We start from the raw sequence: 57,250 nt of genomic DNA on the forward strand, positions 1-57,250 counted from the left end.
GACGTGTTCGAATACATCGAGATGTTCTACAACCCGACACGCAAGCACACCAACAACGGTATGCTGTCGCCGGTTAACTATGAAATCAAACAGAAGAAGATGAACGAGGCAGGCGTCTAGGAAACTAGGGGCACCTCAAACTTCGATGTTGCAAACTCGGAGATACCAAAGTAAGGCGCTTTGTTTCGGAGGATTTCCAGCAAGACGCTTATCCCTGTATAAGTTCCTTGCCATTCATAGCGTAGACTTTCTAAACGTAAGTCGGAATACGTGTGTTCACCTTTCAAGAAGTCCGCTTTGCTCACCGCAGACTTCCCTTCAGATTTTTGTAAGGCTTCATTCACGAAGTTAATCACATCACGCGGTCGGTGTAGTGTTCGATCAATTAAATAGTTCCACGTGGATATCCGGCTATCGACCCGTTGTTTGAATATATCATCGAAATGCACATTCTCAGAAGAGTATTTCCATTTGAAAAGGTGGTTTATCCTTTTTTCTGAAAGCTGCCACAATTGATCCTTTGACCATCGCATACGCACGATGTAGTCGTTATACTTCTCAAGTTGGGTCCTTGATGGCGGAGCTTCCCGCACCATTCGCTCATAGACATCGTTTCGCAAAGCAACGACAACCTTGAGATTTCTAAGTTTTTGGAGACCTTTGAGAGCTTCAAACAGTGACTGAATCAACTGGTACTTGATGGACTCGTCAACCCATGCTTCGTCCAACCTATCGATCAGAATGAAGTATTGGTCGCCTCTACCCTTTGTGTACTCGGAGAGGGCGGAGATCACATGGCCAAGTTCAGCTATGGTATTCCCGTCTACAAACTTTTTCGCCCTTTGTTTGAGTTGTATCTTTTTCTCAGCACTGAGTCCACGCGCATAACCTGCACGCGCCGTGAACTTGTCGACCTCAACACCCAGTGACGCGTTTACGTTACTCTCAAGGGCTTCTGTGATCTCAATGATATTCTCATCAACAGTATTCCAGAACCTGTGTTCATTATCGTCGATAAAATTTACGAGTTTCTCTCGGGTGCTTTCCCGTCTGACAAAGTCAACGATCTTTGTTTTTATGTACCGAAACTTGTCTTTCGTGTCGGCATGGGTGACCAGTTTGATGTACTCAATACAGATGACGTGCCGCCAAAGAGCTTGAAAGAAAATGCTAAGATCGACATCAATACTCTGTAGAAACTGCACTACGTCACTGTTGGCGATATGGCTCATCGCCATTTCATGTACCTCAAAAGACTGGCAGTTATCAGCATTCTTTTCGATCATGCGGAGCAGAGCGGTTTTTCCACTACCAGTACTTCCTAGTACGAAATTTGTGGGATTGTTGATGTCTGTAAGTTCAGACAATGCATGATGGTCGATGAAGCACTTGAACAAAAACTCATCGTCATTCTCCGCTCCATTTTGACCTATGTTAATGTTGGAAGAGAAAACAAGTTTGTTGGCCAATTGAAGTAATCCTTAAACGAAAAAACTGATGATAGCTTGGATCAGGTTGATGATGCCGTCAACCAATGCGTGTCCGAATGATGATTGTTCTGCCGAGCCGAAATGCTGGAACCGAATGTCTCCTTTGGGCTGGGAGCAGCCCGTAGACGGCTTTTGCGGGAATGGCGGCTCTGGGTCGAACCACTCAACATCCGACGGCCGCCAAGAGTACAGTAGCGAACCACCGACCCAGCCACCATTGGGGGAGGGTCTGCCGAAGCAATGGTTGGGGGTCTCGCACCGCGCCGGGGAGCTTCGAAAACAATAACTACAACGAAATGACTTTGGGGTATTTATATACCGTACGTATATTGTTAAAATGCCCCCTGCGCGCGCAACGCAAAAGGCCCGGCCTGCATGCAAATCATGGATGATCAAGACTTTCGAGCGGAATCCGTCCACAAAGCGGACCTTGTGCCGCACTGCAGCGCACGACCGCTCTGAGCCCATAGTGATTGATGCTGCGGAATGCATATATCGACAATAAGGGCGGGACGCAGGCATTTGCTGCGGTGGAAACGAACAGCCAGGTTGCAGAAAAAATCATCCTTTTGAAACACTTGCTCAAAGCCTACTTTTAAATTCTAGCAGACACTACATATATCGTGCCAGATTTCGGATCACGTCTACGGATCGGCTGATAGTTGTTTACCCAAACTTTCAAGTGTATAAATTCATCCCACTGATTAATCATTTTTGGTTGTTGCGCCGAGCATCTTGAGTTCTTGGCAAACTCAGAAACTCCGTGCACTAAAGTGCTTGCTTTTCTTTTGAAGGTTCACACATGCTGCCATTCAACACCATTCCGGACATGCCCGCCAAAAAACGAGTTCAGGCACTGGTCTCTTTGTATCGGAAAGGGCGCTTCAAAGAAGTAATTTCCCGCGGCACGCGGATGGTGAAGCAATCCCCTGACGCAGTGTTTGTATTGAATTTAGTTGGCTCCGCGCATGCGGGTCTATGTCACCCGGAAACGGCCGCAGCGCTGTTCAAGAAAGCGACGAAACTTGCCCCCAGTTATTCCAATGCCCATCACAATCTCGGTCTCGCCCACATGCAAATGCAAAACCCTGCCGAGGCAATCGTTAGCTTTAAAATCGCGATAAGCCTTGAGCCCAACAACATCGAATTCAACAACAGCTTGGGAACGGCTTTTGTCGCCAACAAAGAACCAGAAAAAGCTGTGGAAGTCTTTCACACAGCAGTTCAACGGAATCCAGAAAACTCTACTTTGCAAAAAAACCTGGGACAGGCGTATCTTGTTCTTGGCAAGCCCAAGGAAGCGCTTGCCCCATTCAGGGCTATTGCGAAAGCCAACCCAGATGATTTGGGCATGCTCATTTCGCTGGCGGAATTATTGACCAAACTCAATATGCCCTCGGATTCCATGGAATGCATCAAAGCAGCGGCGAGGATCGCACCAGAAAACCCCAATGTCTATCTCACGCTCGGTCGGTTCTGGGAAAAACAGGAAGACTTCGAGAAAGCGATTCAGGCTTATGATCGCGCTCTCACCTTTGACGAGGGCAACACCGAGGTAGAATCCACGAGGGCCTACGCATTGATCGCGCACGGAGAACCTAAGCGCGCTATCGAAGGTTATGAACGTATTTTGAACATTTGGCCTGATGACAACGAAGCACGACACTTTTTGTCAGCCTTAAAGGGTGAAATTACGGAAACTGCACCAAGCGAGTATGTTGCCGGATTGTTTGATAGCTATGCAGCGACGTTCGAAGCGAGTTTGGTTGAAACGCTGGAGTACCAAACCCCTCAGAAACTCGCGGCATTTCTGATCGCAAACAGCCCCATAGGACAACGGTTTTCAACAACGCTTGATCTTGGCTGCGGCACTGGGCTTTTTGGGCAGGCATTGGCCGGGATAACTGATCGGCTCGTTGGGGTTGATCTTTCCGAGAAGATGATCGCTGTAGCGCGTGGCAAAAACATTTACGAATCCCTTGAGGTAAGCGATCTGATCCCGGTCATAAAGGACACAGCAAATCAATTTGACCTATATGTGTCGGCAGATGTGTTGGTCTACGTAGGAAATTTGGAAAAACTCTTTTCCAATTTGAAAGCGAATGCTGCCAAAGGTGCAAAATTTTTGTTTTCAACAGAGCATCAGCAAGGGCGCGGTTACAGTTTACTGTCCAACGGACGGTATTCGCACTCTTTCTCCTATGTGCAGGACCTGTGTGAAAAGCATCAAATGACTCTTGTAAGCTTTGAAACGAGTGGCCTGCGCAAGGAGCTTGGAGAAATGCTCTTAGGTGGGCACTATCTTGTCTCTGTAAATTAGCAGAGATTTAATGTCGGAAAATAGAGAACTCTAAGTTGGGTAATGTCAGAGCACCGAAACTACTCTGACATTTAAAAAATAGGGAATTTGGATTACGATCGTTTTTTGCGCCGCCTAGTCAACGCTAATATCCCACCTAATCCGGCTGCCAAGAGCGGCAAACTTGCCGGTAGCGGCACGGCTGATGGAGGATCACAGTCCACCTCACATTGGCCAATATCCGTGACGCCATTTTTACCTGGCGACAAATGGAAATTGATATCGGTTTTTGCCATATCAATGAACGATTGTGAGGAGCCGAATTCTTCGAGTATTGTGGCCAAATCAAACTGGAATTCCCACGACGCTTTCGAGGGCCAACCGTTCGCCTCATGGTCTTCTAATTTCAGCGAGTTTGATCCATCACCCCAATAATCGCTTCCGAAGTTTCCGATTATGTAGTCCAAAGAAGTTCGAACTTCCGTGATGAGATTATCACCCGATTTAACCTCGTGGCCGACACCATCAACAAGCTTGTATTTAACTTCGATACCCTTGAACGTGACATTTTCGCTGCCCGTCGCTTTGCCAAAGGCAAGCTCGTTACTGCCTGAAGTGGTGGTTGTTGAAGTGCCACCTTTCTTTCCTTCTTTCGCAGACTTGGCCTCTTTTACCTTTTTATCTGCCTTTTTTACCTTTTTATCTGCTTTGACTGCTTTTTCTTTCTTGGCCTCTTTAGCTTTTTTCCCTCCGTCGACATAACCATCAGACGTACCAGAGCCCCAAGTGGTATCTTTTGCGCCAAGCGGAACTTCTACATACAGGAACAGACTGTCATTCGTCAGATTGTCATCTGCTTTCCCGTAAAGATCACCTTCGCCCCATGCCAATGTAGTTGTTCCAACCAGACCACCGCTTCCGTGGCTGTTCGCCCACGCAACGGTTTCTGAATTGTCGTAGCTGTCATCAGAGGTCAAAATTCCGTCCAGTCTTACGACAGCCGCCGCGGCAGGCATGCCAAGCGACAACAATGCGACCACCGATGTCGCCGTAAATACACGCGTCGACTTTTCGGAATGCCCTGAATTATTCAAGTAAAATGGTGTGTTCTTCATCGCTAACCCCCTACCGTTCCTACAAATGCACCAGATGCGGTGCAACCGACCGCAGCTGTAAAACATATTTTTTCATCTCGCCAAGGTCTTTTAAAAGAAAATGGCACATGTCAAATCTGCGCGATAAGTCTTTTGATACCTTTGCAAAGAAAATTGTACAAGAGAATTACGCCTAGGTGTTCAGTCCCGGCATCTGGTGGATCGGATTTAGGATGAATCGATCTGGCTCGGATGTCCAGATTTTACAGATGTATTCGTAAGGTGTGAGGCCGCTGAGTGTCTTGAGGCGGCGCGCGTAGTTGTAGGCATCGAGGAAGTCACTGAGATGCGTGCGGAGTTGATCATGGCTGTCGTAGTGATACCGTTTGACGCTAGCGTCTTTAATCGTACGGTTCATGCGCTCGACCTGCCCGTTCGTCCAAGGGTGGTTTGGCTTGGTCAGGCGATGCTCAATGCCATTTGCGTCGCAAATCATGTCAAACCGCATGGGCCGGGAATAGGGCGTGTTCCGGTTGCGTGGTTGCTCACAGAACTGGATGCCGTTGTCCGTAAGGATAGTGTGAATCTTGTACGGCACGGCTTCCAAGACTGCCTCCAGAAACTCCCATGCAGTTTTGCGGTTTGCTTTGTCCACAAGTTGCGCGACGGCGAACTTGCTGGTTCGGTCGATGGCGACAAAGAGATAGAGTTTACCTTCGTTCGTGCGCAACTCAGCGATATCGATGTGGAAATAGCTAATGGGATAACGTTTGAACTTTTGTCGTTTTGGTTTGTCGCCTTCCATATCTGGAAGTCGGGATATGCCATGCCGTTGCAAGCACCGGCGCAATGAAGAGCGCGTCAGATGTGGGATCGTTGGCAGAAGCGCATAGAAGCAATCATCCAATGGCAGTAATGTATGACGCCGGAAAACCACGACCATCGCTTCCTCATCTGCGCTCAGAACTGTGGAACTGGGTTCCGTCGGGCCAGTCTTGCGATCTTCCAGTGTCTCGCGCTCGCGCCATTTGGCTACTGTTTTGACATTGATGCCGAGTTCCCGGCTCAGCGCCACGTGCGTAGCTTGCGATCGCTGTATTGCTGCTCTGACTGCGTGCGTGGTCGTGGCGCAGCCGTGACGTATCTGTCCCATAGTGTTTCCTTCCATTCCAAAGATCAGATCGCACCATCAAACCGTGGGATCAAACACCAACGCGTTGTTGGTGAAAGATGGGTGGCAGACTTAAATCGTGGTATTCTCGACCATAGGACACATAGGTCATGAGTGATGTTGTCCAATTCCCAATCGCATACGAGCCGCCAGAGCCGCAACCAGAGGCACTGGAGCCGCTGACGATCCGCATACGCATCGACCCACCTGCAGCACCCCAAACGTCGCCTATGCGTCACGTTTGGGGGTTCGTTGCCGGGTTCGTGGTCGTGTCGGTCGTGCTGTCTGCCGTGATGGGTTAGCGTTACAGAATGGCCTACACCGTCCGACCGATCACCCTCAAAGAAGCCCGCCCGCTGATCGCAAAGCATCATTACAGCGGCGAATCGATGCCGCTGGTGCGGTTCTCGTTCGGTCTGTTTCTGGATGATGAGTTGTGCGGTGCTGTCACCTTCAGCCCGCCTGTTGATTACTTCGCAGCACAGTGGGCCGATCTCGAATTGAGTCGCCTTGCCCTGACCCATAACCGCCGAAACGAGGCATCGCGATTGGTGTCTGGCGCGGTCAGGCTATTGGGCGACGTGTGCCTTGTGAGTTATGCCGATCCGGCACAGAGGCACACTGGGACCGTGTACCGTGCGTCTGGATGGAATTATCATGGATTGTCTCGGCCCAGTACAAGGCGACGAGGTGAGACTTGGCATCGCACAGGCATGAAGCACAGGTACAGCCTTGGCTCGGCCTGCCCGTGGCCCGTCCTGCCGTTCGTGCCGCTAACCGAGGCCCAGACCCGCAAGGCGGTTGTGAACGCCTATGACAACCGACGTGCTGCCGCGACGGTCGCCGAGCGGTCGAAGGTTTACCGGGCGCGCAAGCTGGTTGATCTGAAGATACGCTGCGGCCATTGCAGCACCGCATTCAAGGCCAGCCGCCGCAGCACCCAGTATTGCTCCGCCAAGTGCAGGGTCGCTGCACATCGGGCCGCTTAATCAACTGTGCACGAATTGCACACAGAGACCCATAAGCCGTTGTTATTTATGGTGATTCGCCGCCATCCATCATGGGTGCGACCGAAAGCCGTGCGGCCTTCTCAATGTTAAACGTTGCTAGTCTGTCAGCCATCGAATGCCCGTTCAATATCGCCATTCACCGCAGGCGCGGCCGCTTTTCCCCTGTTTCGACCAAATCTTCAACACATGTTGGAAAAGACTGGCTAACGAACCCCCATTGGAAGGGTGACTACGGGTTTTTGCAAAAGGCATTCTGAGCGCCAGAATACGACACCGCCAAAAGCGTTAAACGCGGCTGAGTGCACGGATTTCTGGCACGCGACACCGGTCTGCGCCACCTATCCTTGCCCGATGCCGATGTCCGGCGCATCGGCGAGCCGCTCAAGAAGCCAGTCTCGAAACGCTTCGGCCCCAGGCACATCAGGAGTGATGCGCAGGAAATACCCCTCAGTGCTTTGCAGGCTTGCCATGTCAGCCCGCACCAACTGACCCGAAGACAGCGCATTTTGTGCCAGCAATGCGCTCACCAGCGCGACGCCGTTTCCTTGCGCGGCCATGTGCAACGCGGCCCCGTAAGAATCGACAAAAATTTCGGGTTGCAAGACAGGTCCGACCACCTCGCGCCACTTGCTCCATCCATCCGACGTGCCAACGGATTCGATCAGCGGCAAGTCCTCTAGCGAACCTTGCAAACCCGGGGCCTTGAGCGCGATCAAACCGCCCGGCTCCAGCATCACACCCGCGCGCCCAACCTGGCTGCGCGATCCAAAGGGAATTTCGACATCGGCCCGCACCGTATTGTAGTCATCCGGCCAGATAGTGCCGACAAAGCGCAAGCGCAGGTCAGGCATGCGAGCTTTAAACTCAGCCAAATGTGGTGCGATCACCCACTCCGCCAAGCTAACTGAACTGGCGATTGTCAGCAGGTTTTTGGACGGCCCCGCCTCGAAACCACGCGCTGCATCGGCCAGAGTTTCAAGTGCGCTGCCGACCTGCGGCAGCAACGTGCGCCCCTCATCCGTCAACGACAGTCCGCGCGCGCGGCGCAAAAACAGGGTCACACCTAGGCGCATTTCCAACGCTTTGACGTGCTGCGACACCGCCGATTGGGTCATGCCAAGCTCCTGCGCCGCGGCCGTGAAACTCAGCCGCCGCGCCGCTGCCTCAAAGGCGCGGAACCATGTCAGGGGAGGAAGGGATTTCGCCATACACAATGCAGCCATTAGCAGAGGTTATAGCTTGACCCGCGAATCCTGCGTTTGTCAAATCCATGGCTGCAAACGAATATTGGGCCAACCAAAGAAAGATACGCCCATGCAGCCCGAAATCAGAAAATTGGTCACCTATGACGAAAAGGTGTTGATCGAGGGCTTTCGCCCCGCAGACCGCCCATGGCGCATGTTTGCGCTGGCCGCCGTTGTCCGCAACCCGTGGGCCGGGCGTTATGTCGATGATCTGAAACCTGAAATTCAGGCCTACGGGCCAGTCTTGGGTGACATGATGACCGAACGCATGATCGCACTGGCTGGGTCAGGCGATGCGATCGAAGCCTATGGCAAAGCCGCAGTCGTGGGCCTGAACGGAGAGATTGAGCACGCCTCAGGCCTGATCCACACGCTGCGGTTTGGTAATCACTACCGCGAAGCCGTGGGCGCGAAATCCTATCTCGCTTTCACCAATACACGCGGCGGGGCAAACGCGCCGATCATGGTGCCCCTGATGGACAAGAACGATGCGGGGCGTCGATCGCATTATCTGACTATACAGTTTTCCATTCCCGACGCCCCGCGTGATGACGAGATTGTCGTGGTTCTTGGCGCGGCAACTGGCGGGCGGCCCCATCACCGTATTGGCGACCGGTATCAGGACCTCAAGGATTTGGGCCATGACCTGGACAACCCGGCAGCGGTCTGAGGTTGGCCCCCTCTGCGCGATTGTCGCAGGAGGCGGACCAACACTTGTTTTAATCCATGGCGTCGGCCTGCGAGCCGAGGCATGGGGCGCGCAGCTTGACGCTCTGTCCAAAGATTTTCGAGTGGTTGCCATCGACATGCCCGGACATGGGGACAGTGCCGCCTTGCCCGCGGAGCCAAGCCTGTCGGACTATACACAAGCCGTTGCCACATGCCTTGAGGAACCTTGCGTGGTCGTAGGGCACTCCTTTGGGGCAATGATCGCCCTTGATCTGGCGATCACATATCCCGAGCAGGTCATGGGCATCGCAGCTCTCAACGCAATTTTCCGGCGCAACCCGTCAGCGCGTGATGCGGTGATCGCGCGGGCCGCGAGCCTTGATGGATCCTCCGTCGCTGATCCGACTGCCCCGCTCGACCGATGGTTTGGCGGCATCCCAAGCCCGGAACGAGCCGCCTGTGCGGACTGGCTGAGCTGCGTCGACCCGGCGGGATACAAGGCCGCATACACAGTCTTCGCTCATTCTAACGGTCCGACCGATGCCGGGTTAAAGGCCATCAACTGCCCGGCCCTTTTCATGACCGGCGGACAAGAGCCAAACTCAACCCCCGCAATGTCGCGCGCAATGGCCGGATTGGTCCCCAATGGGCAGTGTGCCGTGATCGACGATGCCGCGCATATGATGCCGATGACACATGCCGCCGACGTCACGGTGCGGATCGCCTCCTTTGCGAAGGAGAGTGTGTAATGAGCGCCCCTGACCCACGCGTTCTGCGCGACGCTTTTGGCGCCTATATGACGGGCGTAACAGTTGTCACCGCACGGCGTGCGGATGGGGTGGCCGTGGGGTTTACCGCCAATTCGTTCACCTCTGTCTCACTTGATCCGCCGCTACTGCTGGTGTGTCCGGGAAAGTTCCTGTCGAGCTACGAGACCTTTGCCAGTTGCACCCATTTCGCCGTCAGCGTGCTGGCCGAGGGGCAAAAAGACATTGCAACCGTCTTTGCCAGTTCCAAGGCTGATCGCTTTGAACAGGTGCAATGCGGTGATGACGTACATGGCGTTCCAGTGGTCAGGGGCGCCATTGCGCAGTTTTCCTGCACCCTGCACCACCGGGTTGAGGCTGGCGATCACTGTGTCCTGTTTGGAAAGGTTGAGGCCTTTGAACACGAGAGCGCGGCGGGTCTTGGCTATGTCTCGGGTCGGTTTTTCAGCCTTGGCACCGAACGGGCCAATCTTGATCATGTCGACGGGCTGACGATTGCAGGCGCAATAGTTCAGGATGGCGAGACGGTGCTGCTGCAACGCACAAAGCGAGGTCTTGTACCACTATCTTGCACACATTCGGATCGCGGCGCGTTGCTGGGCCACTTGCGCGACACGTTGGCGGCGATGGGCATATCAGCAACGCTGGGGCACGCCTATTCCGTGTTTGACGAGACCGGTGGACGCACACATCACAGCTATTTCCTTGCTGAGGGTCATCAGGTGAAACCGCACGAGGACGTACTGGCTGTGCCTATCGATGATTTGCCCGCACAGACGTTTGCCAGCCCCGCCTTGAAAACCATGATGCTGCGCTTTGCGAACGAGGCACACAGCCGCAATTTTGGCCTCTATTTTGGCGACACCGAACGCGGTGCCGTCCATGCCCCCACTGACAGGATGTAAGCAATGGAATTTTCCCTTTTTGCCCATATGGAACGGTTGACCACCGGTCAGGATCACAAGGATCTACGTCAGGAGTTGATCAGTCTTGCGCAAATGGCAGACGATGGAGGTATGCGTGCGGTCTGGACAGGCGAGCATCACGGGATGGAGTTCACCATAACACCCAACCCGTTCCTGAGCCTTGTGGATCTGGCCAACCACACCAAGAATGTGCGTCTTGGGACGGGCACCATTGTAGCGCCGTTCTGGCATCCCATCAAACTGGCGGGCGAAGCGGCAGCGGCGGACTTGATCACCGATGGACGGATTGAACTAGGAATTGCGCGCGGAGCGTATTCCTATGAATATGAACGACTTATGCCCCAAATGGACGCATGGGAAGCTGGACAGCGCATGCGTGAAACGACACCGCTACTGCGCCAACTTTGGGCCGGCGACTGTGCCCACGAAGGGGAATTCTATACCTTCCCTCAGACCACAACCGCCCCCAAGCCTGTGCAGGAAGATGGCCCGCCGATCTGGATCGCGGCGCGTGATCCCAACAGCCACAGCTTTGGTGTTGAAAACGGGTTCAACATTCAGGTGACCCCGTTGTGGCAGGGCATCGAAGAGATCGAAAGCTTGATGGGCAAATTCAATGACGCGTGCGCTGCCTATTCCGGCCCACGGCCCAAAATCATGCTGTTGCACCACACATATGTCGGTTCGGACGGAGATGATGTGAGCCTTGCCGCTCAGCAACTGTCCCGTTTTTACTGCTATTTCGGGGCGTGGTTTCAGAACAAAAAGCCTGTGAGCCAAGGCCTGATCGAAGCCTTGTCCGAGGAAGAGTTGGCAGCCAACAAAATGATGTCGCCTGAGAATATGCACCGCGATCTGACCATCGGCACGGCGCAAGAGGTGATTGACCAGGTCAAGCGCTATGAGGACCTTGGCTATGATGAATACTCATTCTGGATCGATAGCGGCATGGACTTTGAACGCAAACGCGCGTCCCTTGCCCGCTTTATCGATGACGTAATGCCCGCCTTTGCTTGAGGATCTGAAATGACTGACCTGCCCCACTACCAACTGTTTATTGATGGCGCGTTCTGTGAAGGCAGCGCAGGTCAGGTTATGGCCACGCAGAACCCCGCCACGGGGCAAGACTGGGCGACCTTTGCCTGTGCCTCTGCATTAGATGTTGACCGTGCCGTTGCGTCCGCCACCCGCGTGCTGGACGATCCCGCCTGGCGGGACATGACCCAGACCGCACGAGGCAAGTTGCTTTATCGATTGGCAGATCTGATCGAGCAGAACGCGCAAGACCTCGGAGCAATCGAGACAACGGACAGTGGAAAACTGCTGGCCGAAACGTCATCGCAAACTGCGTATGTCGGAGATTACTACCGCTACTATGCGGGACTGGCCGACAAGATCGAAGGTGCGGTGCTGCCCATCGACAAACCGGACATGCATGTTTTCACTCGCCGCGAGCCCATTGGCGTTGTCGTGGCCATCGTGCCTTGGAACGCGCAGATGTTCCTGACGGCGACCAAGCTCGGGCCTGCGCTCGCGGCAGGCTGTGCTGTCGTGCTGAAGGCGTCAGAGGTGGCTCCCGCCCCAATGCTGGAATTCGCCCGTCTGATCGAGGCGGCAGGCTTTCCGCCGGGCGTGGTGTCAGTGATCACTGGAGATGCAAAGAACTGTGCGATCCCACTGACCCGGCATCGGGACGTAGACCGCATCGCATTCACTGGCGGTCCTGACACAGCGCGCCATGTGGTGCGAAACTCGGCCGAGAATTTTGCAGTGACTTCGCTGGAGCTGGGGGGCAAATCCCCGATCGTTGTGTTTGAAGATGCCGACCTGGACGGGGCCGCGAATGGGCTGATCGCAGGTAATTTCGGCGCATCCGGACAAAGCTGCGTCGCCGGATCGCGCGGGCTGGTGCATCGCCCCATCCTCGAAGACCTGATCGCCCGCATCAAAGAAAAGGCCAAAGGCATTGTCGTCGGCGACCCGTTGGAAAAGGCCACACATGTCGGCCCACTTTGTACACATGCTCAGGTCGCGCGGATCGAAGACACACTGGGCACCGCAACAGCCCAAGGCGCAACAATCCATATGGGCGGCGCCCCGCTGGATCGCGCAGGCAACTACATGGCCCCTACCCTCGTGGAGTGCGCAGGCCCGGACACAGAAACCCTGCATGTTGAAATGTTTGGGCCCGTGATGTCCTTGATCCCCTTCGACTCCGAAGAAGAGGCCATCGCACTCGCCAACGACACCCCGTTTGGCCTGGGGTCGGGCGTGTTCACGCAGAACCTTGCACGAGCGCATCGGGTGTCGGCGCGGCTGAATGCAGGGATTTGCTGGGTGAACACCTACCGCGCCATATCGCCTATCGCACCATTTGGGGGGTACAACCAGTCGGGCTATGGGCGCGAGGCGGGGCTGGATGCGATCCATGACTACACCCGCACAAAAACCACGTGGATCAACACGTCTGATAGCCCAATGGCGAACCCGTTTGTAATGCGCTGAGCACTTGCCGCTTTCGCTGGATCAAGATTTTTCTTGCGCCTAAAATTTTTTGTATACTTTATGTATGCAATCCTTGAGGGCTGCCATGACACGATTCTCAAAAGACGACTGCCTTGCTGATATGCGGCGCCGGATCCTGTCCACGGATCTGCAACCGGGCCATGATCTGGACGAAGTTGGGCTGGCCGAACGCTACGGCATGTCCCGCACACCACTGCGCGAAGTGCTGCAACGGCTTCAAGGCGAAGGATACGTGGTGATGTCGCAAAACCGCGGAGCCAAGGTGGCGTCCATGGACATCGCCGTGTTGCGCACGTTCTTTCAGACCGCACCCATGGTCTATGCCAACATCGCGCGACTGGCCTGCGAGAACCGAACCAGTGCGCAACTTGACGCGCTCAAGGTCGCGCAGGTTGATTTCACAAAAGCAACAAAGGGCGGCAAACCAGACGACGCAGCCCTCGCCAATCACAAATTTCACGCCATCATCGGGCACATGGCGCATAATGCGTATCTGGTAGCCGCACTGGATCGACTGCTGATCGATCACACAAGACTCAGCCAGACGTTCTACCGCCCTGCCTCCCCATCTGAAACGATGCTCGTTCTCAAGGCCGTGGAACAACACGATGCCATGATCGCCGCCATCGAAGCGGGCGAAGGTGCGCTCGCCATCGACCTTACCATCCAACACTGGGACCTCAGCCGCGACCGGATGGAGCGTTTCGTACGCCCCAATCCACTGCCCGTGGATGTGATCCCCCACAAGGACCGCGAAAATGCAGTTTGAAGGCATCTACACCCCGCTGGTGACCCCCTATCACGACGATTTCACGCTGAATGAGGCAGCACTGGCGCAAACCGTCGATCTGCTGATCGACGCTGGTGTCGCCGGGATCGTCGTGGCCGGGTCCACGGGCGAGTACTACGCGCAAACCGCCGAAGAGCGGCTGGAGATGATGACCCGGGCCGCAGGCCTGATTGCAGGCCGGGTGCCGATGATCGTTGGCACTGGCGCGATCCGCACCGAAGATTCCGTAATGTTCGCCAAGGCCGCCAAAGCCGCAGGGGCCGACGCTCTGCTGGTCGCCACGCCCCCTTACGCCTACCCCACAGGACGCGAAATTGCGTTGCACGCGCTGGCAATTGACCGAGCGGCGAACCTGCCTGTGATGCTCTACAACTACCCTGGCCGGATGTCCGTGGACATGGATGAGGAAACATTGGACCGGGTTGGCCGCTCTCCCAACTTTTGCGCCATCAAGGAAAGCTCGGGCGACATCAACCGCCTGCACATGCTGGCGCGCGACTATCCCAACATCGCGCTGTCCTGCGGGATGGACGACCAAGCGCTTGAGTTTTTTGCATGGGGCGCGCGCAGCTGGGTTTGTGCGGGGTCCAACTTTGCGCCCGAGGCCCACATCGCGCTTTATCAGGCCTGCGCCATCGAAGGCGATTTCACCAAGGGCCGCGCGATCATGTCCGCGATGCTGCCCCTGATGCGGGTTCTCGAACAGGGCGGCAAGTTTGTGCAGTGCATCAAATACGGCCTGACACTTCGCGGGATTGATGCAGGACCGCCGCGCAAACCCCTGCAACCGCTGAACAAAGACGACAAACGCACACTGGCCGAAGTGATCGCCACCATGAACACCGCCATCGCGCACATTACGGGGGACGCCCAATGACCGACCTTTTAACCCACGCCGAATATGTCGCTTTGGCCGATGCATTGGACCCGCCCCGCACTCCATTTATCGATGGAAAGTACCAACGCGGCCACGGCCCGATGATGGCCACCGTGAACCCCGCAACCGGTGAGGAGATTGCGCAGATTTCGACGGCCAATGCCGAAGACGTCGATCTGGCGGTAACCAAGGCCCGCGAGGCGTTTGATCAGGGTCACTGGTCCAAACTGGACCCGGAGGCGCGCAAGGACGTGCTAATCCGCCTGTGCAAGCTGATGACGCGGAACCGCCGCGAATTGGCAGTGATGGAAAGCGTGGAGTCCGGCAAACCGATCCTCGATTGCGAGACAGTCGACCTGCCCGAAACGCTGCACTGCATCAAATGGCACGCCGAGGCGATCGACAAGATCTATGACCAGACGGCCCCAACAGGCGACGGCGCAATGGCGATGATCCTGCGTGAACCAGTTGGCGTTGTGGCCGCCGTTTTACCATGGAACTTCCCTCTCATGATGCTGGCGTGGAAGATTGGACCCGCCCTTGCAGCAGGTTGTTCTGTAATTGTGAAACCCGCCGAACAAACGAGCCTAACCGCCCTGCGCGTTGCAGAACTGGCCCATGAGGCAGGCGTGCCGCGTGGAGTGCTTCAGGTTCTGCCAGGCGACGGACCGTCTTTGGGCGAGCCTTTGGGGCGGCATATGGACGTGGACATGGTTAGCTTTACCGGCTCGACCGACACGGGCCGCCGATTCCTGCACTATGCCGCTGACAGCAATCTGAAAAAGGTGGTTCTGGAATGCGGCGGCAAGAACCCTGCGGTGGTGTTTGATGATGCAGAAAACCTCGATCACGTGGCCGAGCATGTCGTAAACGCGGCGTTCTGGAATGCCGGGCAAAACTGTTCCGCCACGTCCCGGTTGATTGTGCACACAGCAGTCAAACCTGCGCTGATGGAACGGATCGAAGCGCGTTTGCGCGACTGGAAGGTGGGCGATCCTCTGAACCCAGTCCACCACATCGGTGCGCTGATCGATGCAGGCCACTGTGCCAAGGTACGAAGCTACCTCGATGACAAAGGCGATGGTCCCTATGTCGCCCCCGCCATTTTTGAGGTGAGCAAGGACGATCCCAAGGCCCGCGAAGAAATCTTTGGCCCTGTTCTTTCGGTCATCGAAGTGGCCAACAACGATGAGGCAGTAGCGGTTGCCAACGACACAGCCTATGGGCTTGCGGCATCCGTGTTTTCCGCCAACGGACGCAACGCGATCCGTGCCGCGCGTGACATCCGCGCGGGCACCGTCACGGTCAACTGCTACGGCGAAGGCAACATCGCCACACCATTTGGCGGCTACAAGCAATCCGGATTTGGCGGGCGCGACAACGGCGTACACGCGCATGACCAGTACACCGAGATCAAGACCATCTGGATCGACCTGACCGACCCACGCGACGGGGACAACGTGGCATGAGCCGCATCGGGTTTATTGGCACCGGCCACATTGCGGCGCCCATGGTGCGTTTTCTGGCCGAGCGAGGGCATGAGGTCTGTGTCTCAGAGTGCAACGGGGACACAGCACAGGCCCTCAGGCGGTCTCATTCTGTTGACGTCGCGACCAATCAGGAGGTCCTGGATCGCAGCGACATCGTGTTTTTGTGCCTGCGCCCGCATGTCGCCCAAGACGTGATCGCCGCCTTGTCTTTCCGGGCAGATCATCAACTGGTTTCCGTCATGGCCGGGCTTTCGCTGGCCACTTTGGCCGAGATGTGCGCGCCTGCGTGCGAGATCACCATGACCATTCCTCTGGGCTATCTGGAACAGGGCGGCTGCTCCCTGCCCGCATGCCCGGATGCGGCGATCCTGACCGCCTTGTTCGCGCCGGAAAATCCGGTGATCCCCGTGCCGGACGAGGCGGCGTTCAACATGCATTTTGCGGTGTGCGCCATGGCGCCGGGCCTGCTGGACCTTATGGACACGGGCGGTCGATGGCTGGCCGAGCAAACAGGGGACGCCGACAATGCCATGCGCTACACGAGCAAATTGGTGACGGGGTTCCTTGCCGCCCTGCCGGACGGAGATGCCGGACAACTGGGCCAGGAGCGCGACGCACTGGCCACCGAAGGCACGATTAGCCTGCAAATGACCCAAGGGCTAAGAGACGGCGGCGCGCATTCAACTTTGCGCGACACCCTATCGGCCATTGGTGATCGCCTTGGAGGCGCGACATGAGCGTAGATGCTGTGGGAACAGTCCGCCGCGGACGCGGCGCGCGCAAAGCCACGCGGCAAACCCGCGACATCACGATGCTGCCCGCATTGAAACGCAAGCTGCCTTTGACCGAGCCGATGAGCCCGGAACAAGTGGAAAAGATCGATGCGGCATCGATGGACATCCTCGAAAACGTCGGGGTCGTGTTTCGCGACCCCATTGCGCTTGAGGACTGGACGCGCTCAGGCGCGAAGGTAGTGGGCGAAACCGTCTATCTGGACCGCGCAATGGTGCGTGAATTGATCGCGACCATCCCCGAAACTTTCACCTATCACGCCCGCAATCCGGCCAATAACCTGCCCTTTGGCGCGGATCACAGCATCTTTGTGCCCATGACCGGCGCCCCATATCTGCGCGATCTGGACGACGTGCGGCGCAACCCAACGCTCGATGATCTGGCAAACTTCCACAAACTCAGCCACATGCTGCCTGCGATGCACTCGTCCGCACATCACATCGTGGAACCCTACGATCACCCGATCAGCCAGCGGCATCTGCGCATCACTTATTCCTCCATTAAGCACTCGGACAAGACGTTCATGGGCATGACGACCTCGCCCAAGAATGCTGAGGACGTGTTGGACATGGCCGCGATCCTGTTCGGAGAAAAGTTCCTTGAAACGCAACCTGTGGTGACGGGCAATTGCAACGGCAACTCGCCGCTGGTCTGGGACGAAACCATGCTAGGCGCGATGCGCGCGTTTTGTCGGCGCAATCAACCGGTGCTATGCTCTCCATTTGTGCTGGGCGGGGCAAATACGCCGGCCTCTACCCCGGCCACGGTTGCGCAACTCAATGCCGAAGCGCTGAGTGCGCTGGCCTACTCACAGGTCATTCGCAAAGGGTGTCCCGCGATCTACGGTCACTACCTGTCGACAGTATCGATGAAGTCAGGCGCGCCGATGGCTGGCACGCCAGAAATCAGCCTAATGAACTTTATGATCGGGCAGATGGCGCGGCATTACGGGGTGCCGTGGCGCACCTCGAACACGCTGGGCGGGGCCAAGACGTTTGATGCCCAAGCCGGTTACGAATCCGCAATGACGCTCAATGCGGTCATGATGGCGGGTGCGAACTATATCTGGCACTCGGCGGGCTGGAACGAGGCGGGCATGCACTGTTCGACTGCCAAGTTCATCGTGGACGCAGAGATGTGCGCTATGGCCTATCGTATGGCACAAGGGATCAACTGGGACGATTTTGACGACGCCATCGCGGCCGTGCCCGATGTTGGTCCCGGCGGTCATTATCTGGGGCATCCCCACACGCTTGAGCACTTTCAAAAAGCCTTCTTCATGCCTGAAATGTTTGACAATAACTCAATCGAGCAATGGCAGGCAGAAGGCGCGATCGAGATCACCGAACGCGCCCTGATACAAGCACGCGCGATGCTGAACGAGTATGAAGAACCCAAGCTGGACGAAGGTGTGAATGAAGCGTTGCTGGATTACATTGCGCGACGCGAGCGTGAGATTCCGGCCGCAGATGCCCTTAATCAGGAGCATTGAGCGTGGTGCATTCAGTCGAACCCGCAGACGCCAGTATCGCACCAGAACTTTTGGCTGATTTGCTATGGAACACCGATCCAAAACTAAACGCGTTCATGTTTCGCACGCGCGATGTCTTGCTAAACATTTTGCGCGCCGAATGGCCGGCGACACGCGGTCTTCTCAGCCATAGACAAGCCTTCACTGTCATGGATGGGGCGTCCGTCATAGGCCTGCTCGTTGGACATAAATGGGATGAGTATGGGCCGAACTTTGAGGCTGCACGGGATCTACAAACACAGAACCTTGCGAAAGCAGATGCGGCATACCTGAACGACGCGCTGGAGTGGATGGATCGTCTGTTCCCAGTCCCGCGCACGGGCGCATATTACATTCTGGAACTGTCAACGGCAGCATCTGCGCAAGGGCAAGGTATTGCATCAAACCTGCTGAAAACGGCCGAAGAGCGCGCACGTGGTTCAGGCTGCACGCAAATCTCTCTGGATGTGTCAGCGGACAATGCGGCGGTCGATTTTTATCGTCACAAAGGTTTCGAAGTGGAGATCGAGACGCGCATACCTCATTTGGACAGAGCCCATGGAATCGGCCTGCATCTGCATATGTCACTTCCTCTGGATGTGAACCCATGAGGGTACGCCGCCTACCCCGCGACCCCGGCCCAGCGGCGTGGAACCGACTGCTGGAAGACCCAGCACCTGCAAACCGCCTGGAAGCGTCGATCACAGCCGACTGGCTGGTGATTGGCGCAGGTTATGCCGGATTGGCCGCCGCGCACCGACTGTCCAAAGAGGCGCCCGGTGCGCGCATTGTCGTGTTGGATGCGGTGCGGGTGGGCGATGGGCCAGCGGGGCGCAACTCGGGCTTTATGATCGATCTTCCCCATGATCTGACCTCGGACGACTATGGCGGGGCACTGGAAGGCGACATCGCTCAAACTAAGGACAACCGGCAAGGCATCGCGCATGCCGCTGCCATGGTCGAAGAATACGGGCTGAGCGCCGAAGCTTTCACGCTTTCGGGCAAGATCAATGGAGCGGCCACTGCCAAAGGGGCCGCGCACAATACGGATTTTGCCAAGCATCTGAGCGCAATGGACGAGCCGTTTGAATTGCTGGACAGCCAACAGATGCAGGACATCACCGGCACACAGTTCTACCAAAGTGGTTTGTTCACGCCCGGCTCGGCCATAATCCAACCCGCCATGTTCGTTCGCGGTGTGGCGGCGGGCCTTGCCTCAAATCGGGTGACAATCCATGAAAACAGCCCCGTCATTGCGCTCGAACGCAAAGGCGACTGGGTGGCCCGCACCCCCAAGGGCCAAGTCATTGCACCTCGCGCGATCATGGCCGTGAACGGGCATCTCAACAGCTTTGGCTACATGCAGGGGCGGTTGATGCATGTGTTTACCTATGCCTCTATGACCCGCGCGTTGAGCGAGGATGAGATCGCACGGCTGGGTGGCCGCCGAATTTGGGGTCTTACCCCTGCCGACCCCATGGGCACCACGGTGCGCCGCATTTCTGGCACGGGTGGGGACAGGATCGTGATACGCAACCGGTTCACCTTTGACCCCAAGATGGAGGTCGATGCGCGGCGTATTGCGGGGGTGGCACGCGACCATGACCGCGCCTTCGCGGCCCGTTTTCCCCAGTTAAATGGGATCGAGATGGAACATCGCTGGGGCGGGCGATTGTGCTTAAGCCGCAATGGCGTGCAAGTGATCGGTGAACTGGACGTTGGGCTTTATTCGGCCTGCTGCCAGAACGGACTGGGCACGGCGAAGGGCACGCTTGCCGGTGGGTTAGCGGCTGATCTGTCGTTGGGCATCACCTCTCCCGCGCTCGAAAGAGCACTCGCAGTCAACGCGCCGTCGCGCCTGCCCCCCGCTCCGATTGCACAAATTGGTGCCAATATGCACATCCGACTGGCGGAAATGCGGGCTGGGAAGGAATTGTGATCGAGTTTACTCCTTAGGGGTGATACGCCTGAAAGTACCCCAATGCCCATCGATACATCCAAAGAAGAAGATCAAAGCAATGCCGCCGACCGGCGCGCGCGAGGCGAATTTGTGCGCGGTGTCAGTGGCTTTCGCGATGTAATCGGGCAAAGTGACGCCTATCCGGCGGAACCCGGCCGTTATCACCTGCACGCGGCGCTGAATTGTCCGTGGTGCCACCGCGTGACGCTGGCGCGCAATGTTCTGGGGCTGCAAGACAGCATCACTTTGGACGTCGCCTTTCCCAACCGGACTGGCGAAGATGATCCGGCAGGCCCCAACCTGTGGGAGTTTGCGCCTGACCGTCTGGCCAGCGCGACCGGAGCGCCGTTGCCCGAATGCACGGTTGAAACAGCCACGGGGCATGCACGGAGGTTGGTGCAAGAAATCTATGCCGCCGAAGGGTCGGAAGAACGCTCGGTTCCGGTGCTCTACGACAAGAAGACACAGACAATCGTTTCCAATGAGAGCGCAGAAATTGTGCGGATGTTGGGGGCTCAAGCGCGTGGGCTTGGCAGCACTCTCAGTGATGACAGCCTGCCTGCGTTGTATCCATTGGGGCCCGCGCATGAAGACCTGCGCAGCGACATTGATGCCCTGAATGCGGCGATCTATGTCGCCATTAACAACGGGTCTTACAAGGCGGGTTTCTCAGGCAAACAGGATGTCTACGATTCCGCCTTTGACGCCTACTTCGAGATGCTGTTGCAATTGGAAAACCGATTAAAGGACGGGCGGTCATTCTTGACAGGCGAGACATTTACTGAAGCTGATTTACGCCTGTTTCCAACGCTCTATCGTCATGACCCGATCTATTACATCAGGATGAAACTGAACGGGGCGCGCATCCTAGATTACCCCAACCTGTGGCGTTGGCTGTGCCGGGTTTACGCGTTGCCCGGCGTGGCAGAAAGCGGATCGCTTCTTCACTGCAAACAGGGGTATTTTGGACGGTCGTGGAACAACGTGGTGCCCAAGGGACCGATCCATCCGGTGCCGTACCCGCACGCCTATCTGCACCCGGAACTGGCAGACCGATAGACGCCTATTGCTGCGGAAAGACCTCGACCGGGCTGGTGGATGCTGTTCGGTGGGTCTCTGGTGTCAGCCCGGAAATCTCCAGCACCAGTTTGCGCCGCACGGTTTCCGCGAAGCTTGTGCGCCCTTCGGCAGTGACCATGAATGCGCCCGGTCCACCGATGATCCGGTTTGCGTATTCTTCTTCCAGATTGACCCCTGCCCGCCTGCCATCCTCAGGGCGCAGGATCGGCAGAGCATTGATTGTGATCCCTGCGGCAAGCACCTCTGCGCGGGCTTGCGCGATGCCGGGGCCGGATGAGTTGCGGATGCTGTCGCCGGAAAAATCGATCACGGCGCGCGGGGCAAAGATGTCATTCTGCTCGATCAGCCGTTTGGCGTCCAAAAGCGCACCACCAATGGCGTTGCTGCCATAGGCCTGACGTGGTGGACCGATGAGTGCTGTGGCAAACAGCTCGGCCGTCTCTGGCCCGTCCACAATCATCCATGGCACCACGACAGCGGTGTTGCTGGCCCATTCCACATACGTGACCGCGACGTTTCCGTAGATCGATCCTTGAATGGCCGCGATTACAGCCGGGTCGGTCATGGCCAGCGCATAGCCCTGGCGTTGGAACACCAGTTCTTCGGGGTCGATCGATCCGGAGGCGTCAGCAAGCAGCACTAATTCCAACCCCGCTTCGCGCTGGGTTTGCGCAAGCAGTGGGGAGGAAAACAGCAGGAACAGCAACAACAGACGGGTCAGCATGACCCCAAGTCTGAGACCAATCCCGCGACGAGGCAAGGATTTCGACCGCCCGATGGGCACGCGAGGCCGTCGCGGATCAATTCGCAGGCACGGGGCTACGACCGGTCTTGCCGCGCAACAGGCAATATTGCGCCCTCGATCAGCGCCTTGAGATCACCAAAATACCCTCCGCTGCGTGCAGGGCGCGTTGGGTCAGAGGTGATGGCAACGGTCAGCCCCAGATCGGGCGCGATGCAGATGATCTGACCACCATACCCGCGGGCAAGTGCGTAATTCGTGCCGCCCGAGCGCGCGAGAAACCATCCATAACCGTAGTCCATACCCGAAAAGGGTGAGCGTGTGGCAGGGCGCAAGGACTGCGCCGTCCACGCTGGGCTCAGTACTTGGGCACCATCCCACATCCCACCCTGACGATACATCTCGCCAAAACGTACCATTGCCGGCAAGCTGAGTGCCATTTCGTTCCCTCCAAGGTAGCGCCCTTGCGGATCACGCGTCCATGCGGGGATTTCGATGCCCAAAGGGCTCCCCAGTCGCTGGCTGGCAAGGCTAAGCAGACTGTCGCCCGACACTTCAGACAGTACGGCACCAAGCACATGAAAGGACCCGGTCGAATAGAGCATGCGCGCGCCCGGTTCAGCAACAAAAGGACGCGACAGAGCATTGGCCACCCAATTGGCACTGCTGACCCAGCCGCCATAGTTTGCGCCAGACGTCCGTTCCAGCCCAGCTTGCATGGTGATGAGGTTTTCGACGGTGATGGCTCCGACCCGGGGATCAGTGCCCCGAGGGATCAGATCAGGAGCCAGATCAGCCAACGTGGATTGCAACGACGGGATTTCGCCACGATCGAGCGCCGCTCCCGTTAGGGCAGCGACAATGGTTTTGGACACGGACTTAATCGGCACAAGACGACCGATCGCTGGCCCGCGAAATCGCTCTGAGGCAACGGCAACCCCGTTGTGGTAAACGGCAATGGAGTGACATTGTTCCATTGCGCCGGCCTTCGCTACAACGGATTCCCACGACAGTTCTTGCGCGATCGCGCGAGTCGCGCAAAGGGCCGCCGTGCTAGCGATCAAGTGACGGCGAGTGAAGTCCGGCAAGGGATGTCTCCAATCAGTTCCTGCAGAACATAAGGGACGCACAACGACACGCCAGTCACAATGGCGCGGGTCACTGTTTTTGCCAACTGCACCCTCGCCCGACTTGTACCCCGCGCAACTCCCTGTCAGTTTCCGCGAAAAAGGGGAACATCATGGCGCTGTTGGACGAAGATCGGCTGTTTCCGCCAGACCCGGGCACCCGCGCCATCGCGCGCGACATTTATGCCCAGATCAAAAACCTGCCGATTATCAGCCCGCACGGGCACACGGATCCACGCTGGTTTGCCGAAAACGCCGCCTTTGCGAACCCGGCAGAGCTGTTTGTGACGCCGGACCACTATGTGTTCCGGATGCTGCATTCGCAGGGTGTCGCGCTTGAGGATCTTGGTGTGCCGCGCGTTGATGGCGGTCCGGTCGAAACGGATCCGCGCAAAATCTGGCGGCTCTTTGCCAAACACTATCACCTCTTTCGCGCCACCCCGTCGCGGTTGTGGATCGATCACGCATTCCAAGAGGTGTTTGGGGTGACCGAAAGGCTTGCCGAGCATAATGCCGACGCCATCTATGACCAGATTGCTGCGCGCCTCAGCGAAGACGCGTTTCGCCCTCGTGCCCTGTTTGAGCAGTTTTATATCGAAGCGATTGCGACCACTGAAAGCGCGCTGGACGATTTGCGCTGGCACAAAATGATTCAGGACAGCGATTGGACGGGCCGGGTCACGACCACCTATCGCCCGGACGCTGTTGTGGACCCGGAATTCGCGGGCTTTACCGACAATGTCGCCCAACTGGGCGCATTGACGGGCGAGGATGCAACCACCTGGACGGGCTATCTGGCTGCACACCGCACGAGGCGGGCTTTTTTCAAAGAGCACGGAGCCACTGCCAGCGATCACGGCCATGCCACCGCCCGCACCGAAGACTTGCCACAAGCCGAGGCAGCCGCGCTGTTCGCCAAGGCCTTGCAAGGCAAATGCAGCGCAGATGAAGCAGACTGTTTCCGCGGCCATATGCTGACCGAAATGGCCCGTATGAGCCTTGAGGACGGGCTGGTTCTGCAAGTCCATCCCGGTTCGGCGCGCAACCATTCAGGGGAAGTTTTTGCTCGCTTTGGGCGCGACAAGGGCTATGACATCCCTACCCGCACGGATTACGTAACGGCGCTGCGCCCACTGCTCAGCGCTTATGGCGGGCGCAGCGATCTGACGGTGATCATCTTTACACTGGACGAAACCGCCTACTCGCGTGAATTGGCGCCGTTGGCCGGAGTTTATCCCGCCCTGAAACTTGGACCATCATGGTGGTTTCACGACAGTTATGAGGGCATGTTGCGCTTTCGCGAAATGGCGACCGAAACGGCGGGTTTTTACAACACGGTCGGGTTCAACGATGACACACGCGCCTTCTGTTCAATCCCCGCGCGTCACGATGTGGCCCGTCGTGTCGACTGTGCGTTTCTGGCCGGATTGGTGCAAACCGGACGACTGGACCTCCAAGAAGCAGTCGAAGTCGCCCACGACCTGACCTATCGATTGGCAAAAACGGCGTATAAATTGTGAGTGAATACCTAAATTTTTCCGACCCTTACGCCGATCAGGTGATGCTGAAATGACCCGTCCTGCATCCGGCATCGTACACCTTGGTCTTGGCGCGTTTTTCCGCGCGTTTGGCTGTGTCTACGTGGCCGACGCCATGGCCGCATCCAGTGGGGATTGGGGTATTGTCGGTGTGTCCTTGCGCAGCCCTGCAACCCGCGACGCTTTGCGCGGCCATGACTGGTCTTATGCGTCGGTCACCCTGGCTCCTGAGGGCGAAGACATCCGCGAGATCAATGTGTTAAACGATGTTCTTGTTGCGCCAGAGGACCCCGGCCAAGTTTTGGCTGCCATGGCTGATCCGGCAATCAAGATCGTGTCTCTGACCGTCACAGAAAAAGGGTACTGTCATAATCCAGCATCCGGGGCCCTGAACCTTGACCATCCGGATATTCAGGCGGATCTGAAAAACTCGCGGCCCGTCTCTGCCCCCGGTTTTCTGGTGCGTGCGCTGCAAATGCGCCGTGCGGCCGGGCATCCGCCCTTTACCGTGCTGAGTTGTGACAACCTGCCCGACAATGGCAAGTTGGTGCGTGCCGTGGTGCTTGAGTTGGCGCGCCAGATTGACCCCGATCTGGCGGACTGGATTGCGGTAGAGGGGCGATTCCCCTCGACCATGGTAGACCGTATAACGCCAGCAACCACGCAAGCTGACATTGACCGGATTGCGGAACGCACTGGCAAGTCCGGCGGCGCGCCTGTATTGCACGAACCCTTTTCTCAATGGGCGATTGAGGATGGCTTTGTGAACGGTGCACGCCCCGATTTGGCGGCAGCCGGCGCCGAGATGGTCGCGGATGTAAGCGCCCACGAACAGATGAAATTGCGCATGCTGAACGGGACCCATTCCGCGCTGGCCTATACCGGTTACCTCGCCGGACATGACACCATCGCGGCCACCGTGGCCGACCCAGTGTTCGCCGCGTTTGTGCACCGTCTGTGGTCCGAGATTATGCCTGCCGTGACGCCGCCCGATGGCGTCGACCTCATCGCCTATGCGGACGCGCTGTTCGCGCGCTATACCAATCCCGCAATACAGCACCGCACATGGCAGATCGCGATGGATGGCAGTCAGAAACTGCCGCAACGCCTGCTCGGAAACATTGCCGACAACATCAGTGCAGGCCGCTCGGTTGAGGCCCTGAGCCTCGGTGTGGCCGCATGGATGCGCTACGTCAGCGGCGTCGATGAAGCAGGTCAGGTTATTGATGTGCGCGACCCGATGGCAGCGCATCTGTTTGATATCTCAACGGCGCAGGACAGTGTGGAAGACAAGGTGGCCGCCCTCCTCTCCGTTGCTGAAGTCTTTCCCACAGAACTGGCCACCCAACTGCGCACCCCCGTGACTGAGGCCGCATGGCGCCTTTGGACACTCGGTGCGCGCAAGGCCCTTGAGGAGCACAACGGATGATCGAAAGCTGGCGTTGGTACGGTGACCTCGACACCATCCCTCTGAGCGACATCGTGCAGACTGGGGCCACCGGGATCGTCACCGCCCTGCACGAAATCCCATATGGTGAATTCTGGCCCACGGACACAATCGCAGCGCGCAAGGCCCGAATAACAGATGCCGGGTTTGACTGGGTCGTTGTGGAAAGCCTGCCGGTGCATGAACGGATCAAGCGCGGCGATGGTGACCTTTACAAGCTCTTCGCAAATTATCGGCAATCCATGGCCAACCTCGCCGCCAACGGCGTTCACACGATCTGCTACAATTTTATGCCGCTGCTGGATTGGACCCGGACCGACCTGACCGCTCCGGTGGCTGGCGGGGCGACCTGTCTGCGGTTTGAGGCGACGCGCATGGCCGCGTTTGAAATCCATATGCTGGGGCGCAGCGCCGCCGAAGACGACTACCCCGAAGACGTGCGGGCCAAAGCCGCAGTGTGGTTTCAGCAGGCGTCAGAAGCAGATCAGGAAGCCTTGCTCGGGTCGATCATGGCGGGCATGCCCGGAGCGTTTGATCGCTATGACGTGGCAGGTTTGCGCGATGCCCTTAGCGCCTACGAAGGAATTGACAGAGACGCATTGCGGAGCAATTACAAACGCTTCCTTGATGAAATTATCCCGGCAGCTGAAGAGCTTGGCATGCGCCTGTGCGTCCATCCAGATGATCCACCCAGGGACATACTGGGCCTGCCGCGGATTGTGTCCGATGGGGATGATCTGGATTGGGTGCTTAGCGCCCATGACAGCCCCGCCAACGGGATCACACTCTGTTCAGGCTCGCTTGGCGCGAACCCCAAGAACGACGTACCGGCCATCGCAGCCAAAGTCGCCGATCGCATCCACTTTGCCCATCTGCGCAATGTGGCCAAGGACCCGGATGGGTCATTTGAAGAGGCCGCGCATTTGGAAGGCGATACGGACATGGTGGCGCTCATCCAAGTACTGCTGAATGAACAAAAACGCCGGCGCAACCTAGGGTGCGCCGACGACATGATCCCGTTTCGCCCGGATCATGGGCATCACATGCTGTCCGACCTCAGCCAAGAGATGATCCCCGGCTATCCTCTGATTGGACGCTTGCGGGGGTTGGCCGAACTGCGCGGTGTGATCAGCGCGCTGTCACACTCGCCATAACGTTGCGAAGGTGTGGCGCAGCAATCACGGCTGCCCCGACCAATGCCAAAGCCACAACCGCAGCCATCGGTGAAAACGTCGTTGCCTCGTGATGCGCATGTGGCGACTGCGACGGGTGCGCCAGCACAGGGGTGGTTGCGACGGCGGCGATCAATGTGAGCATCGGTTTCATATATAGTCCTTTCCGGATGCAGGGTGGTTTTGAAGAAAGCTGCGCAGGTCAGTGACCTGCTTGGCCTCGAGCGAGACGTAGATGAGGCCCATGTTGGTGCGCTCGGTCACCATCTCGCCCGGATAGGGCATGTAGCTCAGCTCGCGCGAGCCAAAGGATGGCGAGGCCGTGCCGACCTGCCATTCGGTTGTGAGGGTTACGTCCACCAGCTTCATCTTTGGGCCACCGCCGGGGGCATCGATTTCCAGCGGCACGCCGGCGATGCGCAGGTAGGACATCTTGTCCTTGGCGGCCACGAACCCATCGATGAACTGTTCGGTCAGGACCTGTAATTCTGCTGCATCATCAACGGTATGCATATGGGAATGCATGTGGTCCGGGTGGTCATGGTTGTGCCCGGGTCCGTGATGATGGTCGTGGGAATGACTGTGCGCGCCATGCGCGTGATCATGTGGCATTGGACCACCGCTTTCCTTCAAATTCGCCGTGTGGGATTTCGACCGGCTTGTCCATGTGGCGTTTGTGATCGCCCATTTTGCCGCTTGCAACGAGGCTGCCCAGAACATCTACGATCACGCGCGTGCCCATGAGGGCTGTAATTTCGGATTGGTCATAGGGCGGTGCGACCTCAACCAGTTCCATCCCGCAGATGCCTTCGGCGGCGACTTTGGACACCAAGGCCAGCGCCTCACGCGGCAGGAACCCGCCCGGTTCTGGCCAGCCGGTGCCTGGGACAAAGCCACAGTCAATACTATCGATGTCAAAGGACATGTAGACCATATCGACCCCGTCCCACGCCATCTCAAGTGCCATTTCGACAGTCTTGTCGATGCCCATCTTTTCCATGTCGCCCATGGTGATGATGTTGGTCTCGCGTTCGCGCGCAACCTTCACCGCCTCGCGCGGAACCTGCCAGCCGCCAATGCCGATCTGCACAAGGTTTTTGGCAGGCACGTTGTCCATGTTTGTCGCATGGAACCATGGCGTTGTGTGCATGCGCTCATCCAGATCTTTCTCCTGGATGTCCGCATGCCGGTCAAAGTGGATGATCCCGATCTTCTTCGAGGTGCATTGCGCAATGCCGCGCACACAAGGAAAGCCGATCGAGTGATCCCCGCCGATCATGATGGGCAGCGAGCCTGAGGAGGCGACGTGGCTCACCGTGCGACTGATCTGATCAAAGGTCTTTTCGATATTGGCCGGGATGGTGAACACATCCCCCGCATCACAAAGCGTCATCTGTTCGCGCAGATCGACCGCCATTTCATAGTTGTAAGGCGTATAGAGCGCCGAGATCTTGCGCACGCCCTGAGGGCCGAACCGCGTGCCCGCTCGATAGGTCGTGCCGCCGTCAAACGGGATGCCCAGCACGGTGGCATCGTAGTGCTGCACTTCTGTGACATCTTCGGCATACGGCGCTTTCAAAAACGTGTTGATGCCCGCGTAATGGGGCAACTCGCCGCGCGCAAAGGTCGGGATCGATCTATCTTCGATGCTGTCGGCTCCTGTCAGCCCCATACGCAGTGCCCATTTGCGTTCCTGATCCCAACCAGTTTCAGGCAAATCTCCCTCCGCCTGCATTGCTTTCCAGCCTCGCAATTTGGTCAGATCCGGGTGGTGGTGCCGCGCCTCTCCGTGCGCATGATCGCGCGGATGGTGCGAGCGCGTGCGCTCAGTGTTCTTCAAGAACATGGGTGTCCTCCTTCAGTGTTTGAAACGGGATGCCGCCATTGCGGGCGTCAAAATCGTAAGTGATCGTGGCCCCGTTCAGGTTCGGATCCTGCGGATCCCAGCGGGGTTTATCAAAAACCAACACCCGGTCGCCCAACTTGAACGCCTCTTCCAGATCGTGGGTGACCAAGAAAACGGTCATGCCCGTCTCGGCGCTGAGGTCGGTCAGAAAGTCGTGCATGGCGATGCGTGTACCAGGGTCCAAAGCCCCAAAAGGTTCATCGAGCAGCAACACACGCGGGCGCGCCACCAGCGCTTGACCGATGGCGAGACGTTGCTGCATGCCGCCTGACAGGGTTGCGGGATATTGGTCAGCCACATGATCCAACCCGATGCGCGCCAGCGTCTCATCCGCGCGGGCCAGTGCCGCTTTGCGTTCCGCTCCCCAGAACCGGCCCCAACCCCGTCGGAAAGCTTCTCCGGCCACGATGTTTTCGCGAATGCTCATATGCGGAAACACCGAGTAGCGTTGGAAAACGATTCCTCTATCAAGGCCTGGTTCTTTGGCAGGTGGCGCGCCTGCAATACTGATTTCGCCGCGCGATGGGCTCTCTTGCGCCAAAAGCAGGCGTAGGAATGTAGACTTGCCGCAGCCCGACGCCCCGACGATGGAGATGAACTCGCCTTCGTCCACCTCGACGTTCACGCGTTCAATGATGGGCCGCGTGCCGTAGGTCTGGAAGACGTTGTTGACGGTGACAAAACTCATAGCCCCTCCTCCGCCCATGGGAAGAACCGACGGGAGGCGTAGCGCAGCGCCCAGTCGATGAGGACGGCCAACAGCGTGATCCAGATCACGTAAGTGAGGATCACATCCATGGCCAAGTAGCGACGCACCAGAAAGATGCGGTAGCCAAGGCCAAGATCTGACGCGATAGCTTCGGCCGCGATGAGGAACAGCCATGCTGGCCCCAGAGACAGACGTACGCCCTGAATGAGGCGCGGCATCACCTGCGGCAGCGCCACTCGAATGGCGATCACCCATGTCGAGGCCCCGAGCGTTTGCGCTTTGACCAACAATTCCTTTGGCACCTCGATCACGCGCTGCGACAGATCACGGATCAAAAATGGCAGTGTGCCCACAACGATCAATACGACTTTGGACAACTCACCAAGTCCAAACACAATGAAAAGGATAGGCAACAACGCCAGCGGGGGGATCATTGACAGAACGGCGACAAATTGGCTGAGACCGCTGCGCACCAACGGCAAGAGGCCGATGAGCAGACCAAAGATCAGCCCCACACCTGCAGAAATTCCGATACCAAGGCCCAGACGTTTAAGGCTGGCCCAAGTGTCATGCCAAAACAGAATGCGGCCCGTGCGCTTGTCGCCTTCGCTGACCAATCGCACGGCGGTGTCCCAGATGGTCGAGGGTGCGGGCAACAGTTTGTCCGAAGGGTTCTCGGTTAGGCGAATGTCCGACCCGATGGCATAGGCGATGAACACCAGCGCAAAGGGCAGGACCGCAAGGAACACCGCAAGCGGGCGTCCGGGAATGATGTTAATCAGGCGCATAGGTTATGGCCCGCCGCACAGATGCGCCGCGGGCCGCCTTTCATCAAAGCGCGCCGTCGGCGGCCATTTGCATGTAGGTGGTGTCGTAGCGGAACATCACATTGTCAGTGTTTCCAGCGATCGAGCCATCGGGATATTCCACACCCACGAAGTCGGCTGACGGAGCCCCCTCACCCAAGATACCCTTGTCAAAGAGGAACTCAGCCACGCTGACCATGGTCGCGGGCAGTTCAGCACCTGAAGTAAAGGCAACGGCTTCTGCCGGGTCGTAAAACATCTCGGTCGAGGCAAGCTGCGCTTTGTATCCGGCGAGATCCGTGCCAGAGGCTTCCGCCATGGCCGTCAGTACGCCTTCGTCACCTGCGGCCATCAGGCTCATGACTTCGTACCATGCACCAGCCATCGCTTTGCCAAAATCGGGATTTGCCTCCAGCGTTTCCGTGTTTACTACCATCAGGTCGATGATCTCACCCGGAATGTCGGAGCTATCAAAAAGCTTGGTCGCTCCCGGCTCTTCCATAATGGCCGAAACAAGCGGGTTCCATGTCACGACTGCCTCGACATCGTCGGTGGCAAAGGCCGCAATCATGTCGGCATCGGACGTGTTAATCACACCATCGAGGTCCGCTTCGGACAGGCCCACGCTGTCCAGACCACCGGCCAGCAAATAGTGCGACACGGACAGTTCAACGAGGTTTACAGGCTTGCCAGAAAGCGTCGAAAGATCACCCTCGCCCTTCAGGATCACCGCATCGTTGCCGTTGGAATAGTCACCCACGATCAGGGCCGTGGTGTCCACTCCGCCACCCTATGGAATTGATAGCGTGTCCATGTTGGTAGCCGAAACACCGTCAAAAGCGCCCGCCGTATACTGGTTGATGGAATCGACGTAGTCGTTGATCTGCACGATCTCGACATCGATGCCGTATTTGTCGGCCCATTTGTCCATAATGCCGCTGTCTTCGAGATAGCCCCACGGCATCCAGCCGACGTAGATGGACCACGCTACCTTGAAGTCCGTCTTGCTGTGCCCGTCGGCCATCGCTGTGGTCGCCATCAACAGAGCCGCGGTTGTGAGAGTTGCAAATTTCTTCATCGGTCAATCCCCGTTTTGTTTCACAGATGGAATGACCGCGTGGATGGGCATGCGGAGCGCGGGTCAAACCTGCGCAGTAGCCTCCTGGGATTTTGCCCCGCCGTGTACCAACCGGGTATGCCCGGCCAGCGATGTCTCTCGGACCTGACCCTCTGGTAAGAGGCGAAACCCTAGACATCCTGCGAGATAAACCTGCGTGTGGGACTGGTCACCGCACAATGGAATTGCACGGCGCAGCCCCGCAAATCACGCCAACCCGCCCAATCTTTGGGCGCTTGCCGCGCTTTTGCTCAGGACTTGGCGCTCAAAAAAAACGAATCTTGTGCATTCACGGGCCACTAGCCCTTTTGCGAGGCTGTGTCCTGAACGTCGCCTTCCGGGGAATTCAAAGTGGCCCACGTATCATCCTTTGGTGGTTCCGGAGGCATATCGCAACTGCGTCGGTGAATGTTCACCTTGGCAATAAAATTTGCTGATACCGGCGCCGTCACAAAAAGGAACGCCATGATTAGCAGTTCATGCATGGACGAGCCGCCAATCGCATAGGAGTGCAAAAGCGATGCGAGCAACAGCATTCCAATCCCGATCGTGCCCACCTTGGTCGGCGCATGCAGGCGGGTCATCGGGTTGTTGAACTTCAAAAGCCCAATCACCCCAACCATGATGAAACCTGACCCGATCAAAAGGCTGAGGGCGGCGGCATATGTCGCGATAATCTGTCCGGTCATTCGATGATGTCCCCCCGCAGCAAGAACCGCGCCAGCGCAACGGTCGAGACAAAGCCGAGCATGGCGATCAGCAAAGTGACCTCGAAATAGATCTGCACGCCCTGATGAATGCCCAACACAACCACAAGGCCCAGCGAATTGATCACCATCGTGTCCAGTGCGAGTATGCGGTCCCCATAGCTGGGGCCCAGCACAAGGCGGACCATTGAAAGGGTCTGGCCCAATGCTAGTGCGCAGAAGGTGATCATCACGGCGATGTCAATGATGCCAGTCGCGGAACTCATGTGAATATCTCCTTCAGGCGGGCCTCATAGCGGGTCTTGATCTCATCCCGCACGGCATCGGGGTCATCTGTATGGAGCACGTGGACCAGCAGACTGTGCCCTTCATCAGACAAATCCGCAGACACCGTCCCGGGAGTGAGCGTGATTGTGCCCGCGAGGACGGTGATTGCCTCGGGTTGCACCAGGTCGAGGGGGACAATGATCCAGGCCGGTTTTAGCTTTTCGTTCGGAACCGACAAAACGATCCAAGCCACTTCGATATTGGCCTTGATGATGTCGCCAATCACCATCACCGAATAGCTGATCATCCGACCCACATGAAATCCGCTCGGCGTATCAGGCCACCAGATCGACGTGCCCCAAGGGATCAGGATCCCAAGGATCAGACCAAAGACAGCCATGCCTGCGGAAAACTCGTTTTGCAGCAGGATCCAAACCACCGCCAGCAGGATGGTCAGGAACGGGTGTGGCAACAGCCAGAAAAAGGCGCGACGGGCCATGCTAGTGCTCCTCCTCTTTCTTGGGTTTGGAGAGTTTTCCAGGCGTATTCAACACCGCATCACTGTAGGCGGTTGGTTCGAACAGCGTGGCCGCAATCCGTGTGGTGTACCCGTGTACCTGACCCGCAAAGACCGTGTGCAGGGTCAACAAACCGATCAATGCGCCGACTGCCACATAGGACAGAGTCGTGGGGCGCGGCATGACCAGATCATCTTCTGAATGGGTGACACTGTGCGCCTTCCAGAACAAAACACTGCCTGCGCGCGCAAAGCCGAGGATGCTGATCAGACTGGAACAGAGCACGATAATCCAGACCCACACCATCATGTCCGTGTCAAACGCAGCATCCAGCACCAACAGTTTGCCAATGAACCCCGACAAGGGCGGCAGACCCGCCATCGCAATCGCGCCGATAAAGAACAGCGCAGCCGTCAGCGCAGCGCCTGCCATTGGCGCTTGCGCAGTCAGATCCACGTTGCCCCGCCCCGTGCGCACAAGGTCCGCGATCAGGAACAAGGCCGCCGCTGCAAGGGTCGAATGCACGATGTAGTACAGGGCCGCCGCGATGCCGGTCGGAGTAAAGAGTGCGATCGAAACCATCACCATCGCCATGGATCCGATGACCGCAAAAGCCACGAGGCGATCCAGCCTCTTGGCCGCCAGCACCCCAATCATCCCGATGGCCAGTGAAGCAAGTGCGGCAGGCAGCAACCACAGATCGTGCAGGCCTGACGTGACCTCCACATCCGGCGGGAAGATCAATGTGTAGACGCGGATGATCGCGTAGCCGCCCACTTTGGTCATGATCGCAAACAGGGCAGCGACCGGGGCCGGTGCCTCGGCATAGCTGGAGGGCAACCAGAAGTGCAGCGGCACCACGGCAGCCTTGATCGCAAAGACCAGAAGCAGCAGGACAGAGGCGACCCGTATCCCAACAGTTTCCGCCGGATCAATGAGCGCAACGCGGGCGGCGAGGTCAGCCATGTTGAGTGTCCCGGTCTCGGCATAGATGGAGCCAAGCGCGAACAGGAACAAGGTCGAGCCAATCAGGTTGAACAGCACATACTGCACCCCTGCCCGCAGTCGCGCTGTGCCGCCTGCATGGATCATCAGGCCATAAGACGCAATTAACAGCACTTCGAAGAAGACGAACAGGTTGAACAAGTCGCCTGTTAGAAACGCGCCCATGATCCCCATCAACTGGAACTGGAACAAGGCATGGAAGTGCGTGCCCCTGTCATCCCACTCTGACCCAATGGCATAAAGCAGCACACACAAGGCCAACACAGCTGTGAGCAACACCATCAGTGTCGACAGGCTGTCCCCCACAAGGATGATCCCGAATGGTGCGGCCCAATCCCCGAGTTGGTAAATCTCAACCGTCCCGTCAGAGGCATTCCACGCCAGTGCAGCTGAAATCACGATCAGCGCCACAACCCCGGCCACAGAAAACGCGCGCTGGATGCCAATGTGATAGCGCGCGGCCAGCACGATAAACGGCGCCAGCATTGCAGGCAGGACAACGGGTGCAATCAACCAGTGGGTCATTGTGTGTCCCCCGGCTGATCATCGACGTGATCGTCGTTTGATCCAAGAAAGGCACCAAGCCCGATCATCACGACCACCGCCGTCATACCGAACGAGATCACGATGGCCGTCAGCACCAGCGCCTGAGGCAACGGATCGGCGTAGGCGCTGATATCATCGCGCAACACCGGTGGCACACCAACGGTCAGGCGCCCAGAGGCAAACAAGAACACGTTCACTGCATAGGTCAGCAGCGAAATCCCCAGGATCACCGGAAACGTACGCAGGCGCAGCAGCAGATAAAGCCCGGCGGCTGTCATGATGCCGATGGCAGAGGCGACAAGCAGTTCCATCTTACACGGCCCCCTTCGCACCTTCGGCATCCCGCGAGGGATCGATGTCCATGGGGTGTTCCGTCTCTGGTTCGTGGGCGCGGCGCGCCAAACGCGAGAAGCTTTCAAGCGACAGCATCACGGCGCCGACAACGGCAAGGAACACGCCGACATCAAACAGGGCTGCAGTGGCCAGCTCGAATTTTTCGAAGGGCGGGATGCGCACATACGTAAAGTCCGAGGTGAGGAACGGCTTGTTCACGAACCACGACCCAATGCCTGTAAGGCCCGCAACCAGCACGCCTGCGCCGATCACCCCGTGATAGGGGTAGTGCAAGCGCGCCGACGCCCAGTTGAACCCGCTCGCCATGTACTGCATCACCACACCGATCGACACGATAAGCCCTGCGATGAAGCCTCCGCCGGGTTCATTATGCCCGCGCAGGAAGATGTAAAAACCGACCATCATCACCACCGGCATGATCACCCGCGTCAGAACCACCATCATCATCGGGTGCATATCTCCTGCCCGTGGGTGATCCGGTTTGCGATTGAGCAAACGCGCCCGCACTGGCCCACCCAGCAGGGATTGTGTCAGCGCGTAGATCAGCAGAGCCGCAATACCGAGCACGATAATCTCGCCGTAAGTGTCAAAGCCCCGGAAATCGACAAGGATCACGTTGACGACATTTGTGCCGCCACCGCCCTTGTAAGAATTGGCAAGGTGGAATTCGGAAATAGGCGTCGTGACCCCATCTCGCAGCAGAAAGTGACAGGCAATCCCGAATGTCGCAACACCGCCCGCCACAGCCACAGCCACATCGCGAACGCGCCGCAGGACCGAGCTTTCGACCGGCGTCGTTTTCGGCAGGAAGTTGAGCGCCAACAGCAGCAGGATGATTGTCACCACTTCGACCGTGAACTGCGTCATAGCCAGATCAGGCGCGCTGAAGAAGACAAAACCGATGGAAACCATCAACCCAACGATGCCGATCAGGATCAGCGACAACAGGCGATTGCGGTGCAGGAACACAAGGCCGACCGTCGCCGCCACAAGCATACCCCAGCCTGCAATGGCGACAGGGTCTGCGGCTTGTGCCGTGCGTGTGGCGGGGCCGACTTGCCCCGTACTCCAAGCGTGAAAGCCTGCTCCGATGATGGCGACCGACCCGATGGCGGCATAGCGCGAGAACGCGCCATTGTGCAGCGGCAGGATCAGCTTTTGTGCCAGCGTAGCCGCAGCCTCGACAATCGCCTCGAAGATCACTTTGGCTTCTGGGCGTGGGGCGCCATCCCAGATACGCAAGGCCGGCTTGAACACCATCAGAAGGATCAGGCCGCCCACCGTGGCGATGATGGACATGTAAAGCGCGGGCACAAGGCCGTGCCAGATCTTGAAATAGGCCTTGGGCACTTCCGCCTCGCCCCCCAGAACAGAGGCCGTGACCAGTTTGACAAAGGGTTCGGCCAGAAACGGAGCCACCCCGATCACAACCACCAACACCACCAAAATTGCAGGAGGCATCCACAGACCGGCCGGAGGGTCATGCGGCTTGGCCGGATAGTCATCGCGCACAGGGCCAAAAAACGTATGCCCGATCAGGCGGAAACAGTAGGCGGCCGAAAACACTGATCCGACTGTCGCCAGCACAGGAACCAGCCAAGGCACGTTGAACAGAACGGTGTGGTTCGCCTCTTCCAGCATCATTTCCTTGGACAGGAACCCGTTCAGAAGCGGAATGCCCGCCATGGATAAGGCCGCAAGCGTCGCTATCACGAAGGTCAATGGCATCAGCGTGCGCAAGCCACCCAGACGGCGAATATCGCGAGTGTGGGCCTCGTGATCGATGATCCCTGCGGACATAAACAGCGCAGCCTTGAACGTCGCGTGGTTCAGGATGTGGAACATCGCCGCCATCGCACCAAAGGCAGTACCTGTGCCCAAAAGCATGGTGATCAAACCCAAATGACTGACAGTCGAAAAGGCCAAAAGCGCCTTGAGGTCGTGTTTGAACAGCGCAATCACCGCCCCAATACACATGGTGACGAGACCGGCCGTCGTGACGATCACGAACCATTCCGGCGTGCCGGACAAAACCGGCCACATGCGGGCCATCAGGAAAATGCCCGCCTTCACCATCGTGGCCGAGTGCAGATAGGCCGACACGGGGGTCGGCGCCGCCATCGCATGGGGCAGCCAGAAGTGAAACGGGAACTGCGCAGACTTGGTGAAGCAGCCCAGCAAGATCAGGATCAGGGCCGGGAGATAAAGCGGGTCGGCCTGAATGAGCTCACGGTTTTGCAGGATCACGGACAGGTCATAGCTGCCCACGATCTGGCCGAGGATCAGCATGCCGCCGATCATGGCAAGCCCGCCCATACCGGTCACAGTGAGGGCCATACGTGCGCCTTGCCGCCCTTCGGGCAGGTGTTTCCAATAGCCGATAAGCAGGAAAGATGACAGCGATGTCAGCTCCCAGAAAATAAGCAAAAGCAGTATGTTATCAGACAGAACGATCCCCACCATCGCGCCCTGAAAGAGCAGCAAATAGGTAAAGAACTGGCCCATATTGTCTTCGCGGCTGAGGTAGTTGCGCCCATAGGCGATGATCAACAAACCGATCCCAAGGATCAGCAGAGCAAAAAAGAAACCAAGCCCGTCGAGCATCAGGGTAAAGTTCAACCCCAAGACGGGCATCCAGTCGACGCGGGCGGTCACCACTTCTCCGGCCAATACACTGGGCAAGTTGGTCAGCAATCCGATGAAAGCCGTGAGCGATACGGTGAATGTCACACCCGCACACGCGGAGCGCCCGGCCGAGTTCATGAGACCGGGCAGCAAAGCCCCCAAAAAGGGCAACGCGACTAGAATGAAGAGTGACACGAAACCTCCGCCCGATCTTTTTTATCAGCCCTCTAATTGGGCCAAATTTCGCGCAGATCAATCATAATCGACAGATTTTGTCGAGTACTATCGGAACGCTCTGCCCGTGCCCCTTTGGGGCACGTTCGTTCGTCCATGATACGTGATCATTCTTCTGCGTCTTAAACCTTGCTGATTGGTGCAACCGCGTCAAGCAATGGACGACCCGCAGTATGCCTGAATCTCAAAGCCATCCCGTTGCAACAGCGCGCGCCCAGTCGAGACGCCCGGCGTCGCGTGCCATCTGCGACATGCGCGCTGTGTCATACGGAACCGCGCGAAAGGTCACGTCCCACATCCCGTCCATTGACTGCACGATACAGTAACGCGCATCACTTGACCCGGTCGCGACCACATGGGGCACCGGCGCGTCATCGTCATAGGCAGGCAATCCAACGCTGCCCGGGTTAAGGATGATGCGCCCTTCGCGCAAACGCACCATGCTTGCAAGATGCGTGTGACCGCACAGGATCAATTGGCAATCCACGCCCGCCCCCGCGGCCTCGATCTGTTCGCGGCTGTTTGGTGCGACAGTGCCATCGGATAGCACCGTTTCGAGCCAGTAAGTGATGTCGCTGTCCGGTGTGCCATGGCACATGAAAATGGACTGCCCAAAACGGCGGGTCGCAGGCAAGCTGCGCAACCAGTCAAAATCCTGCGGGCGCAATTGATCAAAGGCGGCGGCATCCGAGGCGCCCATTTGGGCGCGGTCCTGTTCGATCAGCCAGCGATCATGGTTGCCGCGAATGCTGATCATCTCCCGGCTTTCTAGCAAACGCGCCGTCTCTGCCGCCGCCAGAGGGCCGCTGAAATGATCGCCAAGGTTCAGGATGGTCGAAATGCCGTGTACGTCGATATCAGACAACACTGCTGTCAACGCGTCAGCATTGCCGTGGATGTCTGCGATCACCGCGAAAGGGGTGGATGTATCAAATTTCATGGATCAAAGGCAACCACACCGCACGCACCAAAAGCAAGTCAGGTCACGGCTGTTCTTTCTGCATCCATTCATCCAGCGCGGCGATCTGCGACTTTTCTAGCCGCAAGCCCAGCTTGTTACGGCGCCATACTACGTCCTCGGCAGTGCGGGCGTATTCATGGGCCATCAGATAACTGATTTCGCGTGCTGTCAGGGTCGCGCCGAACGCTTGTCCCAGATCATCCGCCGTTGCCGCATCCCCCAGCACGGTCCACGCGTCCGTCCCATAAGCGCGCACCAGACGTCGCGCCCAGAATGCATCGAGAAAGCTGAACTCGGACTTCAAGCGCGACACCAGCGCATTGAAACCGTCCACCTCGAAGTCCCCTCCGGGCAAGGCCACGCCTGCAGTCCAGTGCCCGGATGTTCCGGGAAAGAACGGTACGATCTTCTCCATCGAATCCTCGGCCAGCTTGCGATAGGTGGTGATTTTGCCGCCAAAGATGTTGAGGATCGGCGCGCCGTCGCTCTGGTCGACCTTCAGCGTGTAATCCCGCGTCGCCGCTGTCGCGCTGCTGGCACCGTCATCATACAGCGGGCGCACGCCGGAATACGTCCAGACCACGTCCGCCGCGCCGATGTCCTGCTTGAAGTACTTATTGGCGAAATCGATCAGATAGGCCTGTTCTTCCGGAGTGCATTCGGGGCGCACATCGGGGTCACGATGTTCGGCGTCCGTGGTTCCTATCAGGGTAAAGTCGGTCTCGTATGGAATCGCAAAAATGATGCGCCCATCGGTGCCTTGGAAAAAGTAGCATTTGTCGTGCTCAAACAGCCGCTTGGTCACAATGTGACTGCCGCGCACAAGGCGCACGCCTTCGTTGGATTTCAAGCCAAGCTTGCCGTGGATGATATCGCCGACCCAGGGGCCACCCGCATTGACCAGCATCTTGGCATGAACGGTCTCAACTTTATCGGACGCATTGTCGCGCACGGTAATCACCCAGTGATCCCCATCCCGCTTGGCCGCTTCCACCCGCGTGCGCACCATGATGCGGGCGCCACGGTTTTCGGCGTCTCGTGCGTTCAGAACAACCAGTCGCGAGTCTTCGATCCAGCAGTCCGAGTATTCGTACGCCTTCTGGAATTTATCGACCAGCGGCACGCCCTCGGGCGCGGTATTCAGGTTCAGCGTTGAGGTGCTGGGCAAAATTTTGCGCCCACCCAGATGATCGTAAGCAAACAAGCCCAGCCTGATCATCCACGCAGGACGCCGCCCCTTCATCCATGGCATAACGCGCGCCAGCATCCGCGAGACAGGTGTTTCGCCTTCGAACCGCATGTCGGGGCTGTAGGGCAGCACAAAGCGCATGGGCCAGCTGATATGGGGCATGGCGCTCAGCAGGATTTCGCGTTCCTCCAGTGCGTGGCGCACCAGATTGATTTCGAGATACTCTAGGTAACGCAGCCCGCCATGAAACAACTTGGTCGAGGCCGACGAGGTGGCAGACGCAAGATCGTTCATCTCGGCCAGCGCCACGCGCATCCCCCTGCCCGCCGCGTCGCGCGCGATGCCACACCCGTTGATGCCGCCGCCAATGACGAACAGATCGTAAGTCTTGGTGTCTTTATCTGCGGGCATGGGCCAGCCTTCCTATGGTATGTGGGACGAGGTCATGAGTATGCACGCACCGGCACATTCGCAAGTTTCCAATCGCCTTTTTTGCCCCACCAGCGACCGCAAAGCGCAGCCAATCGCCAGAATGCCCCCCACGGGCGGCATCGTCGCTGCAAGCAGATTTTCAAAAATGATGGTTTCACGGTGCCTGGGCCTGTGCCAAACATTCCTTGATGTGAACTGAAATACGCACCCTTTACACAAAGAAAGCTGCGCAAATGACCCTATCTGCCTTTACCGCTCCGGGCACGTTCTGGCGGGGCAACCTGCACACCCACTCAGACCTGTCTGACGGGGCCTTGCCACCCGAGGAAGTCTGCCGCCGCTACAAGGCGGAAGGGTATGATTTCATTGCATTGACCGATCACTTTGTCGGACCTTTCGACTATCCTATCGCGGATACGGTGCCGTATCGGGATGACAGCTTTACCACGATTCTAGGGGCCGAACTGCATTCTGGTGCGATGGAGAATGGTGAACTGTGGCACATTCTGGCCGTCGGGCTGCCAAGCGATTTTGCACCCTCCAATTCGCCAGAATTTGTACCGATCCCCGATCAGGAAACAGGCCCCGAGATTGCCGCTCGCGCGGTTGCGGCCGGGGCCTTTGTCGCAATCGCCCACCCCCAATGGTCCGGCATGACGATGGACGATGCCCGTTCAATCACGTCAGCCCATGCGGTGGAAATTTACAACCACGGATGCGCAGTTGAATGCGACCGCCCGGACGGCACCTTTTATGCCGATTTGCTGATGTCAGAAGGGCGTGATGTGACCCTGATCGCGACCGATGATGCCCATTTTCAAGCACCCGATCATTTTGGCGGCTGGGTGATGGTCAAGGCCGAAGCCAATGATCCTGACTTGTTGCTCGCGGCGCTAAAACGCGGAGATTTCTATGCCTCGCAAGGGCCGGAATTGCATAGCGTTGAGGTCACGGACGACGAGGTCATCGTCACCTGTTCGGCCGTTAGCGTGCTGACGGTTCTGGGACACGGCTCAGTATCTCCGGCAGTGCACGGGGCGTCGATGACTCGTGCGGTAATGCCACGCAAACGGCTACGCGATAGCCCGTGGATTCGGATCACTGTGATCGATGCGGCCGGCAAGCGTGCGTGGTCGAACCCGATCCGCCTGTAAGTGATGCAACGTTCGGTGGGTGTTGCGCGATCGAACGCGCGAACTGAGGGTTAACTTCCGAAAAACAAGGGATTTGGTGATGCACCCAGCGTGCACCACCTGTGCACAGGGCATGCACCGAGGATGCACGCCCTGTATGGTTAACACAGCGTGCGCTGCGACTTGTTAATAAAGAGTGAAGAGTGGCTCAGGGAGCGAAAACAAACACTCGACAATGAATAGGACGAACTAGGGTCAGGACCCATTAATCTTAGTCTCACGACCCATCTCATTCAACGTCAGTGCGTCCGCACTTCCCCTTTTCGCAACTCGATATGTTTGAAATGTTGGGGAACCCCGACGCCTCCAACGATGGCACCTACTTCCAAAGGCTTTTTTCAATTGAAATCAGTAACCTTACGTCAAGCGTGATGTTTTAGAGTAGGGCACTACCTCCTGGCCACAACAGGGAGATTTCTAGTGAAAATACTATCATTCGCAACCGTCGGTTTCGTGGCGGTTTTCACGTGGTCGGCGGCAATCGCCTCTCCGCTTACAGACACCTATTCCAGTTTCTGGGTGCTAGGCGACAGTTTGTCTGACAATGGAAACCTGTTTGCGCTGACTGGAACTCCGCCCGCGCCATATTTTAATGGCAGGGTGTCGAACGGCCCAGTCTGGAACGAACAGATCATAGCGGATTTCGCAAGCGAGAATGGTCAAGCTCCGGTCGTCGGTAACTTTGGGGGCGAAACTCAGCTGACCTTCAACGGCAACTTTGCTTTCGCGGGCGCTAGGGCTGACAATGAAACGAACCCCCGCATACCAATACCGGGCCTTCTAGCGCAAACTCTCGAATTCCTGTCAGTAACAACTCCCACTGACCGCGGTGCCAATCCGCTGGTTTCGGTTTGGGCTGGTGCCAACGATATCTTTCAAGGATTACCATTGGCTGCAACGTTAGAACAGGTTCAGGGCGTCGGAAAGGCCGCAGCACGAGCGGTAGTTCAGTCGGTGTCCACGCTTGGACTAAGCGGGGTACAGAACGTCATGGTTTTCAACCTTCCGGACATTGGTAAGACACCAGCGTTCAGCGGATCGGTTGCCGCCTCAATGGCTACAACAGCGTTCAATCAGGAGCTGGCCGGCGGTTTGGCGGGGTTATCACCGGTTTTGAACATCATCGAAGTCGATACTTTTGGTACGTTTAATGCAATCCAGTCAGACCCATTGGCTTTTGGATTGTCCAACGCCTCCGATGCTTGCTTGGATTCACTTGCTTGCGTTTTGGGTGGAGACGCGGTTCAGGACAGCTACCTGTTTTGGGACGGCGTTCACCCGACCGCAGCCGGACATCGATTAATCGCGGAGACTGCAATTAGTGCAGCAACAGTCCCACTCCCCGCTGGCCTACCGCTCATGCTGGCAGGTATTGGCGGTCTGGGCTTGATGGCACGGCGCAAGCGCAAAGCGGCCTAACACACCGCACGATGAATGGATTTATCGCCTCGCGAAAGCGGGGCGTTTTTTTGTGTTTGGAACAGTTTTGACTAATGGGTCCTGAGCCTAGCAATTTTGAGCGAGAACAGCCTGCCGTTCCGCCGGACCAAACTGGCGCAAACCGGTGTTTTACGCCCGTGTGCCCACCCAGTGCCAAGATCTACCGACCCAATTCACCGTACCAGTCCAAAATAGTTTCAATGGCGAGTGTGGATTGGGTTGGGCTTCGGATGTCACCCACGATCATATGAGAACTGGGGTCATCTTGGTCGGTCATGGTGAACGTCTCCCACCTCACCGGCCCGCCCCAATCCTGAAGGAACGATTCAGTGAAATCAGCGTCCACAACCTGATCGTCCGTCGCGTAGAGAACAACCATCGGTATTTTACCAGTACTTACATCGATCGTCCGTGCAGCCCGCATCAGCGTTGCCAGATTGAACAAGGCCGAAACCGGATACCTTGTTGTCCAATAGGTTGCATGATCCTGTGAAGTCGGGCGGCGGCTGTACTCTGGTCCGGTCAAAAGTGGCGCCCAGACTGGGACAAATCCCAGATCAAAAATCTTGGCTTGGGCTGATTTCAGCCTGTAGTTCGGAGAAACAAGTACAACGCCAAAGATGTCTTTCGACAAAATGGGGTCGACCGCCGCGATCGTGGCCAGAGTCCCACCGGTCGAAGTTCCAATAATCAGGATTTGATCGCCCAGCCTTCGCCCGATCGCTATGGCTTCGGCCGTGTCTTCAAGCCAACTATCCGGCGACGCAGCACCCAACGACGCGCCGTCAAGGCCATGGCCTGTTAGTCGCGAGTAAAACACGTTGGCGCCGATAGCGTCCGCAATTCTCTCGGGAACAGGGTCGATATCCACTGCGCTACCGGAAAAGCCATGCAAATAGACGATGGATACGGCCGTTTTTTCGCCTTTAACACCAGCCCAGACGACATGTTTTTCTGTCCGAGGTGTTATTCCGGGAATCCACTGTTCTTGCTCGTCCAGCCATGCGTCCAAGTCGGCGCCAATCTTGGCGTCGTCAAAATCGAAAGAAAGGTCAACCTTTTCGACCGGCCCCAGAAAAATCGCGGCGACGGCCACAACCGTCAAAACCGACAACGCAGCACCAGCCCATCGGAAAAAACCAAGCATAATGCTGCCCTCATTCTAAATGATATCTGCATTGCTACACAGTTCTGAAAACTATAGCGAATATAATATGCCCAGCATTCCAATTGGGGTTTTGAGCGGATGTATTGCCGAGTGATAAAGGCCCTGAGAAAGGCCCGCCTCAGAAGAGAAGCGGGCCGCAAAAGAAACGATCGAATTCGTCGGTTTTTCCTATGTGTCCAATGGGCTGAGCAGCTATTCGATGCCGATACCAATATCGAAGCTGACCGGTTGCGCACCGGCGTTGACGACCTCGACCACATGGTCACCCGACTGCCAGAGCTGACCTTGATAAGGGAGGTCAGAAGAGATGAGATCCAGAAGGAGCGAGCCGTCGGGATTGAAAATCTGGTAGTCCAGAGCACCTCCACGAGACCCCACGTCCACGCGCAAGAACTGGCCGTCCGCCGCGCCAAGAACATAGCTCACTGATGTATCCGGATTCAGGGTGCCAGACATTGCAGCCCCACTGGTGCCTGCCGCGAACTGGACCCGTTGGGTGCCCGATACAACTATGGAATCAGACGCTCCTGCCATCGCGCCGCCACCGTCATCTGCGTCCGCGCCTTCGCCACTCACCTGTCGAAAGTCAGCGACCTCAGGGCCGGACCAAACAATACACTCATATTCGGCGCCATTGGCATCGCGCAGCCGAACCATAATGGCGGCTTCAGAAAACTCCTGACCAAGCAGTTCTCCGCCGATGTTACCGATGCGACTTCTTAGTTCGTCGATACAGGCTTCGGCCTCAGGGCTGATGTCGGCAACAGATGCAGTTGCCGTGATCGCGAAAGCTAGAAATGCAGAACTCAACTGTGTGCGTTTCATGACGCAGCCGCCTCCCGTAGCTTTTGCAGGAGCCCTTCGCATTCGCTCGCAGCGCCGACAATTGTTTCACCGCTCTCTTCAGCCTCTGGTGTCAATTCCTCGAGATTGCTGACCGCACGGTTAAAGACCTGATCAACCTGTTCCGGTGTCAAAAGTCCTTCTTGCTGCGCTGCGTTCGCAACACCACAAATTCCAGCCGAAAGACCCGTAGCTATGCCTATGCCCGCACCGCTGCCAATGCCGACCATGCCGCCGCCTATACCGCCAACGACCAATCCGACGATCAGTGATAAAACGGCTGTTAGACCTTTTCCCATTGAGTCTCCCCCCTCTTCAGCAATTCAAAGTTTGATGAAGAATTAAAAACAGCCCAAGCCATCCATTACAAGGTGTTCATGAGGGGGAGCAGGGTCTGCGCCCCGCCTCGCCTACCCCGCCAGTGACGGCAGCCACAGAACGATCCCCGGGAACGCCACCAGCATCGCAATCGTCGCGGCATCCGCGATGAAAAACGGAGTCACGCCTTTGAATACATCCTGCACGGTCAGGTCGTCGCGCACGCCCGCCACCACGAAACAGTTCAAACCGATGGGCGGCGTGATCAGGCAGAACTCGGCCATCTTGACCACCAGTATCCCGAACCAGATCGCGCACATGGGGCCTGACATGCCAAACGCACTGTCAGCGGCGGAAACGAACTCGCCCCCGTTCAGCGCCATCACCGCAGGGTAAACGACCGGTAGTGTCAGCAGCAGCATCCCGATGGCATCCATGAACATGCCCAGCACCGCATACCCCAACAGGATAAAGATCAGGATCAGCATGGGCGACATCGCGAGTGAGGTGATCCAGTCTGAAAACGCGGCCGGCAGTTCGGCAAATCCGAGGAACCGCACATAGATCAGAACGCCCCAGATGATGGTAAAGATCATCACCGTCAGCTTGGCCGTATCCAGAAGTGCGCGCTTCAATTCGCCCCAGCGCATGCCTTTGTACAACGCCATGAGGAAGATGATGAAGGCCCCGATGGCGCCACCTTCAGTGGGCGTGCCCCAAGCGTCTCCGAACGGGTTGTAGACAAAGAAAATGATGATGATCACCACCGCAAAGATCGGCATGGCGGGGGGCAGCGATTCAAATCGTTCGCGCCATGTGAACCCGGTCACGGGTGGTCCCACAGTCTTGAACACCATCGCGATGCCTATGATCAACGCCGCATAGACGATGGCCGAAAATGCACCGGGCACAAAGCCTGCCAGCAGCAGCTTGCCCACGTCCTGTTCGACGATGATCGCGTAGATCACAAGGATGGCCGACGGCGGGATCAGCGAGGCCAGCGTGCCCCCTGCAGCCACGACCCCTGCCGCGAATTGTTTGTTGTACCCGATCTTGAGCATTTCGGGGATGGCGATGCGCGCAAACACCGCCGCGGTTGCCACGGACGCGCCGGACACAGCCGCAAAGCCTGCTGTTGAGAACACGGTCGCAACTGCCAAACCGCCCGGCACCCAAGCCACCCACCGTTTGGCAGCGGTGAACAGGGCCGTTGTCAGTTGGGCATGGTAGGCGAGGTAGCCGATCAGGATGAACACCGGGATCAGGCTTAGCACCTGCGCCGAAACCTTAGAGTGTGGTGTAAGCCCTGCGACTTTGACGCTGATCTCGACCGCCTTCCAGAACCGTTCGGGGTCGTAGTCAAATCCGTTCCAGCGCAGCCAGACCAGACCGACAAAGCCCGCCAGACCTGCAGCAAAAGCCACACGCATGCCCAGAAGGACAAAGACCAAGAGGCCACCGCTGACCCACAGTCCAATCTCGATGGGTTCCATCAGTCTGTCCCTTCCAGCGCTTCGGCCTCAATCTGCGCCTGTTCAGCGACCGAGAGGTTCAATGGCACGGCCACCGGGTTTTCGAGCCCAAGGATCAGGGCCCGCCCATACCCCCACGCTTGCAACAAGAGCCGCAGGGTCAGGATGCCAAAGGCGATGGGCACCACCAGTTTGCTGGGCCAGATGGGCAGCCCGATGTCGATGGAGCTGTCGCGGCTACACAAGGGGCGCGCGCAGTCAAAAGAGCGGTCAAAGTGTTCCCATGCGCCCCACGTAAGCGCAGTGATCAGAAGCAGGATCAGAAGCACGGAAATCAGTTCGAAAAACCACAGGACACGGCCCCGGAGCGCGCTGACGAGCATGTCCATCCGCACATGAGTGCCGTCGCGCTGCACATAAGACACGCCCATGATCGCAATGATTGGCATGGCCGCTTCGATATAGTCCACATAGCCGGGCAGCGGAGAGGCGAAAAATTTGCGCCCCGTCACCGAATAGGCCGCCAGAAACATCAGGGAAAAGATCGCAAGACCCGATAGGAGAGCGCCAAACCGTTCTATCGGGAGCAGCGCGCGGTCCAGTCGACTGAGCAAACTGGAATCTTCAAGCACCGCAGCAGAGCCTGCCATGATCTACCCCCCGTTTTAGTTGATTATCGGTGTTGTTTTTGGCGAGGGCCGCCACGCAAAGCGTAGCGGCCCCAGGCAAATGTTTAGCTGCCGCCTTTGGCGTCAGCCAAAGTGCTCACAACCAGATCATAAAGCTCTTGGCCCGGCAGGCCCTGTGCTTCCATGTCGGCGATCCACGCATCGTGGATCGGTTTGCCCGCAACCGCTTGGAACTCCGCGATCACTTCGGGGGCCACTTCGACCTTTTCAACGCCTTTTTCGGCCAGAACCGAATCCCAACGCTCCAGCAGTTCTGCGTAGTTGGTCAGGTAGTGCTCGATCGCTTCGGGGATCGAGGCGTCTAGGGCCGCGCGGTGCTCATCCGACAGGCTGTCATACGCGTCGATGTTCACCACAACCGGGCAGTTCACGGTGCCGGGGTTCAGGTTGGCTGTCCACCAGTCGGCCTGGTTGATCGTGCCAAATGACAGGTGCGCGTGCTGGGCAAAGGCCACTGTGTCGACAACGCCGCCTTCCATGGCCTGATAGGCCTCGGTCGCGGTCACTGATGTTGGCACACCGCCGACAGCTTCGAATGCTTTGCCCAGACCACCTGTGGCACGCACACGCATGCCTTTGAACTCGGCCAGTTCATCACGAGGCTCGCCTGTGCCGACAAGGTTGTACTGTGGCATCGGCGACGTCATCAGCAGTTTTGCATTCCACTGCGCCATTTCTTCGGTTGCGGCGGGGTGTGCATAGACCGCGCGGGCCACAGCCACTTCCTGTTCAAGGTTCTCAACCCCAAGGAACGGAAGTTCCAGAACCGTCACAACCCGGTTCTTGTCGGCGTGATAACCAGCACAGAACTGCGCCATCTCGAACGCACCGATAGAGATGCCATCAAGGTTCTCGCGGTTCTTGGACAGACCGCCATAGCTGACGTTCATGGTGAAATCGCCACCGGTCTTTTCAGCGACCAGTTCGGCCAGCTTTTCCACATGTTCCGTGAACGCGCGGCGCTTGCCCCAGACGGATACGTTCCATTCTGTGGCCGCAGCCTCCAGCGCGAAAGTGCACGAAATGGCACCGACAACGGCGCCTACAGCAAATTTGTTCATGTATAGTCTCCCTAGATGCGGGCCGCTTCCCGTGCCCGCTTGGGCGAGAAGCTAGCGTGGTGCCGGGCGGTTGCCAAGTTGATTGCGCAAGCAATGGGAATTGATGCGTTGGCGGAAGGGTGGTCGGCGATTTTGGTGGAAAGGTTATCGTGCGAGACCCGCGTGAGATTGCGCTGGGCCAAAAGCCTGCTTTGAGCACAGCGACGCTTTGTCGTGAATGCGGCCTTCGGCTACTGTGTTTGCCGTCGCACGCTCATAAGCAACCCGACGGTCAGGAAAGTGATGGCCAAAATACTGAACACTGTCAGGCTTTCACCCAGAACCAGAACGCCCAGAATCGCGCCAACACCCGGCACAGCCGCAAGAATGAAAGAGGTATTCCCATTTCCGATTGCCCGCGATGCATGTGCAATAAAAAGCAAACCAATCAGGTTCGGCACAAATCCTTGGTAGATGGCCTGCAACAAAAGCGGGCCCATCGGCGCATCTGAAAGGCCTGACGGCAGCCAAATTGCCCAAACTGGCAGGTAGAGCAACGCGTTGACAATTGTACCGCAAAAGATGATCTGCATCGCGCTCAGCCGCCACCGCTCAGAAAGAATGACATAAGAAGAGAAAAATAGAGCGCCAACAACAAAAAGCAGATCACCAAACCATGCGTTATCACCGCTTGAAACACTTCCATCCCATGCCAACAGCACAGCGCAAATGAGGATAAGCGCCGCCCCGAGGAAACGACGCAAGCTGGGCAGCACACGCAAAAAAACAACCGAGAAAAGAATACTGAACAGGGGCAACATCCCGTTCATAAATATCCCACCGTGCGCTGCGGGCGCGTAGAGAAAACCAGAAAATACGGTGAGAATATAAACAGGCCCCAAAATGAACGAGAGCACCGCAATTTTGGACAGGCTTAGCCCCCTCCATGGCTTGTAATAAAGGCAAAGCGGCAAGGCCACGAGCGACGCCAAACCATACCGCATCGCCGCCAGATCATAGATCGTCAGTCCGCTTTGGCTGGCAACACGACTTACAATCAGCCAAAACGACCACACCAAGACGATGCTCCATGCAGCGGCGGTTCCTGTGACATGAGAAGAGAAGCGATTGGGCATCAAACCTGCGGCGACCCTTTGAATTGTCTGGGGGAACTCAGACCATAGCAGTAGGATCAGACCAACGCATTGGCAATCAGTGTCTGCGGGCGAGGTGAATGGCCCTCTGGCTTGCAACGGATGTCTGCAGGATTGTTTTTGTGTGCACCCTTTTGCCACATTAGGCTTTAGCGTCCTGCCGCAATCACCATGTTCTTTGTTCGGACCATCTAACCCATTACTGCTTAGCGTCGCAGGCGAGCCTAAGCGTTTTCACCTATGACGTTTCAGACTCAGGTTCCTGTTTTAACGCAAACTTCGAACGCGTGCGGTTTGCAAAGGCAACCAAAGAGAGCATCACTGGCACTTCGACAAGGACGCCAACAACTGTTGCGAGTGCTGCGCCGGAATTTAGTCCAAAAAGGCTAATGGCCACGGCGACCGCCAGCTCAAAGAAGTTTGATGTACCGATCAAAGCACACGGGGCAGCAATGCGATGCGGGACTTTCAGGGCATAGGCCGCCGCATAAGCGAGGGCAAAGATGCCATATGATTGCAAAAGGATCGGCACCGCGATCAAGGCGATGACCTGAGGGTTCTCTAGAATGACCTGACCTTGCAGTCCAAATAGGATCACGACCGTCGCAATGAGACCGACCATCGACCAGGGTTTGACGCGCGCCTGAAAAGCCTCAATTCGATCTGCTCCGCCCAATCGTTTTCGGGTCCAAAGGCCTGCCAACAGCGGCAGCGCAACAAACAAAACAACAGAGAGCACCAGTGTTTCCCAAGGCACAACAATGTTTGTTGCGCCCAAAAGGATGGCAACTATCGGCGCAAAGGCAAAGACCATAACAACGTCGTTCACCGACACCTGCAAAAGGGTGTAGTTTTCGTCGCCACGGGTCAGTTGAGACCAAACAAACACCATGGCGGTGCAAGGCGCAGCCCCCAAAAGGATAAGGCCCGCAATATACTGCTGTGCATCTTCAGGCGCGATCAGGTCCGCAAAGACCACCTCAAAGAAAAACACACCAAGAGCGGCCATCGTAAAAGGCTTGATAAGCCAGTTGACGATGAGCGTGATGGCGAGGCCCTTGGGTTGTTTGACCACATCGCGAAGGCTGGATGGATCCACTCCGACCATCATCGGATAGACCATGGCCCAGATCAGTACTGCGACCACCAGATTCACGTTGGCCACTTCAGCTGCTGCGATCGCAGAGACCAGAGAAGGTGCGATGCTGCCAATAGAAATGCCAGCCAGCATAGCCAATGCAATCCAGACAGTCAGGTATCGTTCGAAGATGCTCAACGTGTTCTAGGCCCCTTGTATTCGCTCAGGAGTTACCCGGAGCAGATGGCGGTCACGGCCGCCGATTGATATCTATTAATGATCCCGCAATGCGCCGCAAGTGTCACGCCAACAATGCTGTCCTGTGATGGTAATGATTATGTGTATTCCGGCAGAGTAGTCAGGGTTTATTCTGCGGAACCGGACAATAGGATTATGCCGAGGAACTCTAGTTCGCCAAGACATCCCACATCGATGAACTGTCGCTTCGCCCACCAAGCGGAACTGTGCGGCGATCAAAACGGGCAATGGCTTTGCGCCTTGTTCGCCCAGCGCAACACCAGTGTGGACCTGTCGAACCTGCTGCACAGGCAACGGATACGGCGCGCCTTTGGGGCGCCACACCTATTGCGTTGAGATGTCGTGTCGGATGCTTTGAGTAATGACGCGCGCTGTACAAAGTGCGGCCTCAATTAATTTACATCTAACTCTTTGTTTCTAATTCACCTTTTGGAATATCGCATCATATTTTTACTAATCCGGCCCCTTGCGTAAAAATCCTTCACAACAAAATCCTGCTATTCCAGCCTTTTATTCCTTTCTTTTCAGCAATGGGTATGATCGCCGCAATGGGAGGAGGCCGCGCGCCAGTCTGCCCCGCCAATCAAAGTTGGGCGGAGTTTCGGTGCGCATTTCCCGAACGACTGGAATGAAGACCGGAGGAACATTCATGTCCGATATCAAGACCTATGCCCCGAGCGCAGACATGGTGACCCACGCGCATGTGGACGCCGCAAAATACGAGGAGATGTATGCAGCCTCGATCAACGACCCCGACGCGTTCTGGGGCGAGCATGGCAAGCGGATCGACTGGATCAAACCTTACACACAGGTCAAAGACGTCGATTACACCCTCGGCAATGTTTCGATCAATTGGTACGCAGACGGCACGCTTAACGTGTCGGCCAACTGCATTGACCGTCATCTGGCCACACGCGGCGATCAGACGGCCATCATCTGGGAGCCCGACAGCCCCGAGGATGAGGCCCAGCACATTACCTACAAGCAGCTGCACGCCGAGACCTGCAAGATGGCCAACGTGCTCAAGTCGCTGGGCGTCGGCAAAGGGGACCGGGTAGTGTTGTACCTGCCCATGATCCCGGAGGCAGCCTATGCCATGTTGGCATGTACCCGCATTGGCGCCATTCATTCGATCGTGTTCGCTGGCTTCTCTCCGGATGCTCTGGCGGCGCGCGTTTCGGGCTGTGACGCCAAGGTTGTAATAACCGCAGATGGCGCACCTCGTGGCGGTCGTGTCACGAACCTGAAGGACAACGTCAATCAGGCCCTCATCAACGTGATGCACGACACTCACTGTCTGGTGGTCAAGCGCACAGGACAGCAGATCGCATGGCGTGAAGGAATGGATCACTGGCTGCACGAGGCGGCCGCAGATGTCTCCGCCGATTGCCCGGTCGAGGAAATGGCAGCCGAAGACCCGTTGTTCATCCTTTACACATCCGGCTCCACCGGTCAGCCCAAAGGGGTTGTGCACACCACAGGCGGCTACATCGTCTATGCCGCGATGACGCACGAGATCACCTTCGACTACCATGACGGTGACATCTATTGGTGCACCGCGGATGTTGGCTGGGTCACCGGGCATAGCTATATCGTCTATGGCCCGCTGGCCAATGGCGGTACGACGCTGATGTTTGAAGGCGTGCCCACCTATCCGGACGCATCCCGTTTTTGGCAGGTTTGCGAAAAGCACAAAGTGGCGCAATTCTACACCGCGCCGACAGCTCTTCGTGCGCTGATGGGCCAAGGTGACAGCTTTGTGGAAAAGGCTGACCTTTCCTCGCTTAAACTGCTCGGCACCGTGGGTGAGCCAATCAACCCCGAGGCTTGGAACTGGTATTACAACGTCGTCGGCGGGGGGCGCTGCCCGATCGTGGACACCTGGTGGCAAACTGAAACCGGCGGGCACCTGATGACCCCCCTGCCCGGCGCACATGCGACCAAGCCCGGTTCCGCCATGAAGCCGTTCTTTGGCATCAAACCACTGGTTTTGGAACCGACCACTGCCGAAGTCATTGATGGCGACGGAGTCGAAGGCGTGCTGGTCATTGCCGACAGCTGGCCCGGCCAGATGCGCACGGTCTGGGAGGACCATAAGCGGTTCGAAAAGACCTATTTCTCGGACTACAAGGGCTACTACTTTACCGGTGACGGGTGTCGCCGCGACGAAGATGGTGACTATTGGATCACGGGCCGGGTCGACGATGTGATCAACGTTTCGGGCCACCGTATGGGCACAGCCGAGGTCGAAAGCGCACTTGTCGCGCACGCCAAAGTCGCCGAAGCCGCCGTTGTCGGCTATCCCCATGATATCAAAGGCCAAGGCATCTATTGCTATGTGACTTTGATGAACGGCGAAGAACCCACCGAAGAGCTGCGCAAAGAATTGCGCACTTGGGTCCGTCAGGAGATTGGCCCCATCGCGTCGCCCGATTTGGTCCAATGGGCCCCCGGCCTGCCCAAGACCCGGTCAGGCAAGATCATGCGCCGCATCCTGCGCAAGATTGCCGAGGATGATTTTGGCGCGCTGGGTGACACGTCGACCCTTGCCGATCCTTCCGTGGTGGACGATCTGATCGAAAACCGGATGAACAAGTCCTGATCGCAAAGGCGCGGGTTTAGCCCGCGCCTGTTACGTCGTGGCCGTAAACCCAGTCCTGGCGCGCGTGAAACGCGTTGGGAGCAATCTGTGCCGCCAGTCCCATCGGTCTGTAAAACCCCCAGCGTCCCAGCCCGTTGGCGTGATGGAAGAGCCGCGCATTGGCTGCTGATCCCTTTTGTACTCGAGACACGCGGTCGATCCGCTGTTTGTAAAACGCGGCAAACCCATCCTGTGGCGTGGCCTGGTCCCGAAGGCATTTTGACAGGACCCACGCATCTTCCAAGGCCTGCACCGCGCCTTGCGCCATGGATGGCAACATCGGGTGCGCCGCATCCCCCATCACCGCCACGCGCCCGTCGTGCCAGCGCGGCAGAGGGGCCCGGTCAAACAGGGCCCAGTGATGCAGAACTTCGGCCTTTTCGAGGATCGCGCGGATTTCCAGGGCCCAGCCGTCAAAGGCGGCCTGCGCATCTGCCCGGTGTCCTTGGGCCCGCCAACTTTCCTTTGTCGGAATGTCGCTTTCCACCATGCCCACGAAGTTCGCGAGGGTGCCGGCCCGAAGTCGTGTGGTGACGGCGTGCCGTTTGTGCCCCACCCAGACGCAGGCCGTCGGCGGCGGCGCGAGTGCGCCCAGCGCCTCAATAGGTACAACCGCCCGCCACGCCACGTTACCGGTATAGCGCGGGGTGTCAGCACCCAGCATCTGCGTGCGGATCACTGAATGCAGCCCGTCCGCGCCGATCACGATGTCGCCAAAGTGCTTTGTGCCATCGGCCATGTTCAAAGACGCGGCATCCTCTGTCTGTTCAAAGCCAGAAACCACGTGCCCGGTGCAAATGGCACCGCTTTGCAAACCAAGCAGCCGCGCCTCAAGTGCGCCGACAAGATCCGTTCGGTGAATATGAATGTAAGGTGCGCCCCACCGGTCGCGGGCATAGCCCCGCATGGGCAGTCGAAACACCTGCACCCCGCGCTGCCCCATACGCATCTCGATGGCGTCGGGTTCAAACAAAGTAGATTGCAAGGTCTCTGCGACACCAAGTGCCTCAAGCACGCGCCAGCCGTTTGGGGATATTTGCAGGCCCGCACCGATCTCGGTCAGTTTGGGTGCCTGTTCGAAAACGGCGACCTCCCAGCCACGCAGTGCCAGCGCAATCGCGCTAGCAAGCCCGCCGATCCCGGCACCTGCGATCAGTGCCTTCACGTACAGACCCCGCCATCGTGTAATGCTCGAATTGCGGCGACGTCATAGCCCAACTCTGCAAGGATCGCGTCCGTTTGTGCGCCGGGGGCAGCGGGTGCGGATACAGTTCCGGCAGGCGAATGCGAAAAACGCGGCGCAGGTGCTGACTGGCGCACTCCTCCGACCTCAACGTAAGTCCCGCGCGGCGCCAGATGAGCATCCTTTGCCGCTTCATCCATCGACAGGACGGGGGCGACGCACGCGTCAGTGCCCGAAAACACCTCGGACCAGTAATCCCGGGGGTGGCGCGCAAAAATGGTCGCAAACCGGGCCGTCATGTCGGGCCAGCTGCCTCGGTCATTCTGATCCGGCAGTTCGACATCACTCAGGCCCAAGCCGTCCAGCAACAGCGCATAAAACTGCGGCTCCAACGCGCCAACAGCTACATTGCGCCCGTCCGCACAACGGTAGCAGCGATAAAATGGCGCGCCCCCATCCAACCAGTTTGTTCCCGGCGGATCGCGCCAATCGCCTTGCGCCATCATCCCATGGATCAGGCCCATCATGGCTGGCACGCCGTCAATCATGGCCGCATCCACCACCTGCCCTTTGCCCGTCACACCGCGCGAGATCACCGCCGCCAACAGCCCACAGACCAGAAACAGCGCACCACCACCGTAATCCGCGACAAGGTTCAGCGGCGGCTTGGGTGGCGCATCTGCGCTGCCCATCAGGCTGAGCACGCCGGTTATCGCAAGGTATGTGATGTCGTGCCCGGCGACATGCGCCATCGGGCCGGACTGCCCCCAACCTGTCATCCGGCCATAAATCAGCGTATCGGGGCATGTCTCGGGGCCAAGCCCGAGGCGTTCCATCACACCGGGACGGAACCCTTCGATCAGAATATCGGACTGGGCCATCAGGGCCTGCGCCACGTCGCGTCCTTGGGGGGATTTAAGGTTTAGCGCGACCGAGCGTTTGCCCCGCCGGTTCACATCCGTGGGATCGACAGGCGCAGATGCGCGGTCAATCACCGTGACCTGCGCGCCCATATCAGCCAGCAACTGCCCGGCCAGCGGTGCCGGCCCCAGCCCGGCAAATTCGACAACCCGCAATCCATCCAGCACGCCCGTCATTTTGGCCCTTGTCCTCCCCCTGCTCGCGCCCGATTGGACACAAAGCGTGCACAACGTGCAAGGCCCACCACGCACACAGAACAGGAGAGGTTCGCCGCGCAGGCCCTAACTTCTGTGCATTTGCAACACGATGGAGACACAGCATTCCCGAATCCGTTTGTTTTGACTAGGCAAGGCCGCGAAAACGGTGCTTCTCTCAAAGCACTGCAACTCAAAACACCGGACATAGCTGCGCGATGCTCCCAAGCAAAAACAACTTTGGCCAACGGTTGTCCAAACTGGTTGAACAGATCTATCCCGATCTCGACCGCGATATTCTGTCCAGCAAGATTGTGGACGCGTTCTGGCCCGAAGGCACCAAGCCGCGCAAACGGGGACGCCGACCCTCCAACAACCTGTGGACTGAAAAAGACGCCCTGCTGATCACCTATGGCAACTCTATCGTGGACGGAGTGCACAAACCACTGGACCTACTGCACGACTTTCTGTTGCGCAGGATGAAGGGCGTGGTCAACGGCGTGCACATTCTGCCCTTCTTTCCGTTCACCTCGGACGATGGCTTTGCCGTTTCTGATTTTC

Annotated in this window: 55 protein-coding genes and 1 riboswitch (1 of these 56 cut by a window edge); of the genes, 24 read left to right on the plus strand and 31 right to left on the minus strand. The window is 57.4% G+C overall.

Annotated elements, in window-relative coordinates; all coding sequences use genetic code 11:
- Positions 1–120: IS3 family transposase (locus ABJD00_RS22030; RefSeq protein ID WP_413828751.1), on the plus strand; the 120-nt coding region annotated here is incomplete at its 5' end.
- On the opposite strand, the gene ABJD00_RS22035 is transcribed toward ABJD00_RS22030, so the two are convergent.
- Positions 117–1,469, minus strand: a complete 1,353-nt coding sequence (locus ABJD00_RS22035; RefSeq protein ID WP_413828628.1) for a P-loop ATPase, Sll1717 family — start codon at positions 1,467–1,469, stop codon at positions 117–119. The genes ABJD00_RS22030 and ABJD00_RS22035 overlap by 4 nt on opposite strands.
- An 823-nt stretch (positions 1,470–2,292) precedes the next feature.
- Between ABJD00_RS22035 and ABJD00_RS22040 the strand changes: the two genes are divergently transcribed.
- A complete protein-coding gene (locus ABJD00_RS22040; protein ID WP_413828630.1) occupies positions 2,293–3,810 on the plus strand; it encodes a tetratricopeptide repeat protein in 1,518 nt (505 codons plus the stop codon).
- A 92-nt stretch (positions 3,811–3,902) separates the two neighbouring features.
- Here the strand turns inward: ABJD00_RS22040 and ABJD00_RS22045 are convergent, their stop codons facing one another.
- Together ABJD00_RS22045 and ABJD00_RS22050 are read right to left on the minus strand one after the other, a co-directional pair.
- The gene (locus ABJD00_RS22045; protein WP_413828632.1) at positions 3,903–4,904 is read right to left on the minus strand and encodes a VPLPA-CTERM sorting domain-containing protein; all 1,002 of its coding nucleotides are present in this window, start codon (positions 4,902–4,904) and stop codon (positions 3,903–3,905) included.
- Between the two features lie 172 nt (positions 4,905–5,076).
- A complete protein-coding gene (locus ABJD00_RS22050; RefSeq protein ID WP_413828634.1) occupies positions 5,077–6,036 on the minus strand; it encodes an IS481 family transposase in 960 nt (319 codons plus the stop codon).
- 128 nt (positions 6,037–6,164) lie between these two features.
- On the opposite strand from ABJD00_RS22050, the gene ABJD00_RS22055 reads away from it, so the two are divergent.
- Both ABJD00_RS22055 and ABJD00_RS22060 read left to right on the plus strand, forming a co-directional pair.
- Positions 6,165–6,356 carry a hypothetical protein gene (locus ABJD00_RS22055; RefSeq protein WP_413828636.1) on the plus strand — a complete coding sequence of 64 codons (192 nt, stop codon included), beginning with the start codon at positions 6,165–6,167 and terminating at the stop codon, positions 6,354–6,356.
- A gap of 9 nt (positions 6,357–6,365) precedes the next feature.
- Positions 6,366–7,043, plus strand: coding sequence for a hypothetical protein (locus tag ABJD00_RS22060; protein WP_413828638.1), 678 nt, complete (start codon positions 6,366–6,368; stop codon positions 7,041–7,043).
- Between the two features lie 359 nt (positions 7,044–7,402).
- On the opposite strand, the gene ABJD00_RS22065 is transcribed toward ABJD00_RS22060, so the two are convergent.
- On the minus strand, positions 7,403–8,272 hold the full coding sequence (locus ABJD00_RS22065) for a LysR family transcriptional regulator (protein ID WP_413828640.1): 870 nt from the start codon (positions 8,270–8,272) through the stop codon (positions 7,403–7,405).
- Between the two features lie 106 nt (positions 8,273–8,378).
- Here ABJD00_RS22065 and ABJD00_RS22070 point away from each other — a divergent pair, with 106 nt between their 5' ends.
- The 13 genes from ABJD00_RS22070 to ABJD00_RS22130 all read left to right on the plus strand — a co-directional run bounded on the left by ABJD00_RS22070 (position 8,379) and on the right by ABJD00_RS22130 (position 21,674).
- Positions 8,379–8,978, plus strand: coding sequence for an amino acid synthesis family protein (locus ABJD00_RS22070; protein WP_413828642.1), 600 nt, complete (start codon positions 8,379–8,381; stop codon positions 8,976–8,978).
- Positions 8,950–9,726, plus strand: a complete 777-nt coding sequence (locus ABJD00_RS22075; RefSeq protein WP_413828644.1) for an alpha/beta fold hydrolase — start codon at positions 8,950–8,952, stop codon at positions 9,724–9,726. The genes ABJD00_RS22070 and ABJD00_RS22075 overlap by 29 nt, the downstream gene beginning before the upstream one ends.
- Complete coding sequence (locus ABJD00_RS22080) at positions 9,726–10,649, plus strand: flavin reductase family protein (RefSeq protein WP_413828646.1); 924 nt, start codon at positions 9,726–9,728, stop codon at positions 10,647–10,649. The genes ABJD00_RS22075 and ABJD00_RS22080 overlap by 1 nt, the downstream gene beginning before the upstream one ends.
- A 3-nt stretch (positions 10,650–10,652) precedes the next feature.
- A complete protein-coding gene (locus tag ABJD00_RS22085; RefSeq protein WP_413828648.1) occupies positions 10,653–11,687 on the plus strand; it encodes an LLM class flavin-dependent oxidoreductase in 1,035 nt (344 codons plus the stop codon).
- A 9-nt stretch (positions 11,688–11,696) separates the two neighbouring features.
- Entirely contained in the window at positions 11,697–13,175 is a 1,479-nt protein-coding gene (locus ABJD00_RS22090) for an aldehyde dehydrogenase (protein ID WP_413828650.1), read from the plus strand.
- An 85-nt stretch (positions 13,176–13,260) separates the two neighbouring features.
- Positions 13,261–13,965 carry a GntR family transcriptional regulator gene (locus ABJD00_RS22095; RefSeq protein WP_413828652.1) on the plus strand — a complete coding sequence of 235 codons (705 nt, stop codon included), beginning with the start codon at positions 13,261–13,263 and terminating at the stop codon, positions 13,963–13,965.
- On the plus strand, positions 13,955–14,863 hold the full coding sequence (locus ABJD00_RS22100; protein ID WP_413828654.1) for a dihydrodipicolinate synthase family protein: 909 nt from the start codon (positions 13,955–13,957) through the stop codon (positions 14,861–14,863). Before ABJD00_RS22095 ends, ABJD00_RS22100 begins: the two co-directional genes overlap by 11 nt.
- Positions 14,860–16,332 carry an aldehyde dehydrogenase gene (locus ABJD00_RS22105; RefSeq protein ID WP_413828656.1) on the plus strand — a complete coding sequence of 491 codons (1,473 nt, stop codon included), beginning with the start codon at positions 14,860–14,862 and terminating at the stop codon, positions 16,330–16,332. The genes ABJD00_RS22100 and ABJD00_RS22105 overlap by 4 nt, the downstream gene beginning before the upstream one ends.
- Positions 16,329–17,090 carry an NAD(P)-binding domain-containing protein gene (locus ABJD00_RS22110; RefSeq protein WP_413828658.1) on the plus strand — a complete coding sequence of 254 codons (762 nt, stop codon included), beginning with the start codon at positions 16,329–16,331 and terminating at the stop codon, positions 17,088–17,090. Before ABJD00_RS22105 ends, ABJD00_RS22110 begins: the two co-directional genes overlap by 4 nt.
- The gene (locus tag ABJD00_RS22115; RefSeq protein WP_413828660.1) at positions 17,087–18,637 is read left to right on the plus strand and encodes a trimethylamine methyltransferase family protein; all 1,551 of its coding nucleotides are present in this window, start codon (positions 17,087–17,089) and stop codon (positions 18,635–18,637) included. Before ABJD00_RS22110 ends, ABJD00_RS22115 begins: the two co-directional genes overlap by 4 nt.
- 2 nt (positions 18,638–18,639) lie before the next feature.
- Positions 18,640–19,266 (plus strand): GNAT family N-acetyltransferase, encoded by a 627-nt coding sequence (locus ABJD00_RS22120; protein ID WP_413828662.1) that lies wholly within the window; start codon positions 18,640–18,642, stop codon positions 19,264–19,266.
- Positions 19,263–20,594 carry an NAD(P)/FAD-dependent oxidoreductase gene (locus tag ABJD00_RS22125; protein ID WP_413828664.1) on the plus strand — a complete coding sequence of 444 codons (1,332 nt, stop codon included), beginning with the start codon at positions 19,263–19,265 and terminating at the stop codon, positions 20,592–20,594. The genes ABJD00_RS22120 and ABJD00_RS22125 overlap by 4 nt, the downstream gene beginning before the upstream one ends.
- Positions 20,595–20,636: 42 nt before the next feature.
- A complete protein-coding gene (locus tag ABJD00_RS22130) occupies positions 20,637–21,674 on the plus strand; it encodes a glutathione S-transferase C-terminal domain-containing protein (protein WP_413828665.1) in 1,038 nt (345 codons plus the stop codon).
- Between the two features lie 4 nt (positions 21,675–21,678).
- On the opposite strand, the gene ABJD00_RS22135 is transcribed toward ABJD00_RS22130, so the two are convergent.
- The gene (locus ABJD00_RS22135) at positions 21,679–22,419 is read right to left on the minus strand and encodes a DUF1194 domain-containing protein (RefSeq protein WP_413828667.1); all 741 of its coding nucleotides are present in this window, start codon (positions 22,417–22,419) and stop codon (positions 21,679–21,681) included.
- Positions 22,420–22,514: 95 nt separating this feature from the next.
- Positions 22,515–23,414, minus strand: coding sequence for a serine hydrolase domain-containing protein (locus tag ABJD00_RS22140; protein WP_413828669.1), 900 nt, complete (start codon positions 23,412–23,414; stop codon positions 22,515–22,517).
- Between the two features lie 263 nt (positions 23,415–23,677).
- Here ABJD00_RS22140 and uxaC point away from each other — a divergent pair, with 263 nt between their 5' ends.
- The 3 genes from uxaC to uxuA are packed head-to-tail and all read left to right on the plus strand — an operon-like array spanning position 23,678 to position 27,703.
- On the plus strand, positions 23,678–25,084 hold the full coding sequence (gene uxaC, locus ABJD00_RS22145; protein WP_413828671.1) for a glucuronate isomerase: 1,407 nt from the start codon (positions 23,678–23,680) through the stop codon (positions 25,082–25,084).
- 49 nt (positions 25,085–25,133) lie between these two features.
- Positions 25,134–26,531 (plus strand): mannitol dehydrogenase family protein, encoded by a 1,398-nt coding sequence (locus ABJD00_RS22150; RefSeq protein ID WP_413828673.1) that lies wholly within the window; start codon positions 25,134–25,136, stop codon positions 26,529–26,531.
- Entirely contained in the window at positions 26,528–27,703 is a 1,176-nt protein-coding gene (gene uxuA / locus ABJD00_RS22155) for a mannonate dehydratase (protein ID WP_413828674.1), read from the plus strand. The genes ABJD00_RS22150 and uxuA overlap by 4 nt, the downstream gene beginning before the upstream one ends.
- Here the strand turns inward: uxuA and ABJD00_RS22160 are convergent.
- From ABJD00_RS22160 to glpD, 15 genes are all read right to left on the minus strand, one after another.
- Entirely contained in the window at positions 27,678–27,875 is a 198-nt protein-coding gene (locus tag ABJD00_RS22160) for a hypothetical protein (RefSeq protein ID WP_413828676.1), read from the minus strand. The two genes, uxuA and ABJD00_RS22160, sit on opposite strands and share 26 nt — an antisense overlap.
- Entirely contained in the window at positions 27,872–28,234 is a 363-nt protein-coding gene (locus ABJD00_RS22165; protein WP_413828678.1) for a hypothetical protein, read from the minus strand. The genes ABJD00_RS22160 and ABJD00_RS22165 overlap by 4 nt, the downstream gene beginning before the upstream one ends.
- A gap of 88 nt (positions 28,235–28,322) precedes the next feature.
- Positions 28,323–29,567: an agmatinase family protein gene (locus tag ABJD00_RS22170; protein ID WP_413828680.1), complete on the minus strand. Its 1,245-nt coding sequence runs from the start codon at positions 29,565–29,567 to the stop codon at positions 28,323–28,325.
- Positions 29,548–30,315, minus strand: coding sequence for an ATP-binding cassette domain-containing protein (locus tag ABJD00_RS22175; protein ID WP_413828682.1), 768 nt, complete (start codon positions 30,313–30,315; stop codon positions 29,548–29,550). Before ABJD00_RS22175 ends, ABJD00_RS22170 begins: the two co-directional genes overlap by 20 nt.
- Complete coding sequence (locus ABJD00_RS22180; RefSeq protein ID WP_413828684.1) at positions 30,312–31,124, minus strand: ABC transporter permease; 813 nt, start codon at positions 31,122–31,124, stop codon at positions 30,312–30,314. The genes ABJD00_RS22175 and ABJD00_RS22180 overlap by 4 nt, the downstream gene beginning before the upstream one ends.
- 43 nt (positions 31,125–31,167) lie before the next feature.
- Complete coding sequence (locus ABJD00_RS22185; protein ID WP_413828686.1) at positions 31,168–31,923, minus strand: putative urea ABC transporter substrate-binding protein; 756 nt, start codon at positions 31,921–31,923, stop codon at positions 31,168–31,170.
- A 9-nt stretch (positions 31,924–31,932) separates the two neighbouring features.
- Positions 31,933–32,220 (minus strand): hypothetical protein, encoded by a 288-nt coding sequence (locus ABJD00_RS22190; RefSeq protein ID WP_413828688.1) that lies wholly within the window; start codon positions 32,218–32,220, stop codon positions 31,933–31,935.
- 79 nt (positions 32,221–32,299) lie between these two features.
- Positions 32,300–32,405, minus strand: a riboswitch (guanidine-I (ykkC/yxkD leader).
- Between the two features lie 153 nt (positions 32,406–32,558).
- Positions 32,559–32,948, minus strand: a complete 390-nt coding sequence (mnhG, locus tag ABJD00_RS22195) for a monovalent cation/H(+) antiporter subunit G (RefSeq protein WP_413828690.1) — start codon at positions 32,946–32,948, stop codon at positions 32,559–32,561.
- On the minus strand, positions 32,945–33,196 hold the full coding sequence (locus ABJD00_RS22200) for a K+/H+ antiporter subunit F (RefSeq protein WP_234423718.1): 252 nt from the start codon (positions 33,194–33,196) through the stop codon (positions 32,945–32,947). Before ABJD00_RS22200 ends, mnhG begins: the two co-directional genes overlap by 4 nt.
- 32 nt (positions 33,197–33,228) lie before the next feature.
- Entirely contained in the window at positions 33,229–33,732 is a 504-nt protein-coding gene (locus tag ABJD00_RS22205; RefSeq protein ID WP_413828692.1) for a Na+/H+ antiporter subunit E, read from the minus strand.
- Position 33,733: 1 nt separating this feature from the next.
- Complete coding sequence (locus tag ABJD00_RS22210) at positions 33,734–35,281, minus strand: monovalent cation/H+ antiporter subunit D (protein WP_413828694.1); 1,548 nt, start codon at positions 35,279–35,281, stop codon at positions 33,734–33,736.
- A complete protein-coding gene (locus tag ABJD00_RS22215; protein WP_413828696.1) occupies positions 35,278–35,613 on the minus strand; it encodes a Na+/H+ antiporter subunit C in 336 nt (111 codons plus the stop codon). Before ABJD00_RS22215 ends, ABJD00_RS22210 begins: the two co-directional genes overlap by 4 nt.
- Position 35,614: 1 nt before the next feature.
- Positions 35,615–38,476: a monovalent cation/H+ antiporter subunit A gene (locus ABJD00_RS22220; protein WP_413828698.1), complete on the minus strand. Its 2,862-nt coding sequence runs from the start codon at positions 38,474–38,476 to the stop codon at positions 35,615–35,617.
- 223 nt (positions 38,477–38,699) lie between these two features.
- A complete protein-coding gene (locus ABJD00_RS22225) occupies positions 38,700–39,455 on the minus strand; it encodes a metallophosphoesterase family protein (protein WP_413828700.1) in 756 nt (251 codons plus the stop codon).
- A 43-nt stretch (positions 39,456–39,498) separates the two neighbouring features.
- A complete protein-coding gene (gene glpD / locus ABJD00_RS22230) occupies positions 39,499–41,076 on the minus strand; it encodes a glycerol-3-phosphate dehydrogenase (RefSeq protein WP_413828702.1) in 1,578 nt (525 codons plus the stop codon).
- A 254-nt stretch (positions 41,077–41,330) separates the two neighbouring features.
- On the opposite strand from glpD, the gene ABJD00_RS22235 reads away from it, so the two are divergent.
- Both ABJD00_RS22235 and ABJD00_RS22240 read left to right on the plus strand, forming a co-directional pair.
- Entirely contained in the window at positions 41,331–42,251 is a 921-nt protein-coding gene (locus ABJD00_RS22235; RefSeq protein WP_413828704.1) for a CehA/McbA family metallohydrolase, read from the plus strand.
- 459 nt (positions 42,252–42,710) lie between these two features.
- Positions 42,711–43,709 (plus strand): SGNH/GDSL hydrolase family protein, encoded by a 999-nt coding sequence (locus tag ABJD00_RS22240; RefSeq protein ID WP_413828705.1) that lies wholly within the window; start codon positions 42,711–42,713, stop codon positions 43,707–43,709.
- Positions 43,710–43,890: 181 nt separating this feature from the next.
- On the opposite strand, the gene ABJD00_RS22245 is transcribed toward ABJD00_RS22240, so the two are convergent.
- From ABJD00_RS22245 to arsB, 8 genes are all read right to left on the minus strand, one after another.
- The gene (locus ABJD00_RS22245) at positions 43,891–44,877 is read right to left on the minus strand and encodes an alpha/beta hydrolase (protein ID WP_413828707.1); all 987 of its coding nucleotides are present in this window, start codon (positions 44,875–44,877) and stop codon (positions 43,891–43,893) included.
- Positions 44,878–45,090: 213 nt separating this feature from the next.
- Positions 45,091–45,723 carry a hypothetical protein gene (locus ABJD00_RS22250; protein WP_413828709.1) on the minus strand — a complete coding sequence of 211 codons (633 nt, stop codon included), beginning with the start codon at positions 45,721–45,723 and terminating at the stop codon, positions 45,091–45,093.
- Complete coding sequence (locus tag ABJD00_RS22255) at positions 45,720–46,040, minus strand: hypothetical protein (protein ID WP_413828711.1); 321 nt, start codon at positions 46,038–46,040, stop codon at positions 45,720–45,722. Before ABJD00_RS22255 ends, ABJD00_RS22250 begins: the two co-directional genes overlap by 4 nt.
- Before the next feature lie 111 nt (positions 46,041–46,151).
- On the minus strand, positions 46,152–47,552 hold the full coding sequence (locus ABJD00_RS22260; RefSeq protein ID WP_413828713.1) for a TRAP transporter large permease: 1,401 nt from the start codon (positions 47,550–47,552) through the stop codon (positions 46,152–46,154).
- Positions 47,552–48,181 carry a TRAP transporter small permease subunit gene (locus tag ABJD00_RS22265; RefSeq protein WP_413828716.1) on the minus strand — a complete coding sequence of 210 codons (630 nt, stop codon included), beginning with the start codon at positions 48,179–48,181 and terminating at the stop codon, positions 47,552–47,554. The genes ABJD00_RS22260 and ABJD00_RS22265 overlap by 1 nt, the downstream gene beginning before the upstream one ends.
- A gap of 83 nt (positions 48,182–48,264) precedes the next feature.
- A complete protein-coding gene (dctP, locus tag ABJD00_RS22270) occupies positions 48,265–49,281 on the minus strand; it encodes a TRAP transporter substrate-binding protein DctP (protein ID WP_108838993.1) in 1,017 nt (338 codons plus the stop codon).
- Between the two features lie 230 nt (positions 49,282–49,511).
- Positions 49,512–50,396: a DMT family transporter gene (locus ABJD00_RS22275; protein ID WP_413828718.1), complete on the minus strand. Its 885-nt coding sequence runs from the start codon at positions 50,394–50,396 to the stop codon at positions 49,512–49,514.
- 256 nt (positions 50,397–50,652) lie between these two features.
- Positions 50,653–51,690 (minus strand): ACR3 family arsenite efflux transporter, encoded by a 1,038-nt coding sequence (gene arsB / locus ABJD00_RS22280; protein ID WP_413828720.1) that lies wholly within the window; start codon positions 51,688–51,690, stop codon positions 50,653–50,655.
- 709 nt (positions 51,691–52,399) lie between these two features.
- On the opposite strand from arsB, the gene acs reads away from it, so the two are divergent.
- Positions 52,400–54,352 carry an acetate--CoA ligase gene (acs, locus tag ABJD00_RS22285; protein WP_413828722.1) on the plus strand — a complete coding sequence of 651 codons (1,953 nt, stop codon included), beginning with the start codon at positions 52,400–52,402 and terminating at the stop codon, positions 54,350–54,352.
- 16 nt (positions 54,353–54,368) lie between these two features.
- Here acs and ABJD00_RS22290 read toward each other — a convergent pair whose 3' ends face one another.
- A complete protein-coding gene (locus ABJD00_RS22290; protein WP_413828724.1) occupies positions 54,369–55,556 on the minus strand; it encodes an FAD-dependent monooxygenase in 1,188 nt (395 codons plus the stop codon).
- Positions 55,553–56,671, minus strand: coding sequence for a CaiB/BaiF CoA transferase family protein (locus tag ABJD00_RS22295; RefSeq protein WP_413828726.1), 1,119 nt, complete (start codon positions 56,669–56,671; stop codon positions 55,553–55,555). The genes ABJD00_RS22290 and ABJD00_RS22295 overlap by 4 nt, the downstream gene beginning before the upstream one ends.
- Positions 56,672–56,907: 236 nt before the next feature.
- Between ABJD00_RS22295 and ABJD00_RS22300 the strand changes: the two genes are divergently transcribed.
- Positions 56,908–57,250 carry the 5' end (the start) of a sugar phosphorylase gene (locus tag ABJD00_RS22300; protein ID WP_413828728.1) on the plus strand. It continues 1,403 nt past the right edge of the window, so 343 of the gene's 1,746 nt are visible here — the first part of the coding sequence; its start codon is at positions 56,908–56,910; its stop codon lies off the right edge, out of view.

Origin of the sequence: Tateyamaria sp. (genome assembly GCF_039945315.1) — a bacterium.
Taxonomy (GTDB): domain Bacteria; phylum Pseudomonadota; class Alphaproteobacteria; order Rhodobacterales; family Rhodobacteraceae; genus Tateyamaria.

What these genes read in the sequence shown, in the direction of transcription:
- uxaC (WP_413828671.1), top strand. Translation starts at nt 23,678, where the DNA reads ATGGCGCTGTTGGACGAAGATCGGCTGTTTCCGCCAGACCCGGGCACC.
- ABJD00_RS22215 (WP_413828696.1), bottom strand. Translation starts at nt 35,613, where the DNA reads ATGGAACTGCTTGTCGCCTCTGCCATCGGCATCATGACAGCCGCCGGG.
- ABJD00_RS22085 (WP_413828648.1), top strand. Translation starts at nt 10,653, where the DNA reads ATGGAATTTTCCCTTTTTGCCCATATGGAACGGTTGACCACCGGTCAG.
- ABJD00_RS22075 (WP_413828644.1), top strand. Translation starts at nt 8,950, where the DNA reads ATGACCTGGACAACCCGGCAGCGGTCTGAGGTTGGCCCCCTCTGCGCG.
- ABJD00_RS22050 (WP_413828634.1), bottom strand. Translation starts at nt 6,036, where the DNA reads ATGGGACAGATACGTCACGGCTGCGCCACGACCACGCACGCAGTCAGA.
- ABJD00_RS22245 (WP_413828707.1), bottom strand. Translation starts at nt 44,877, where the DNA reads ATGCTTGGTTTTTTCCGATGGGCTGGTGCTGCGTTGTCGGTTTTGACG.
- ABJD00_RS22200 (WP_234423718.1), bottom strand. Translation starts at nt 33,196, where the DNA reads ATGATCACCTTCTGCGCACTAGCATTGGGCCAGACCCTTTCAATGGTC.
- ABJD00_RS22130 (WP_413828665.1), top strand. Translation starts at nt 20,637, where the DNA reads ATGCCCATCGATACATCCAAAGAAGAAGATCAAAGCAATGCCGCCGAC.
- ABJD00_RS22140 (WP_413828669.1), bottom strand. Translation starts at nt 23,414, where the DNA reads ATGGAACAATGTCACTCCATTGCCGTTTACCACAACGGGGTTGCCGTT.
- ABJD00_RS22070 (WP_413828642.1), top strand. Translation starts at nt 8,379, where the DNA reads ATGCAGCCCGAAATCAGAAAATTGGTCACCTATGACGAAAAGGTGTTG.
- ABJD00_RS22080 (WP_413828646.1), top strand. Translation starts at nt 9,726, where the DNA reads ATGAGCGCCCCTGACCCACGCGTTCTGCGCGACGCTTTTGGCGCCTAT.
- ABJD00_RS22060 (WP_413828638.1), top strand. Translation starts at nt 6,366, where the DNA reads ATGGCCTACACCGTCCGACCGATCACCCTCAAAGAAGCCCGCCCGCTG.
- ABJD00_RS22040 (WP_413828630.1), top strand. Translation starts at nt 2,293, where the DNA reads ATGCTGCCATTCAACACCATTCCGGACATGCCCGCCAAAAAACGAGTT.
- ABJD00_RS22175 (WP_413828682.1), bottom strand. Translation starts at nt 30,315, where the DNA reads ATGAGTTTTGTCACCGTCAACAACGTCTTCCAGACCTACGGCACGCGG.
- glpD (WP_413828702.1), bottom strand. Translation starts at nt 41,076, where the DNA reads ATGCCCGCAGATAAAGACACCAAGACTTACGATCTGTTCGTCATTGGC.
- ABJD00_RS22275 (WP_413828718.1), bottom strand. Translation starts at nt 50,396, where the DNA reads ATGCCCAATCGCTTCTCTTCTCATGTCACAGGAACCGCCGCTGCATGG.
- ABJD00_RS22100 (WP_413828654.1), top strand. Translation starts at nt 13,955, where the DNA reads ATGCAGTTTGAAGGCATCTACACCCCGCTGGTGACCCCCTATCACGAC.
- ABJD00_RS22255 (WP_413828711.1), bottom strand. Translation starts at nt 46,040, where the DNA reads ATGGGAAAAGGTCTAACAGCCGTTTTATCACTGATCGTCGGATTGGTC.
- ABJD00_RS22160 (WP_413828676.1), bottom strand. Translation starts at nt 27,875, where the DNA reads ATGAAACCGATGCTCACATTGATCGCCGCCGTCGCAACCACCCCTGTG.
- ABJD00_RS22045 (WP_413828632.1), bottom strand. Translation starts at nt 4,904, where the DNA reads ATGAAGAACACACCATTTTACTTGAATAATTCAGGGCATTCCGAAAAG.
- dctP (WP_108838993.1), bottom strand. Translation starts at nt 49,281, where the DNA reads ATGAACAAATTTGCTGTAGGCGCCGTTGTCGGTGCCATTTCGTGCACT.
- ABJD00_RS22190 (WP_413828688.1), bottom strand. Translation starts at nt 32,220, where the DNA reads ATGAAGAAATTTGCAACTCTCACAACCGCGGCTCTGTTGATGGCGACC.
- acs (WP_413828722.1), top strand. Translation starts at nt 52,400, where the DNA reads ATGTCCGATATCAAGACCTATGCCCCGAGCGCAGACATGGTGACCCAC.
- ABJD00_RS22135 (WP_413828667.1), bottom strand. Translation starts at nt 22,419, where the DNA reads ATGCTGACCCGTCTGTTGTTGCTGTTCCTGCTGTTTTCCTCCCCACTG.
- ABJD00_RS22235 (WP_413828704.1), top strand. Translation starts at nt 41,331, where the DNA reads ATGACCCTATCTGCCTTTACCGCTCCGGGCACGTTCTGGCGGGGCAAC.
- ABJD00_RS22115 (WP_413828660.1), top strand. Translation starts at nt 17,087, where the DNA reads ATGAGCGTAGATGCTGTGGGAACAGTCCGCCGCGGACGCGGCGCGCGC.
- ABJD00_RS22205 (WP_413828692.1), bottom strand. Translation starts at nt 33,732, where the DNA reads ATGGCCCGTCGCGCCTTTTTCTGGCTGTTGCCACACCCGTTCCTGACC.
- uxuA (WP_413828674.1), top strand. Translation starts at nt 26,528, where the DNA reads ATGATCGAAAGCTGGCGTTGGTACGGTGACCTCGACACCATCCCTCTG.
- ABJD00_RS22055 (WP_413828636.1), top strand. Translation starts at nt 6,165, where the DNA reads ATGAGTGATGTTGTCCAATTCCCAATCGCATACGAGCCGCCAGAGCCG.
- ABJD00_RS22295 (WP_413828726.1), bottom strand. Translation starts at nt 56,671, where the DNA reads ATGACGGGCGTGCTGGATGGATTGCGGGTTGTCGAATTTGCCGGGCTG.
- ABJD00_RS22105 (WP_413828656.1), top strand. Translation starts at nt 14,860, where the DNA reads ATGACCGACCTTTTAACCCACGCCGAATATGTCGCTTTGGCCGATGCA.
- ABJD00_RS22180 (WP_413828684.1), bottom strand. Translation starts at nt 31,124, where the DNA reads ATGCGCCTGATTAACATCATTCCCGGACGCCCGCTTGCGGTGTTCCTT.
- ABJD00_RS22225 (WP_413828700.1), bottom strand. Translation starts at nt 39,455, where the DNA reads ATGAAATTTGATACATCCACCCCTTTCGCGGTGATCGCAGACATCCAC.
- ABJD00_RS22095 (WP_413828652.1), top strand. Translation starts at nt 13,261, where the DNA reads ATGACACGATTCTCAAAAGACGACTGCCTTGCTGATATGCGGCGCCGG.
- mnhG (WP_413828690.1), bottom strand. Translation starts at nt 32,948, where the DNA reads ATGACCGGACAGATTATCGCGACATATGCCGCCGCCCTCAGCCTTTTG.
- ABJD00_RS22165 (WP_413828678.1), bottom strand. Translation starts at nt 28,234, where the DNA reads ATGCATACCGTTGATGATGCAGCAGAATTACAGGTCCTGACCGAACAG.
- ABJD00_RS22125 (WP_413828664.1), top strand. Translation starts at nt 19,263, where the DNA reads ATGAGGGTACGCCGCCTACCCCGCGACCCCGGCCCAGCGGCGTGGAAC.
- ABJD00_RS22150 (WP_413828673.1), top strand. Translation starts at nt 25,134, where the DNA reads ATGACCCGTCCTGCATCCGGCATCGTACACCTTGGTCTTGGCGCGTTT.
- ABJD00_RS22210 (WP_413828694.1), bottom strand. Translation starts at nt 35,281, where the DNA reads ATGACCCACTGGTTGATTGCACCCGTTGTCCTGCCTGCAATGCTGGCG.
- ABJD00_RS22090 (WP_413828650.1), top strand. Translation starts at nt 11,697, where the DNA reads ATGACTGACCTGCCCCACTACCAACTGTTTATTGATGGCGCGTTCTGT.
- ABJD00_RS22170 (WP_413828680.1), bottom strand. Translation starts at nt 29,567, where the DNA reads ATGTTCTTGAAGAACACTGAGCGCACGCGCTCGCACCATCCGCGCGAT.
- ABJD00_RS22065 (WP_413828640.1), bottom strand. Translation starts at nt 8,272, where the DNA reads ATGGCGAAATCCCTTCCTCCCCTGACATGGTTCCGCGCCTTTGAGGCA.
- ABJD00_RS22265 (WP_413828716.1), bottom strand. Translation starts at nt 48,181, where the DNA reads ATGGCAGGCTCTGCTGCGGTGCTTGAAGATTCCAGTTTGCTCAGTCGA.
- ABJD00_RS22110 (WP_413828658.1), top strand. Translation starts at nt 16,329, where the DNA reads ATGAGCCGCATCGGGTTTATTGGCACCGGCCACATTGCGGCGCCCATG.
- ABJD00_RS22250 (WP_413828709.1), bottom strand. Translation starts at nt 45,723, where the DNA reads ATGAAACGCACACAGTTGAGTTCTGCATTTCTAGCTTTCGCGATCACG.
- ABJD00_RS22260 (WP_413828713.1), bottom strand. Translation starts at nt 47,552, where the DNA reads ATGGAACCCATCGAGATTGGACTGTGGGTCAGCGGTGGCCTCTTGGTC.